General features: G+C 64.9%; 43 protein-coding genes and 4 pseudogenes (1 of these 47 running past the window's edge). 21 read left to right on the forward strand and 26 right to left on the reverse strand.

Annotated elements, in window-relative coordinates:
- A pseudogene (locus ATB1_RS13435) lies at window positions 1–679 on the forward strand (hypothetical protein); the annotation flags it as partial.
- 108 nt (window positions 680–787) lie between these two features.
- Here ATB1_RS13435 and ATB1_RS13440 read toward each other — a convergent pair.
- The 3 genes from ATB1_RS13440 to ATB1_RS13450 all read right to left on the reverse strand — a co-directional run bounded on the left by ATB1_RS13440 (window position 788) and on the right by ATB1_RS13450 (window position 3,000).
- Complete coding sequence (locus tag ATB1_RS13440; protein ID WP_042664412.1) at window positions 788–1,099, reverse strand: hypothetical protein; 312 nt, start codon at window positions 1,097–1,099, stop codon at window positions 788–790.
- Window position 1,100: 1 nt separating this feature from the next.
- Entirely contained in the window at window positions 1,101–1,472 is a 372-nt protein-coding gene (locus ATB1_RS13445; RefSeq protein ID WP_042664414.1) for a helix-turn-helix domain-containing protein, read from the reverse strand.
- Window positions 1,473–1,815: 343 nt separating this feature from the next.
- Entirely contained in the window at window positions 1,816–3,000 is a 1,185-nt protein-coding gene (locus tag ATB1_RS13450; protein ID WP_042664416.1) for an outer membrane lipoprotein carrier protein LolA, read from the reverse strand.
- Window positions 3,001–3,335: 335 nt separating this feature from the next.
- Between ATB1_RS13450 and ATB1_RS13455 the strand changes: the two genes are divergently transcribed.
- The 5 genes and pseudogenes from ATB1_RS13455 (at window position 3,336) to aceB (ending at window position 11,448) form a co-directional block, all read left to right on the forward strand.
- Window positions 3,336–4,901 carry a PAS domain S-box protein gene (locus tag ATB1_RS13455; RefSeq protein ID WP_042664418.1) on the forward strand — a complete coding sequence of 522 codons (1,566 nt, stop codon included), beginning with the start codon at window positions 3,336–3,338 and terminating at the stop codon, window positions 4,899–4,901.
- Window positions 4,902–5,646: 745 nt separating this feature from the next.
- The gene (locus tag ATB1_RS13460) at window positions 5,647–8,511 is read left to right on the forward strand and encodes a bacterio-opsin activator domain-containing protein (RefSeq protein WP_042664420.1); all 2,865 of its coding nucleotides are present in this window, start codon (window positions 5,647–5,649) and stop codon (window positions 8,509–8,511) included.
- A 116-nt stretch (window positions 8,512–8,627) separates the two neighbouring features.
- Window positions 8,628–8,771 (forward strand): rubrerythrin-like domain-containing protein, encoded by a 144-nt coding sequence (locus ATB1_RS21660; RefSeq protein ID WP_004971811.1) that lies wholly within the window; start codon window positions 8,628–8,630, stop codon window positions 8,769–8,771.
- 42 nt (window positions 8,772–8,813) lie between these two features.
- The gene (locus ATB1_RS13465; RefSeq protein ID WP_042664421.1) at window positions 8,814–9,293 is read left to right on the forward strand and encodes a nucleoside deaminase; all 480 of its coding nucleotides are present in this window, start codon (window positions 8,814–8,816) and stop codon (window positions 9,291–9,293) included.
- An 845-nt stretch (window positions 9,294–10,138) separates the two neighbouring features.
- Window positions 10,139–11,448, forward strand: a pseudogene (gene aceB, locus ATB1_RS13470) (malate synthase AceB).
- 129 nt (window positions 11,449–11,577) lie between these two features.
- On the opposite strand, the gene ATB1_RS13475 reads toward aceB, so the two are convergent.
- Both ATB1_RS13475 and ATB1_RS13480 read right to left on the reverse strand, forming a co-directional pair.
- Entirely contained in the window at window positions 11,578–12,342 is a 765-nt protein-coding gene (locus tag ATB1_RS13475; RefSeq protein ID WP_042664423.1) for an IclR family transcriptional regulator, read from the reverse strand.
- 233 nt (window positions 12,343–12,575) lie between these two features.
- The gene (locus ATB1_RS13480) at window positions 12,576–13,457 is read right to left on the reverse strand and encodes a GAF domain-containing protein (RefSeq protein ID WP_042664539.1); all 882 of its coding nucleotides are present in this window, start codon (window positions 13,455–13,457) and stop codon (window positions 12,576–12,578) included.
- Window positions 13,458–13,628: 171 nt separating this feature from the next.
- Here ATB1_RS13480 and ATB1_RS13485 point away from each other — a divergent pair, with 171 nt between their 5' ends.
- The gene (locus ATB1_RS13485) at window positions 13,629–16,637 is read left to right on the forward strand and encodes an FAD-binding and (Fe-S)-binding domain-containing protein (protein ID WP_128081473.1); all 3,009 of its coding nucleotides are present in this window, start codon (window positions 13,629–13,631) and stop codon (window positions 16,635–16,637) included.
- A 201-nt stretch (window positions 16,638–16,838) separates the two neighbouring features.
- The gene (locus tag ATB1_RS13490) at window positions 16,839–17,444 is read left to right on the forward strand and encodes a YqaA family protein (protein WP_042664425.1); all 606 of its coding nucleotides are present in this window, start codon (window positions 16,839–16,841) and stop codon (window positions 17,442–17,444) included.
- 15 nt (window positions 17,445–17,459) lie between these two features.
- Here the strand turns inward: ATB1_RS13490 and ATB1_RS13495 are convergent, their stop codons facing one another.
- The 6 genes from ATB1_RS13495 to ATB1_RS13520 all read right to left on the reverse strand — a co-directional run bounded on the left by ATB1_RS13495 (window position 17,460) and on the right by ATB1_RS13520 (window position 25,589).
- Window positions 17,460–19,127: a multicopper oxidase gene (locus tag ATB1_RS13495; RefSeq protein WP_042664428.1), complete on the reverse strand. Its 1,668-nt coding sequence runs from the start codon at window positions 19,125–19,127 to the stop codon at window positions 17,460–17,462.
- A 203-nt stretch (window positions 19,128–19,330) separates the two neighbouring features.
- Window positions 19,331–21,616 carry a PGF-CTERM sorting domain-containing protein gene (locus tag ATB1_RS13500; RefSeq protein ID WP_241768237.1) on the reverse strand — a complete coding sequence of 762 codons (2,286 nt, stop codon included), beginning with the start codon at window positions 21,614–21,616 and terminating at the stop codon, window positions 19,331–19,333.
- Window positions 21,617–21,984: 368 nt separating this feature from the next.
- Window positions 21,985–22,836 carry a sugar phosphate isomerase/epimerase gene (locus ATB1_RS13505; protein WP_042664430.1) on the reverse strand — a complete coding sequence of 284 codons (852 nt, stop codon included), beginning with the start codon at window positions 22,834–22,836 and terminating at the stop codon, window positions 21,985–21,987.
- A 95-nt stretch (window positions 22,837–22,931) separates the two neighbouring features.
- Window positions 22,932–23,885: a UbiA family prenyltransferase gene (locus ATB1_RS13510; RefSeq protein ID WP_042664433.1), complete on the reverse strand. Its 954-nt coding sequence runs from the start codon at window positions 23,883–23,885 to the stop codon at window positions 22,932–22,934.
- A 45-nt stretch (window positions 23,886–23,930) separates the two neighbouring features.
- The gene (locus ATB1_RS13515) at window positions 23,931–24,806 is read right to left on the reverse strand and encodes a sugar phosphate isomerase/epimerase (RefSeq protein WP_042664435.1); all 876 of its coding nucleotides are present in this window, start codon (window positions 24,804–24,806) and stop codon (window positions 23,931–23,933) included.
- A 3-nt stretch (window positions 24,807–24,809) separates the two neighbouring features.
- Window positions 24,810–25,589 carry a TatD family hydrolase gene (locus ATB1_RS13520; protein WP_004971771.1) on the reverse strand — a complete coding sequence of 260 codons (780 nt, stop codon included), beginning with the start codon at window positions 25,587–25,589 and terminating at the stop codon, window positions 24,810–24,812.
- A gap of 186 nt (window positions 25,590–25,775) precedes the next feature.
- On the opposite strand from ATB1_RS13520, the gene ATB1_RS13525 reads away from it, so the two are divergent.
- The 3 genes from ATB1_RS13525 to ATB1_RS13535 all read left to right on the forward strand — a co-directional run bounded on the left by ATB1_RS13525 (window position 25,776) and on the right by ATB1_RS13535 (window position 28,660).
- Entirely contained in the window at window positions 25,776–25,985 is a 210-nt protein-coding gene (locus ATB1_RS13525; RefSeq protein ID WP_042664437.1) for a hypothetical protein, read from the forward strand.
- Window positions 25,986–26,066: 81 nt separating this feature from the next.
- Window positions 26,067–27,263 (forward strand): inositol-3-phosphate synthase, encoded by a 1,197-nt coding sequence (locus ATB1_RS13530; RefSeq protein ID WP_042664439.1) that lies wholly within the window; start codon window positions 26,067–26,069, stop codon window positions 27,261–27,263.
- The gene (locus ATB1_RS13535) at window positions 27,260–28,660 is read left to right on the forward strand and encodes an alkaline phosphatase family protein (RefSeq protein ID WP_042664442.1); all 1,401 of its coding nucleotides are present in this window, start codon (window positions 27,260–27,262) and stop codon (window positions 28,658–28,660) included. The genes ATB1_RS13530 and ATB1_RS13535 overlap by 4 nt, the downstream gene beginning before the upstream one ends.
- A 119-nt stretch (window positions 28,661–28,779) precedes the next feature.
- Here the strand turns inward: ATB1_RS13535 and ATB1_RS13540 are convergent, their stop codons facing one another.
- Window positions 28,780–33,999: a PVC-type heme-binding CxxCH protein gene (locus ATB1_RS13540; protein WP_042664445.1), complete on the reverse strand. Its 5,220-nt coding sequence runs from the start codon at window positions 33,997–33,999 to the stop codon at window positions 28,780–28,782.
- 449 nt (window positions 34,000–34,448) lie between these two features.
- On the opposite strand from ATB1_RS13540, the pseudogene ATB1_RS13545 reads away from it, so the two are divergent.
- The 7 genes and pseudogenes from ATB1_RS13545 to ATB1_RS13575 all read left to right on the forward strand — a co-directional run bounded on the left by ATB1_RS13545 (window position 34,449) and on the right by ATB1_RS13575 (window position 42,566).
- Window positions 34,449–35,628, forward strand: a pseudogene (locus ATB1_RS13545) (Tm-1-like ATP-binding domain-containing protein).
- A gap of 179 nt (window positions 35,629–35,807) precedes the next feature.
- Window positions 35,808–37,225: pseudogene (locus ATB1_RS13550) on the forward strand (substrate-binding protein).
- A 278-nt stretch (window positions 37,226–37,503) separates the two neighbouring features.
- The gene (locus tag ATB1_RS13555) at window positions 37,504–38,445 is read left to right on the forward strand and encodes a branched-chain amino acid ABC transporter permease (protein ID WP_042664448.1); all 942 of its coding nucleotides are present in this window, start codon (window positions 37,504–37,506) and stop codon (window positions 38,443–38,445) included.
- Window positions 38,442–39,584: a branched-chain amino acid ABC transporter permease gene (locus ATB1_RS13560; RefSeq protein WP_042664451.1), complete on the forward strand. Its 1,143-nt coding sequence runs from the start codon at window positions 38,442–38,444 to the stop codon at window positions 39,582–39,584. Before ATB1_RS13555 ends, ATB1_RS13560 begins: the two co-directional genes overlap by 4 nt.
- Window positions 39,584–40,342: an ABC transporter ATP-binding protein gene (locus ATB1_RS13565; protein ID WP_004971745.1), complete on the forward strand. Its 759-nt coding sequence runs from the start codon at window positions 39,584–39,586 to the stop codon at window positions 40,340–40,342. Before ATB1_RS13560 ends, ATB1_RS13565 begins: the two co-directional genes overlap by 1 nt.
- Window positions 40,339–41,082, forward strand: coding sequence for an ABC transporter ATP-binding protein (locus ATB1_RS13570; RefSeq protein WP_042664456.1), 744 nt, complete (start codon window positions 40,339–40,341; stop codon window positions 41,080–41,082). The genes ATB1_RS13565 and ATB1_RS13570 overlap by 4 nt, the downstream gene beginning before the upstream one ends.
- Window positions 41,083–41,306: 224 nt before the next feature.
- The gene (locus tag ATB1_RS13575; RefSeq protein ID WP_042664459.1) at window positions 41,307–42,566 is read left to right on the forward strand and encodes a PQQ-binding-like beta-propeller repeat protein; all 1,260 of its coding nucleotides are present in this window, start codon (window positions 41,307–41,309) and stop codon (window positions 42,564–42,566) included.
- 83 nt (window positions 42,567–42,649) lie between these two features.
- On the opposite strand, the gene ATB1_RS13580 is transcribed toward ATB1_RS13575, so the two are convergent.
- From ATB1_RS13580 to ATB1_RS13600, 5 genes are all read right to left on the reverse strand, one after another.
- Window positions 42,650–43,483 (reverse strand): phosphoenolpyruvate hydrolase family protein, encoded by an 834-nt coding sequence (locus ATB1_RS13580; RefSeq protein WP_042664462.1) that lies wholly within the window; start codon window positions 43,481–43,483, stop codon window positions 42,650–42,652.
- Window positions 43,484–43,608: 125 nt separating this feature from the next.
- Complete coding sequence (locus tag ATB1_RS13585; protein WP_042664465.1) at window positions 43,609–44,019, reverse strand: cupin domain-containing protein; 411 nt, start codon at window positions 44,017–44,019, stop codon at window positions 43,609–43,611.
- Window positions 44,020–44,975: 956 nt separating this feature from the next.
- Window positions 44,976–45,929 carry an AEC family transporter gene (locus ATB1_RS13590; RefSeq protein ID WP_042664469.1) on the reverse strand — a complete coding sequence of 318 codons (954 nt, stop codon included), beginning with the start codon at window positions 45,927–45,929 and terminating at the stop codon, window positions 44,976–44,978.
- 954 nt (window positions 45,930–46,883) lie between these two features.
- Window positions 46,884–48,122 (reverse strand): mandelate racemase/muconate lactonizing enzyme family protein, encoded by a 1,239-nt coding sequence (locus tag ATB1_RS13595; protein ID WP_042664472.1) that lies wholly within the window; start codon window positions 48,120–48,122, stop codon window positions 46,884–46,886.
- Between the two features lie 75 nt (window positions 48,123–48,197).
- The gene (locus tag ATB1_RS13600) at window positions 48,198–48,644 is read right to left on the reverse strand and encodes a luciferase family protein (protein ID WP_042664476.1); all 447 of its coding nucleotides are present in this window, start codon (window positions 48,642–48,644) and stop codon (window positions 48,198–48,200) included.
- A gap of 405 nt (window positions 48,645–49,049) precedes the next feature.
- Between ATB1_RS13600 and ATB1_RS13605 the strand changes: the two genes are divergently transcribed.
- Window positions 49,050–49,544, forward strand: a complete 495-nt coding sequence (locus tag ATB1_RS13605) for a hypothetical protein (protein WP_042664479.1) — start codon at window positions 49,050–49,052, stop codon at window positions 49,542–49,544.
- Between the two features lie 29 nt (window positions 49,545–49,573).
- On the opposite strand, the gene ATB1_RS13610 is transcribed toward ATB1_RS13605, so the two are convergent.
- Window positions 49,574–50,797, reverse strand: coding sequence for an HAD family hydrolase (locus ATB1_RS13610; RefSeq protein ID WP_042664482.1), 1,224 nt, complete (start codon window positions 50,795–50,797; stop codon window positions 49,574–49,576).
- Window positions 50,798–50,949: 152 nt separating this feature from the next.
- On the opposite strand from ATB1_RS13610, the gene ATB1_RS13615 reads away from it, so the two are divergent.
- Together ATB1_RS13615 and ATB1_RS23915 are read left to right on the forward strand one after the other, a co-directional pair.
- Complete coding sequence (locus ATB1_RS13615; protein ID WP_042664487.1) at window positions 50,950–51,396, forward strand: DUF5799 family protein; 447 nt, start codon at window positions 50,950–50,952, stop codon at window positions 51,394–51,396.
- A gap of 106 nt (window positions 51,397–51,502) precedes the next feature.
- Window positions 51,503–51,628, forward strand: coding sequence for a hypothetical protein (locus ATB1_RS23915; RefSeq protein ID WP_277813229.1), 126 nt, complete (start codon window positions 51,503–51,505; stop codon window positions 51,626–51,628).
- Between the two features lie 61 nt (window positions 51,629–51,689).
- Here ATB1_RS23915 and ATB1_RS22470 read toward each other — a convergent pair whose 3' ends face one another.
- From ATB1_RS22470 to pfkB, 8 genes are all read right to left on the reverse strand, one after another.
- Entirely contained in the window at window positions 51,690–51,839 is a 150-nt protein-coding gene (locus ATB1_RS22470; RefSeq protein WP_004043442.1) for a hypothetical protein, read from the reverse strand.
- Between the two features lie 203 nt (window positions 51,840–52,042).
- Window positions 52,043–53,035, reverse strand: coding sequence for a class II fructose-bisphosphate aldolase (fba, locus tag ATB1_RS13620; RefSeq protein ID WP_042664492.1), 993 nt, complete (start codon window positions 53,033–53,035; stop codon window positions 52,043–52,045).
- Between the two features lie 168 nt (window positions 53,036–53,203).
- Window positions 53,204–53,680 carry a fructose PTS transporter subunit IIB gene (gene ptfB, locus ATB1_RS13625; RefSeq protein ID WP_042664501.1) on the reverse strand — a complete coding sequence of 159 codons (477 nt, stop codon included), beginning with the start codon at window positions 53,678–53,680 and terminating at the stop codon, window positions 53,204–53,206.
- Window positions 53,677–55,374 carry a phosphoenolpyruvate--protein phosphotransferase gene (gene ptsP, locus ATB1_RS13630; protein WP_042664502.1) on the reverse strand — a complete coding sequence of 566 codons (1,698 nt, stop codon included), beginning with the start codon at window positions 55,372–55,374 and terminating at the stop codon, window positions 53,677–53,679. Before ptsP ends, ptfB begins: the two co-directional genes overlap by 4 nt.
- 3 nt (window positions 55,375–55,377) lie before the next feature.
- Window positions 55,378–55,647: a phosphocarrier protein HPr gene (gene ptsH1, locus ATB1_RS13635; protein ID WP_008093366.1), complete on the reverse strand. Its 270-nt coding sequence runs from the start codon at window positions 55,645–55,647 to the stop codon at window positions 55,378–55,380.
- On the reverse strand, window positions 55,647–56,111 hold the full coding sequence (gene ptfA, locus ATB1_RS13640) for a fructose PTS transporter subunit IIA (protein ID WP_004970773.1): 465 nt from the start codon (window positions 56,109–56,111) through the stop codon (window positions 55,647–55,649). The genes ptsH1 and ptfA overlap by 1 nt, the downstream gene beginning before the upstream one ends.
- A 44-nt stretch (window positions 56,112–56,155) precedes the next feature.
- Window positions 56,156–57,283 carry a fructose PTS transporter subunit IIC gene (gene ptfC, locus ATB1_RS13645; protein WP_042664507.1) on the reverse strand — a complete coding sequence of 376 codons (1,128 nt, stop codon included), beginning with the start codon at window positions 57,281–57,283 and terminating at the stop codon, window positions 56,156–56,158.
- A 105-nt stretch (window positions 57,284–57,388) separates the two neighbouring features.
- Window positions 57,389–57,671, reverse strand: partial view of a 1-phosphofructokinase gene (pfkB, locus tag ATB1_RS13650; protein ID WP_042664510.1) — the end only. It continues 635 nt past the right edge of the window; the window shows 283 of its 918 coding nt (coding positions 636–918); its start codon lies beyond the right edge, outside the window — the gene reads right to left on this strand; it ends in the stop codon at window positions 57,389–57,391.

Below are 57,671 nucleotides of genomic sequence, written 5' to 3' on the forward strand. Positions count from 1 at the left end.
CCCATCGGTCACGATCGACGCGGACCGTCGCGCGGTGGTCGCGGCCGCGGTCTGGCGCGCGGCCACCACGACGGGACCGTTCTACGTCACCATGGCCGCGATGGTCTGGATCGGCGGAACCGCGTTCGTCGTCGAGGAGGCCTCGCTCGCGGTCTGGGTCGGGTTCGGTCTCTTCGGGCTCTGTCTCCTCGCGTTCATGCTCGTCGGCGATATCGTCGGGAGTGTGCTCGCGAGCGGGTGGCTGACCTACCGCCGTTTCGACGATCGGCTCGTCGTTCACGACCGTCTGACGAACGAGCCACAGTGGGCGGCGGCGGTCGGCGACCTCCGCGACGCCGAAATCGTGGCGACTCGACCGACCGACCGCTATCTTGGGACGCGAACGTTCGCGGCGACGACAGGGTGGGGCGACGACGAGACGGAACGCACGCTCGGACCTGTCGCGGACGCCGAGGCGTTCGTCGACGCGTTCGACCTGCCGGTCGAGTCGACCGGACTCCCGCCGCTCGACCGCCGGTTCGTCGGGGCGGCCGTGGCCTCGGTCGTCCTCACCGCGGCTGGCGTCGTCGCCGTGGTTGCCACCCCGCTCGGCCCGTCCACGAGTTGGCTGCTCGCGTTGTTCCTGTTTCCGGCGTTCGCCATCGTCCCCAAGGGGTTCTGGAAGCTCGCGCACTCGTGAGGTGAGACGACCAGAACGGTTTGTGAGCGAAGGAAAAAGCGAGGAGAAGAAAGCGCGTGAGTGGGGAGTAACACCCGGCGAGGCCGCCCACGACGACCCGCGGACGGACTACCCTCGCGAATGTAACGAGTAGGCGATGAGCACGACGCCACAGAACTGAAACAGCCGCGTGACGAGCGTGAGCGGCTGTTGGTACTGGAGGCCGATGTAGCCCTGGCGCAGGAGCACCGAGCCGACGAAGGCGACGCCGAACGCGAGGGCAGTGAGGAGGAACAGACCCGCGGAGAGCGCCCGCATCGCCCGGCTGTCGTGACGGCGGTAGCCGCGGTAGGCCTGATAGCCGACGTAGCTCCCGACGAGCGTCGACCCGAGCGCGAGCGCGACGATGAGCCAGTCGAGGACGGCCGAGAGAGTCGCCATCTCAGAGGTCCTCCCACATCCGTTTGAAGCGGTCGGCGGTGTCGGTCTCCCCCTCGCCGGGGAACGACTCGTCGCCGGTGCGCGTCAGCGACGCCTCGAACGAGCCGTCGTCTAATTCGACGGAGAACTCGGAGAGCGTGGCGGTGTAGACGCTGTAGTGGTTGTTACTGGTTCGAATCTCGGTCTGCTCGTCGAGGAGTCCGTACGCTTGTAATCGTTCCACCCGACGGTAGACCGTCGGTTTGGACATCTCACACTCGTCGGCAAGCTCTTGTGCGGACATTGGTTTGGTACTCGTCGCTGCGAGGATGTCCCGGGCGTACTCGTCGCTGAGGAGGTCGAGAATATCACCCAGCGCCGGTTCCTCACTCACGGTGGTCGAATGACTGCTCGTCGGACTAATAGGCCCATGGGTTTCCACCCCTGTTGGTCGCGGCGACCGATTCGGGACGGATGTACGATGGGGCTGTCGGGATAGCACGGTGGGGCTGCGGATTGGTTCGACGGTGCTGCAGGGCAGCACGGCGATACTGTGGAGGGGCTGTCGCGTCAGCGATGACCGCGATGGGTGCCGGAGTGCTGTCAGAGGGCACAGAACGGTACTGCTCGGGAGGGCAGTACGGTATCGGTTCGGCGGGGCCCATCGCAGTTCAACCGATGCGCCGGTAGATAATATAAAAAGGGGGCCAGTTTCTGACCCAGAAACTCGCGCGATTTCAGGCGGGACAGCCGACCGAGTGACCGACTTCGACGAGGCGGTCCGTCTCGACGCCGGTCCCGCGGACGGTGTAGCCGTAGCCGTCGCAGTTCCACGATACCGAGGTGGTCGGTCCATAGTCGATAGTCGCTGGCCGACCTGCCACCATCGTGTCGCGCTCGTCGGCGTCGATGTCGAGCGTGTAGTTGAACTTCGCCACCGTGAGTTCGCGGCCACCGGCGGCGTAGCGGAGTCCGACCCCGTCGATGCGGCCGGTGGTCCGCGTGGCGTAGACCAGTTCGAACGCGGACGGGACCGTCGGCTCGGGGACCGAAATCGAACTCCGCGCTTCCAAGTCGGCTCTGCTCCGGAACCACTCCGTGTTCGGCGTGTTCGGTCGCTCGACGGTCGTGTTCGCGCCTATCTCCGGCCGGAACGTGTCCGCCGACACGGACGCGTCAAACGTGACGTTCGTGTACGTGGTCGTCACAGAGTGTCGGGACCCGTCGGCCGTCCACGCCGTCTGCTTGCGAAGCGGGTAGAACCGTTCGCTGTCGAGCCACAGCCGCTGGTGGTAGCCCGCCTCGCTCCGGTTCGTCTCGGGTGCGATGTCGATGACGTACGCCTCGCGCCCGCCGACGGTGTCGGTCTCGACGAACTCGACGACGTAGCTGTGGTTCGCGTCGGCCCGCGGGGCGGCACCGGCGTGTCGCGGCACGACGGGCAGCGGTGACACGCCGATAGACTGCGGGCGACCGGCGTCATCGGTCAGCCCCGCGGCCGCGACGAGGAGTTGGAGTCGCTCGGCCGTCCGCGACTCGGTCGGCGGGCCCGTGAGCTCGATGGCGGTCACGGTGTCCTCGTCAGTGTCGTGAAGCCAGAGCATCGAGCCGTTCGAGACCTGCCAGTCGTACTGTCGGTTCGCCGCGTTCCGAAAGTGAACGCGCTTCCGCTCCGTCTCCGGGACGAGCGTCACGTCGGCGACAGTGCGAGACGTGACCGTTCCATCGGTTCGAATCTCGACCGTCTGCGTTCCGGTGAGCGCGTCGATTGCGCGGTAGCGCTCGGTTACGTTCGCGTCGACCGAGGGGCCCGCGTCGCCGATTGCGCCGCCCGTCGTCCAGAGGACCGCGGGGAGCGCGATGGCGACGAGCACGAACACGGCGAGTGTGCGTCGGTTGAGTCGGAGTGGAGGGCGAGTCATGCTGGTAGTACTCTGACAGGGAGTTCGACTGCGTGTCTGGGGGCCGACGGCTAAATACTTCTGGACGACTGGGGCAGTCGAACCCGACCGGACCGGTAGCGACTCCCTCCGCGGGCGAGATGGCCGGGAGACGACGCCCTCCACTAGCCCAACCCGAACTCGGGAGAGGGTCTGCGCCCTCCAGTGGGGTCTCGTTCAGGCGTTCGTCGCCGAGACGACCATCGTCACTTGGTTCGTTGACGGATGATTTTCCGCCCGGACGAGACGCTCTCTCGCCCGTTCACCTCTCGAACCGCCGAGCAGTTTATGACCATGTGGATGGTAATCAATTTATAATGTCACGGGAGCGGAGCGAGTTGCTCGAACACATCGAATCTGACCTCATCCTTCGAGAGTTCTTTCAGGAGGTGACCGAGTACGCGATATTTCTCCTCGACGCGGACGGGTTCGTGGCGACGTGGAACGAGGGTGCGAGACGGATAAAGGGCTACGAGCGAGACGAGATTATCGGTCGCCACCTGTCCGTCTTTTATCCTACCGAGGGAGACGGCACGTCCCCCGAGACAGTGCTCTTGATCGCCGAGTCCGAGGGAAGCTACGAGGAACAGGGGTGGCGGGTCCGGAAGGACGGGTCGCGCATCCTCGCGCACGTGACAATCCGCGCGCTGCGTGACGACGACGGAGAGCTCAGAGGCTTCACGAAAATCGTCCGGGACGTCACCGAGACCTACGAGTACCGCCAGGAGTTAGAGCGGAGCCGCGACCGCCTCGAACGCACCGAACAACTGGCCGACATCGGCGGCTGGGAGGTCGACTACGAGACCAACGAGCTACGACTGACCGACGGGACCAAGCGGCTGGTCGATATCCCGCCCGACGCGGAGGTGACAATCGACGGGCTCAGGGACTTCTTTCACGAGGACGACCGCTCTGTCATCGACGGAGCCATCGAGAGTGCGAAGGTCGACGGCAACCCGTTCGACGTCGAAATGCGGGTGATAACGGCCACCGGGCGAACGCGGTGGGTGCAAGTTCGCGGTGAGCCGACGGGCGGCGGCGCCAACGTCCGCGGTGCGGTGCGCGACATCTCGGATAGGAAAGAACGCGAAGAGCGACTCATGGTGTTGAACCGAGTGCTTCGTCACAACCTTCGGAACAACCTCAACGTCGTCAGCGGGTACGCGAGCGAGTTGAAACGAGACCTCGAAGCGCTCGGCACTCCGTCGATAGACGAAGGCGACTACGATCGGTTGCACGAGACGCTGGCAAAACTGAGTGAGACGACCAGAGGCATCGATACGGAACTGCGGACGCTCGACACGCTGGTCGCCGCAGCGAGTCAATTCTCGGCGGAGGCGATGGTCTCGAAGACGGATCGAATCATCGAGAACGCCGACAGCCTCGTGTCGACCGGCGAGAAAGCCCGACAGTTCGAGAACGCCGTGGAGGGGAGCACCGACAGACACCCGGTCGGCGTCGGCGACGTTTTCGCCGACCTCAAACAGACGTACGAGCGGAAGCATCCCGAGGCGGAGATTCGGATCGGACAGAGCGAACAGGCCGTGCTCGCGAGCACGCACTCGCTGTACCTCGCGCTCGACGAACTCGTACAGAACGCTATCGTCCACAACGACGAGGAGCGCCCCGTCGTCGCGGTCTGGTCGCGACGTCTCTCAGGAGAGCGAGTCGCAATCGCGGTCGAGGACAACGGTCCCGGTATCCCGCAGACCGAGCGGGAGATTCTGAAACGCGGGAAAGAGACACCCCTCACGCATGGGAGCGGAATGGGACTGTGGACCGTCCACTGGTTCGTCACGCAGTTCGACGGCGAGGTGTCTATCTCGGACCGCGCCGAGGGAGGGTCGACGGTCGAACTCAGACTCCCCGCGCCGGAGAACTGACGCGGCGTATTGGACAGTAATTGGGCCATCTGAGTATCTCAGACGTTTCAGATAATCCAAATTATTTGAATTTCGCTAATACTAGAAATTCTTCAGAGAACTCACAGTATCCCGACAATGCAGACACCACAAAGCTAGCCGCCGAGGGACGCGACCCAGAACAGCATCATACTTCGGGATACTCAGATTATTTGGATTACTGACTGAATCTGGCTCGACCCCCTGGAGCGGACCGGAGGCAGTTGATCTCTCTCGTACGCGACCGAGAGAGACGGTCAGAGATACACCGTACCCGCAGTGCTGAGAACTCCAGTTAGTCGAAAAACCACCGTTATCGAGGCTATCCACGCAGCTTCCGTTATCCACACATGCGCCTACTCCGAGCCATGTGGGCCGTTCTGATTTTTGTGGTTATCTGAATAATCTGGAACTCGTGCAGAACCTCCATGAGTTCGATACCGTGCGGAGGTGACGACAGGCGAACAGTCCAGATTATCTGAGCTATGTAGATTGTCTAGAGCATGTGAATAGTTTGGGCCGCCTGACTACTCCGCGCAATGTACAGGAGGAAGCGACCGCGGACAACCTACGTGGCTGGAAGAACCCACATTTTCCTGGAGAATCCGAAACCTCCAACATACTTGCATTATTTGGAAAATTTAGATTATTCAAAATTCTTGAGCTATTGCTAGCTGCGACGGTAAGATAGCGAACGTCTTTGTCAACGGGGAGTTGGGTTCTAGCCATGCCCGGTGTCCCCGATTCTGGCAGCGTGCTGGTCGTCGGCGAGAGCGACTGGGTGGCGCGGTTCGCCGAGGAACTCGGTTCGCGACCCGGCGTCACCGTGCTGGAAGCCGAGACGAAGGCGGCGGCCCTTCGCACAGTCGAAGCGGGTGAGGTCGACTGCGTCGTGGCCGACGCCGACCTCGCGGACGCGACCGCCGTCGAACTCCTCACGGACGTTCGCTCGACGGTCGCAACTCTTCCCGTCGTCATCGCCGCGGACGGCGGGAGTGACGTTCTCGCCAGTGAGGTCCTCGGTGCGGGCGCGACTGACTACGTCGCGCTTGACGCCGACTCGCCGGACGTCGAAACACTCCTCGCCCGGACCGAACGGGCGCTCCGGTCGGCGCGACAGTCGGCCGGCGAGCGCGAACGGGCCAGGCAGTTCGACGCGATGTTCGACGACGAACGGACGGCGACGTGGGTACTCGATGGAGAGGGGTCGCTGACTCGGGCGAATCAGACGGCGCGCGAACTCCTCGACGCACCCGTCGACCCGCTCGTCGGTGGGACCTTCTGGTCACTCCCGTGGTGGACGGGAGGAGACGACCCGACGAGCGACGACGTGCGTCGACTCGTCGAGAACGCGCTCGAAGGGACGGCCGGGAACGCGGTGGTCCCACAGCCGTCAGAAGCCGGAAGACGCCGCATCGTCGAACTATCGGTTCGCCCCGTGACCGACGACCGCGGAGAGGTCGCGTCGGTCGTAGTCGAAGGTATCGACATCACAGAGCGGGTGTCCCTCGAACGAGACCTCCGGCGCTCCGAGGAACTCCACCGCGTCACGCTCAACAACATGACCGATACGGTCCTCATCACCGACGAGGAGGGGGCGTACACCTACGTCTGTCCGAACGTCCACTTCATCTTCGGCTACACCGCAGACGAGTTGCGTGAACGGGTCCCCATCGACGAACTGTTGGGGGCGGACCTCTTCGACCGCGACGAGCTCGCGGAGCGCGGCGTCCTGAAAAACATCGAGAGCACGGTGACCGACAAAGCCGGCCGCGAGCACACACTCCTCATCAACGTCCGCGAGGTCTCGATTCAGGACGGGACGTTGCTTTTCAGTTGCCGCGACATCACGAAGCGCAAGCAGCGCGAGGACGCGCTGACGACGCTCCACGAGACGGCTCGCGAGTTCCTCTACACGGGGACTCACCGACAAATCGCCCAGCGCGTCGTCGACGATACGCCCGGCGTGCTCGCGCTCGATGCGAGCGCCGTCTATCTCTTCGACGCCGACGCCAACGTACTCAGGCCGGCGGCGTACTCGCCGGCGATGCGCGAGGCTCACGGCCCGCTCCCGACAGTGCCCGCGGACGGGGAGACGCTTCCGAGCCACAGTTTCGTCGAGGACAGTCCGCTGTACTTCGACGACGTACACGAGGCCGGCCGGTTGGAGAACTCCGCGACCGACCTCCGGAGCGTCGCGTACGTGCCACTCGGCGACCACGGCGTGTTCGTCGCCGGCTCGACCGAGGTCGGCGTCTTCGACGCGGTGGCGCGGGAGCTGACCGACCTGCTCGCGGTGACTGCCGAGGCGGCGCTCGACCGCGTCACGCGCGAATCCCGGCTCCGCGAACAGGACCGGACGCTCCAGCGACAGAACGACCGGCTCACCGAGCTAAACCGAATCAACGAGACCATCCGCGAAATCGACCAAGCGCTCGTCGGAGCCCAGACGCGAGAGGAGATAGACTACACCGTCTGCGAGCTACTGACCGCCGCCGACCGGTTTGCGTTCGCGTGGGTCGGCTCCGTCGACCCCATCGACGAGACCGTTGAGCCCCGCGCGTGGGCCGGCGACGAGCGGGGCTATCTCGACAGCACTACGTTCGACATCGCGGCGTCATCGGTCGAGCCGGCGGGACGCACGGCGGCGACCGGAGAGGTGACCACCGTTCCCAACGTCGCGTCCGGCTTCCGGGACGAACCCTGGCGGAAGGGCGCGCTCACCCGAGACTACCTGTCGGTGCTCAGCATCCCGCTCGTCTATAACGACCTCTCGCACGGCGTGTTGACGGTGTACGCGACGACACACGACGCCTTCGACGAGACGGCGACCGCCGTCTTGGCCGAACTCGGCGAGACCATCGCGTCGGCGCTGAGCGCCCTCGAACGGAAGAACGCACTGCTCACTACGGCCGTCACCCGCGTCGGGTTCGCCGTCGACGACCCCACGTTCGTCCTCTCGCGACTCGCCCGCGACGCGGAGTGTACGCTCACCTACCAGGGTGGGGTCCAGCAGTCCGCCGAAGGGAACTACGTGTTCGTCACCGTCGAAGACGGGGCAGTCGAATCCGTCGCGGCCGCGGCCGACGAACTGGTCGCCGTCGCCGACGTGCGACGGATAAGCACCGACGGGGACGCCGGCGTCCTGCGCCTCCGCTTGACGCAGCCGTTTCTCGCACCGGAGCTTGCGGACCACGGTGCCGTCCTCGGCGAGGTGCGGGCGACCCCCGAGGAGACGACGCTCGCCGTCGACGTCCCCGAGAGCATCGACGTTCGAAACGTCACGCATCTCGTCGACGAAGCGTTCGCCGGCGTCGAACTCCGGACCAAACAGACGCTCGACCAATCGACCGAGCGCGACCTCTTCTCGCGGTTCCTCGACAAACTGACAGAGCGGCAGCTCGAGGTGCTCCAGACGGCCTACTACAGCGGCTACTTCGAATCACCTCGGGAGAACACGGGTGAGGAGGTCGCCGCAACGCTCGGTATCTCCCCGCCGGCGTTCTACAAACATGTGCGGACCGTCCAGCGAAAACTGTTCGCGACGCTGTTCGACGAGCACTCCGGTTCCGTCTCCGGACGGGCTGAGTAGGTTCGTTATCTAACCGGTGCTATTTCGGTTGGTTTGTTGCTTAACTGCCTCATATTCCCTTGAACACCTATTACACATCGGTAGAGCGTCTGGGACACGACCGGCGCTCGCGAACTATGAGAGATGTCGAATCCACCCCCGGCGAGGAAGGAACGTACGAATGCTTCGAGTGTGGCGGTATCGTCCTCACCGAGCACAACCCGCTGCGCTGTCCGGACTGCGGCGGGGCGATGCGCAACCGACGGACGGCGATTGAGTAACCACACGAAGGTGCGGCCGTCGTTCGATTTAAGCCGCTCGGCGTGGAGACCGTAGGCGACGTGACGACTCATCTCGACGACTTCGACCACGAGGCGCACATGCGCGAGAGCTTCGAACTCGCCCGCGAGGCTGCCGCCCGGGGCGACGAACCGTTCGGCTCCGTCCTCGTCTGCGACGACGAGGTCGTCATGCGCGACTCGAACCGCATCGTGACGAAGTCCGACATTCGTCGGCACCCCGAGTTACACCTCGCCTATCGGGCGTGTCGAGAGTACGACCCCGACGAACGGGCGGAGACGGTGATGTACACCAGCACCGAGCCTTGCCCGATGTGCGCCGGCGGGATGGCGACCGCCGGCTTCGCGCGCGTCGTGTACGGCGTCGGCGGCGACGAAATCGGAGAGTTTACCGGCTCGAGTCCCGGCGTCCGGTCGGCGGCGATTCTCGGTGGTATCACCGAGGTAGTTGGACCCGTGCTGAACGAGGAAGCCCGCCGAGTTCACCGAGAATACGAGTGGTAACGACGGTTCGAAGGTCCGGTTCGGCAGCGACCGAATGCCGGTGCAGCCACGCGTGGACGTCGCGACCGTAGCGAACGATAGTTATCAGGTAAAAATTAATTCCAACAAATATTCTAATATATGATATATTTGTGGGTCCGGGGAGCAGAAGGACATCATACAGGTGCCCTCAAAATCAGTCGTAAACCGCATATGACGCGGGATCGTAGATCTCTCAGGAACGTTCTCGTATATCGGAATACACACAAACCCACCTGTTTTATAACTTTAAACGACATAACTAATCGGACACAAAAATTTCTGCGGATAAGTCTATAAGAACCCCATACAATAAGACGTACTGAGTGAAAAGGCAGACAATAAGCACGTATCAGTATCTAAACTACTATTGTTTTCTGATATACTGTCCCATAATGTCCACCTGAACTCGTCGCACCGAGTCGAATACGATTGGGTTTCGAGGCGTTATCGGACGACGGTCGACGCTCGCGAGTTTCCGATATCGAGAGGACCGTGAGAACCGAGAGGCGGCGAACTCATTTACATAATCCGAACATCTCGTGCTGTTGTGGGTAACACCCGGCCCAGATTACAAAGGTATGCTTGTAACGCTAATCGATTTAATCCCTCATATCTGTATAATGTGAATACGTGACATTGCACTCGTTTACATAATGTAAGTTAGTGACACCCAGATGTCGTTCGCTCGGGGGAGGCGTTCGGCGACCGCGGTCGGCGAGACGGCTTCCGATATCTGAATCGCCGGCGACCGTCGAATCGCAAGCCACCGAATGGGCGAGTCTAAATATTTAATATGTTTCGGAAGAGACGTTTCCACTGTCGATATGAGTAGCGACAGAAACTACGAACGAGAGTTCGTACGTACGTTCTTCACCTCGCCGACGGCGGTCAGCGGCGAGAACTCGGCGAAGATGTTGCAGAGCGCGGCACAACTGCGGGGGATGCAGGCCCCCGATACCTGGATTCCGGACAACGAAGACGCCACCGCGCCGTCGATGCGGGCTGAAGGCGTCCAGAACCTCGTCGAGGTCGTCTCCGAACACGGCGCGGAGTTCCCCGGCGAGATTCACCCCCGCGTCGTGTGGCACCGCGACGACCCCACGACCCGCTACGAGGGCTTCAAGCAGATGCTCGAAATCACCGACCCCGAAAACGGTGCGGTCGAGCACATCGACGGTTTCGTCATCCCCGAAGTCGGCGACCTCGACGACTGGAAGAAGGCCGACGAGTTCATCACCATCATCGAGAACGAACACGGCCTCGAAGAGGGAAGCCTGTCGATGTCGGTCATCATCGAGAGCGGTGAAGCCGAACTCGCGATGAGCGACCTCCGCGCGGAGAAGGGCAAGCCGTCCAACAACCTCGAACGGCTGTTCCTCCTGGTCGACGGGCAGGTCGACTACACGAAGGACATGCGCGCCATGACGCCGACCGGCGAGCTTCCGGCGTGGGCCGAACTTCGACACAACACCTCCCGCGGCGCGAGCGCCGCCAACTGTATCGCCGTCGACGGCCCGTACGACGACATCCGCGACGTCGAAGGCTACCGCGAGCGCATGGTCGAGAACCGCGCCATGGGGATGACGGGCATCTGGCGCTCACGCCCGGACAGGTCGTCACCGCCAACGAGGCACCCCTGCCGCCGAAGACCGGCAGTTGGCTCCTCGAACTCGACGACGACGAAATCGAACTCGACGACGAGGACGGTCGCCAGGTGTACGACGGCGACGAACTCTCGCTCGAACAGGTCGGCGACGACAGCTACGTGCTCCGCGTCGACGGCGAAGAACAGGAACTCGACGGCGAGGAACTCCACGAGGAGCTCCTCGACCTGACCACCTACGTCCCGAGCATGGACGACATCGTCGACTCCATGGAGGAGTTCGAGGCGGCCAAGGAGGCCGGCAAGGGCGCGATTGCGATGACGCAAGCGACGACGCTCGTCATCGACGGCGTCGAAGTCGACATCGCCAAGGACCGCATGTGGGACGAGGCGACGTATCAGGCCGCGATGACCCCTGTCGCCCTATTCCAGGACGTGTACGAGCACCGCCCGGACCAACACGACGCGCTCGAAGAGATGTACGGCGCCGACATCGTCGAGCGCGCGATGGCAGTCGGGACAGACGACTAACGCAGCCAGTCAGTCAGCCAGACAAGTCCAACCATCCAGCGTCTGTCCTTTTCGCGTGACGCCCGACCTGACCGCGAGCGAAGCTGCGGTAACTCGCGAGACTCGCGAGATCCACGAGACAGTCGCAGTCTACGCGAGCGCCGATTCCAGCGACTCGACGGCGCTCAGTAGCTCGTCGGCGAACTCGCGTTCGAGCCGCGTCATGTCCACCTGATACTTCGGCCCGCCGACGCTGAGCCCACCGACGATGCGCCCATCGCCGTCGTGGACCGGTGCACCAATAGCGATGAGGTTCGGTGCGAACTCCTCGTCCACGACAGCGTACTCCTGGGTGGCGATTTCGTCCAGCGCGTCGAACAGTTGGTCGGGGTTCGTAATCGTGCCCTCCGACTCCCTCGGCAGGCCCCAGTAGTCGATTATCGATTCGACCTCGTCGCGGTCCAGTTCCGCGAGGATGGCTTTCCCCGCGGCCGTGTTGTGCAGGTGATACTCCGACCGATACCGGGTGCCGTTCGCGTCTCTCCCCTCCTCGGTCGACGAGCCGTAACACATGAGCAGCCGACCGTGTTCGAAAATCGTGAAGTTCGCCTCTTGGTCGGTCGCGCGAGCCAGTTCGTCGACGACCCGCTCGACGACCTTGTCGTTCGGATAGCGGTGTCGAGCGCGTTCGCCCAACAGCGCCACCCTGAAACTGACGTGGTAGACGCCGTCGTGCTTGACCAAGTATCGGCTCTCCAAGAGCGTGTTGAGGTGACTGCAGATGGAGCTCTTCGAACTGTCGACCATGGAGTCCAGTTCGGCGAGCGTGAGGCCGTCGTGTTCCAAAATGAGGCTGAGAATCTCCAACGAGGCTTGGGTCGTCTTGAGCCGTCGCCCGGTCACGTTCTCAATCATGCCTCAACTATTATGTTGATGTTGATAACTGTTGCCATAATGTAAATCGGCTGAACTAGCGAGCTAGGCCTATCAATTCGAACATGTTTCTACCCGACTACCCCGGGAACAAACAGAGCGTCGAGACGAGCACGGACGCCGATACCACCCAGCCCGTTAATCCGAACGTCGCGAACTCACGGTTCGCCTCTGGCAGCGTCGAGCCTCGTGATGAGAAGAGCGTTCAGTGTGCGTCAAATCGCCCGCGACCGTTTCACCCAACCGATGCGCGTGATGGCCTCCGCGCCGAGTTGGCCGAGGAGACTCGCGGCTTCGAGGTCGTGTTCTTCGAACGCGTTGACGACGACGTCGCCGGCGCTGAGCACGCCGTGGCTTCCGATGGGGACGTACAGCCCGGACTGGAGTGCCCCCCGACTGTGGTCGTCTTCGGTGTGCTCGTGGTTCGCGTGAATGACCGGTTCGCCCGTCCGATACGTCCGCGCGGCCGGCGTGTCCTCGCTGACGGAGTAGTTCGGGCGGTCGCCGGCGCGTTCCAGACACTCCTCCGTCGCCTCGATAGTCTGGAGCATGCTCCGGTTCTCGTCGACTAACCGGACGGTCGTGTTGACGAGTCCGAGGACGTTCTTCGCCGCGTCGGCCAGTATCTCGGCGACTTCCGCCTTCGAACTCGCGTTCCGAAGTTCCTGGCTCGTCCGTCGGAGAATCTCGATGCGCTGTTCCTGACGCTTGGTGTCAGTTACGTCCTGGACGACGCCGTGGAGAGTGGTCGTCCGACCGTCTTCGACCAGCGGCTCGCAGGCCAGCCGTATCGACCGCTCGGTCGTCCGCTCGCTCGCGTACCGCACATCGATAGAGAAGGACTCGCCGTGTTCGATAGCGTCGGCGAGGCGGGCGAGTACCTCGTCTTGGTCGCCTTCGGCGTACTGTTCGGCGACGTCCGAGACGGTCGGCGTCGCCGCCGGGTCCAGCCCGTGTATCCGCTTTGCCTCGTCGCTCCACCACAGTTCGTCGTCCGACACGTCGTACGACCACACGCCGATACCGGTCAGTCGCTGGAGGCTCGCGAGTAGTTGGTCGACCTCCTTTTCGGATGCTGTCGGGACAGCGCGTGCCACGTCAGTTTGATTCCAGTTCGGTGACCTGACCATGAATGTGGTTACGTACCGAGGACGTGAATATAAATCCCCACGTCGGTCGTGACGAGCTGTTCAGGGGTGGAGACGTGTCGCAACACCAGAGCATTTAATCCGTGCGTATGTGTAGCAATGATGATGGCAGTCGAAGACATGCTCGACTCCCCTCGGGGAAGAGAGACATCGGCAACGACGTTAGACCTCGACCGGCCGGACGCCGCGGAGTATTCGGCGTTGGCGACAGAGTTACGCTCCCGCGTCGACGGAGAGGTGAAGTTCGACGAGTACGCGCAGGTACTGTACGCGACCGACGGCAGCATCTACCAGGCGCGACCCGCGGGGGTCGTCTTGCCGAAGGACGTAGACGACGTCCGCGCCGCCGTCGAAACCGCGACGAGCCACGGCGTCCCCGTTCTGCCGCGCGGAACGGGTTCTTCGTTGGGTGGCCAGACCGTCGGGCGGGGCTGTGTCGTCATCGATTTCACGAAGTACATGGACGACATCGTCGATATCGACCCGTCGGCGAAGCGCGCGACCGTCCAACCGGGGTGCGTCCAAGACCACCTCGACGCCGCGCTCGCGGACCACGGACTGAAGTTCGCACCGGACCCCGCCTCGTCGAATCGCTCGACCGTCGGCGGCGGCATCGGCAACAACTCCACGGGCGCACACTCGGTCCGCTACGGCATTACTGACGCCTACACCGAGGAGTTAGCGGTGATTCTGGCCGACGGTTCGCTGATACACACCCGCGAAGTCGTCCTCGACAGCGACGAGTACGAATCCATCCTCGCCCAAGACGACTTAGAGGCGAACATCTACCGGACGGTTCGGGAACTCGTCGAGAACCACGAGTCAGAAATAGAGAACAAGTATCCGTCGCTCAAGCGCTCGGTGTCGGGGTATAACCTCCAGAAAGTCATCTACGAGAACGACGACGGCGAGGAGGTCATCAACCTCTCGAAGCTGTTCGTCGGCGCGGAGGGCACCCTCGGCGTCATCGTCGAGGCGACCGTCTCGCTCGTCACCAAGCCGGACGAGACGGCGCTCGCGCTGTACTGCTTCGACGACCTCGTGGACGCGATGGAGGCCGTTCCGGAGGCGCTCGAATTCCCCGTCAGCGCCGTCGAACTCATGGACGACGAGGTGTTCCGCCTCGCCCGCGAGTCGGAGGGCTACGCCGAGTACGCCGAACCCATTCCCGAGGGGGCGAAGGCGGCGCTGATGCTCGAGTGGGACGACGAACTCGTCGACGACTTCGAGGCCGCGGTCGCCGACACGAACGCCCACTTCGTCGACTCCGGCGCGGCGTTCGACGTGCTCGAAGCCTACTCCGAGGAGAGCCAAGGCCGACTGTGGAAGCTCCGTAAGGCGGCGATTCCGCTGTTGATGAGCCTCGAAGGCGACCCGAAACCCTACCCGTTCATCGAGGACGCGACCGTGCCGCCCGAGGAACTCGCGGAGTACGTCCAGAAGTTCGAGGAAGTGCTTGAGGACCACGACACGTCGGCCGCGTACTTCGCCCACGCCGGGTCGGGAACGCTCCACATCCGCCCCATTCTGAACCTCAAAGAGAACGAGGGCATCGAGAAGATGCACTCCATCACCGACGACGTGACCGATCTCGTCGTCGAGCACCACGGCGCGTTCTCCGGCGAGCACGGCGACGGGATGGCCCGGACCGAGTTCAACCCGAAGATGTACGGCCCCGAGCTCTGGGGCGCGTTCAAGGAGCTGAAGACGGCGTTCGACCCCGACTGGATGTTCAACCCCGGCAACGTCGTCTACCGCGACGGCCCCTCGGACCCGGGCCCGGACAGCGACCGCGGCGTCGGCGCGGATATGCGCGAGAACCTCCGGTACGGCCCGGACTACCAGTCCGTCGAGCCCCAGACCGCTATCGACTTCGACGACGAGGGCGGCTTCTCGCACCTCGTCGAACTCTGTAACGGCTGTGGCACCTGCCGACAGACCGACTCGAACACCATGTGCCCGACTTACCGCGCCTCGAAGGAGGAGGTCCAGACGACCCGCGGGCGGGCGAACATGCTTCGGGCCGCCATCTCGGGCGAACTCCCCGAGGACGAACTGTACTCCGAGCGCTTCCAGACCGAGGTGCTGGACCTCTGTGTCGGCTGTAAGGGCTGTAAGAGCGACTGCCCGACCGGCGTCGACATGGCGAAGCTGAAATCCGAGGTGAAACACCAGTACCACCAAAAGGAGGGCACCAGCCTCCGCTCGCGGGTGTTCGGCAACATCGACACGCTGTCGAAAATCGGGAGCAAACTCGCCCCGCTTTCGAACGCCGCCGCGGAGCTTCCGGGGAGCCGCCTCGTGATGGAGAAGGTCCTCGGTATCTCCAGCGAGCGCGACTTGCCGACCTTCAGCAGCGAGTCGCTCGAGGCGTGGTTCGAGGCTCGGGGTGGGTCGTCCGTGTCGCCCGCCGACGCCCGAGGGAAGGTGCTTCTGTTCCCCGACACCTACACCAACTACAACTACCCCGAACCCGGCAAGGCCGCCGTGGAGGTCCTCGAAGCCGCGAACGTCCACGTACAGATTCCGAGCGACCTCGAAGCGAGCGGCCGCGCCGCGTTCTCGATGGGGATGCTCGACACGGCCCGCGACCGAGCGCAGCACAACGTCGGGCGACTCCGTCCCTACGTCGACGACGGTTGGTCGGTCGTCTTCGTCGAACCCTCCGACGCGGTGATGTTCCAAGACGAGTACCTCGACCTCCTCGACGGGACGGGCGTCGAACTCGTCTCGGGGTCGGCCTACGGCATCATGGAGTACCTCGACGTCGTGCGCGCCGACGACCACCTCGACTTCGACGCCCCCGCCGAGACGCTGACGTACCACGGCCACTGCAACCAGAAGGCGACGAACAAGGACCACCACGCGGTGGGCGTCCTGCGTCGCTCCGGCTACGCCGTCGACCCGCTCGACTCCAGTTGCTGCGGGATGGCCGGGTCGTTCGGCTACGAGGAAGAGCACTACGAACTCTCGAAGGGTATCGGCGAAATCCTGTTCGGGCAGGTCGACGAGAGCCCCGGCGACGTCGTCACGGCACCCGGCGCGTCGTGTCGCTCCCAACTCGGCGACAGACCCGGCGAGTCCCGCCCGCCGCACCCCATCGAGAAGATGGCCGAAGCCCTCGACTGACCACGTCACCGACAGCCGACAGCGAATAGCCTGACGCGCTCCCCCGCGAACCAGCCAGCCTGACGCGATTCACGAACCAGCATCGAACCCGCCGCCTTGCACCCGCGGCGAGTTTCTCGTTTCGCAGGCTCCGTCTCTCGGAGCCGAGGGTCACAAACAGCGATAATTATTACTGACAGTAGCGACTGCGTAGAGACGACGATGCTAGACGTACTGGAGACTGTCGAACTATCGACTGCGTTTTTCGCCTCGCTCGGCGCGCCGGGGCTGCTGCTCGTGGCGTTCCTCGAATTCTTTTTGCTCCCTGTCCCGCCGGACTTGGTGCTCGTCCCGCTGTCGGCGACGAACCCTCAGTTCGCGCTCCTGTACGCGGTCGTCGCCACCGTCGGGTCTGTGTCGGCGGGGCTGGTCGGGTTCCTCATGGGCAAGAAAGGTGGCCGTCGCGCGCTGGACTCGCGGTTCGCCGGCGAACGGATTCACAAGGTGGAACGCTACTTCGAACGCTCCGGGTTCGTGACGGTCGCGTTCGGGGCGTTCGCACCGATTCCCGAGGGGTACGAACTGCTCTCTATCGGGTCCGGCGTGTTCGACCTCGACCTCCGAACGTATCTGGCGGCGTCGGTGCTCGGTCGCGGCGGTCGGTACACCATCGAAGCGCTGCTCGCGGTCTATCTCGGCGAGGCCGCCCGGTCGCTCACCGAGGTCGACGTGTACTCGATTATCGGCGTCGCCACCGCGGTCGTCCTCGTCGCGTACGTCGTCCGGAGTCGGTGGTTCTCGGACCGCTCGGCCGAACCGGTGCAGTAACTCGGAGAGGGTCGGTCAGGCGACCTCGTCGCCGCTTCGCCACTGGTCGATGACTTCGAGGAGCACCTCGGTTTCGAGGTCGTCGTTCCGCCAGTCGCTCACCGCGTCGGTCAGCCCCGTCGCGTCCACGATGTCACTGTCGTTCGCGTAGTTCGCGATGGGGTTCTCGACGACGAACGGAATCATCATCTTGTTGTCCTCGTGTTCGAGCATGTGGCAGTGCCACGGGAACTGCCCGGTGTACCCCTCGAACGTGGCGATTATCCGCACGCGCTCGTCGGGGTCGACGCGAACGGTGTCTTTCGGACCCAGCTCGTTGGGGTCCGGCGGTTGCGTCCCGTCGGGGCCGCGGCCGATGACCCTGAAGGTGACCAGATGCAGGTGAATCGGGTGTCGCCCCCCCGACTCGTTCTGTAGTTCCCATATCTCGGTCGACCCGAGTTGCGGGTAGACGGGCGCGTCCTCGTCGCCGAAGACGTACCCGTTCAGGGTGTGCATGATGAGGTTGTTTTCAACGTCGACCTTGGTGCCCAGCGTCATCTCGCGAGTCACTCGTGCGTCGCTCTCGTCGTACGAGGTCGGCGCGGGAAGCGACAGATCCGTCGGGTCGGCGCTCGCGTCTTCGGGCGGCGTCTCGGGATCCGAGACGCGGAACTGGACGAGGTCGGTCAGTTCCGGACCCATGTCGGCCCCGTTGGTGAGCGTGAGCGTCTCGCCCGCGTGGTCGGAGAAGTCGACGATGAGTTCGCCGCGCTCGAAGGGCGTGAGCAACAGCGAGTCGAGGTCGCCGTTCGGGCCGATGGGGACGACCGATTCGAGGAAGCCGTGGCCGGGCGCGAACTGGTACATCGTCGGGACGCCCGACCCGCTTTCGCTCTCGAACTGGAGGTCGAACGAGCGGTGGTTCGCGCCGTTCAGGATGCGGAAGCGGTACCGACGCGGTTCGACCTCAACGTACGGCCACACGGCCCCGTTGACGACGGCCGTGTCGCCGAGGAACGCCGAGACGAACTCGTCGGGATAGTGCAGCGAGCCGTCGTCGTTGAACTCCTTGTCCTGCAGCAACAGCGGGATGTCGTAGTCGCCCGACGGCAGGCCGAGTTCGCGCTCGGCGTCGGTCGTAATCGAGTAGAGGCCGAGGAGCCCGGCGTAGGCGTTGAGCCGGGTGATACCCAGCGTGTGGTCGTGGTACGTCGAGGTGGTGCGCCCCTGTTCCATCGGGAGTTCCTGCCACTCCGAGTCGAACCGCGGTCCCTCGACCCCGCTCGGCGAGGTCCACATGTCGGACTGCCCGTCGTTCGCGGGGTCGACTTCCAGGCCGTGGAAGTGGGTGACGGTCCGAACCTCCGGGACCGGGCCGTCGTAGCCGGCGTGGTTCTCCGTGGTCGTGCCACCGATTCGCTCGTCGACGTTGAACAGGTGGTCGCTCGGGAGTTCGCTGTTGTCGAAACGAACGTGGACCGGGCTTCCGGCGTCCGCCTCGATAGTCGGGCCGGGATACGACCCGTCGAACCCCCAGACCGTCGTCTCCGGGAGGTCCGGATGGAGCTGTTGGGTGAATTCGGTGACCGATATCTCGTAGGCGTCCGCGCCGTCTCGCTGCCCGTCCGGTTCCCGGACCGACGGAACCGGAAGCGGTTGCACGAACTTATCCAACGCCGGTGACGCCGCGGAGACGTTCATCGTCGTCTGCGGGAGCGTTCCGGCGATGCCGAGGGCTGCGCCTGTCTGTAGAAACCGCCGCCTAGACCAGTCTGTCATGATGGACCCTGAACTACGACTTGGGAGTTATTATATTAAATCTTCTGAATAACCGAGTTAGAGCCGAAAGCGGGAGCGGAGGGAATTCGAGGACGTGCGAGGGCGCGGGAAGACGAGTCGCCTCGTTAGCTCGTTCGTCGGCGCGCGAGGAGGACCGAGCCCATCACGAGCGCGGCGAGCGCGACCGAGACACCGAACCCGGGAACGGGCGTGTCAGTCGTGGTCGTCGCGGGCGTGTTGGGATCGGCCGTCGTCGTCTCGGTCGTTCCGTCGTCCGAGCCGTCGTCGCCGTCCGACCCGTCGGAACCGTCGTCCGAGTCATCACCGTCGTCATCTCCGTCGTTGTCGTCGCCATCATCGCCGTCATCTCCGTCGTTGTCGTCGCCGTCATCCCCATCGTCACCATCGTCGCCGCCGTTATCACCACTGTCTCCGTCAGTGCCGACAGAGAGCGATTCGAGGCCGTCGACACTCATTTCCTTGTCGTCGGCGTCGAACTGCGCGAACCCGCTGAGTTCGTACGAGGCGTCCTCGTCCATGTCCTCACCGGCGGTCACGCGGTACTGGAGGGTGACGCTCTCGCGGTCACCGTAGGTCGCGAACAGTTCGTCGTTGGCGTTCCGCACGCCCGAGAAGTCCGCACCGTCGTCATCGACGATTTCGACCGATGCGAATCCGGGGTTGAACTCCTCGATGACGGTGAAGTTCGTCGCCTCACTGCCGGATATTTCGACCGAGACGACGGTCGATTCACCGGGTTCGAGCGTCGTGTCGTCGGCCGACCGGGTGAGGTCCCAGTTGTCGTCGTCGGACTCGCTCTGAACGTCGAGTTCGTCGGTGCCGCCGGTCGTCACCTCCGAGCCGTTCACGTCGGTGAAGCCGTCGAACTGGTAGGCCGTGCCGGCCGCGTCGTCGGCCGCGGTCACCTCGTAGACGAGCGTGACGCTCTCGCGGTCGCCGTAGGTCGCGAACAGTTCGTCGTTAGCGTTCCGGACACCGGAGAAATCAGCGCCGTCGTCGTCGACTATCTCCACCGAGCCGAACGCGGGGTTGAACTCCTCGATGAGCGTGAAGTTCGCCGCCTCGTCCCGGTCGACCTCGACCGTGACGGTGGTGGATTCGCCCGGCGCGAGGGTCTCGTCGTCGACCGAGCGGATCGCACCGGAGTCACCGTCGTCCGACGCCTGGACGCTGATTTCGGCGGTTCCATTGGTCGCCGACTGCGAGCCGTTCACGTCCGCGAAGCCGCCGAACTCGTAGACCGTGCTGGTCGTCGCGTCGTTGTCGGCGGTCACCTCGTAGACGAGCGTGGCCAATTCGCGGTCGCCGTAGGTCGCGAACAGTTCGTCGTTGGCGTCGCGTACGGCCGAGAAGTCCGCGCCGTCGTCGTCGACTATCTCCACCGAGCCGAACGCGGGGTTGAACTCCTCGACGAGCGTGAAGTTCGTCGCCTCGTCCCGGTCGAAGGCGACCCGGACCGTAGTCGATTCACCCGGTGCGAGGGTCGAATCGTCGACCGAGCGGACAGCCGCGCCGCCGTCGTCGCTCGACTCCTGCACGCTGATTTCGGTGGTTCCATCGGTCGCTGACTGCGAGCCGTTCGCGTCCGAGAAGCCGTCGAGTTCGTAGACCGTGCCGGCCGTCGCGTCGTCGGCCGCGGTCACCTCGTAGACGAGTGTAGCGAGTTTCCGGTCGCCGTAGGTCGCGAACAGTTCGTCGTTGGCGTTCCGCACGCCCGAGAAGTCGCGCCGTCGGCGTCGACGATTTCGACCGAGCCGAACGCGGGGCTGAACTCCTCGACGAGCGTGAAGTTCGCCGCCTCGTCCCGTTCGACGGCGACCCACGACGGTCGCCGATTCACCGGGCGCGAGGGTCGCGTCGTCGACCGACCGGACCACGCTCGCTCCGTCGTCGGTCGAGACGTTGATTTCACCGTCGCCGGTCGTTGAGGCCCGGATGTCTTCGAGGCCGAAGTCGCCGTATCCGGTGAGTTCGTGGGTCGTCGCGTTCGCGTCGTCGGCTGCGGTCACCTCGTAGACGAGCGTGACGCTCTCGCGGTCGCCATAGGTCGCGAACAGCTCGTCGTCTGCGTTCCGCACGCCAGAGAAATCCGCGCCGTCGTCATCGACGATTTCAACCGACTCGAAGCCCGGACTCAGCTCTTCGACCACGGTGAAGTTCCCCCGTTCGGAGGCGTTCACCTCGACCGTGACGGTGGTGGACTCGCCGGGCGCGAGCGTCGTGTCATCGACTGTCCGGGTGAGCGTCCCGCCGTGGGCGTCCGCGGCGACCGGCGCGATAGCCGCGCCCAGACCGAGCGAGCCGAGCACCAAGAGGACCGCCATCGCGACGACCGGGAGCGCGTTTCGAAGTTCCGTCGACCGCCCCGGACGTGGTATGCTCGGTCTCATGACGCGGTGGTCAGGTCGGAGTTCGATGGAGCAGTCGTTCCGCGACCGGAGCGCGAAGTGGCAGTCTGCCGCTTCGCCTCGCCTCGGCGGGACGCGACCGCCGGCGGTGTCTGTTCGACTCGTCGGACAAGAGACTGACGTCTCGTGCGCGCGCTATCTCTGGATGGGGATAGCTCGCTCTCGCTGGAAAGCATGCAATCAGCGTGTGAATCGAAAGCTCCATGCAAATAGTTAACGATTATCTGAGAAGCGTTTCCGAGCGTGCGGACCGCGACGCCACTCACGCGACGTCGCTCGCGGGAATCGATGCCGTCAGCGGCGGTGTTCGGTGCGTCTCTCGCCGCGCATTTTTGCCGAATCGCGGCGCTTCAGCGGACGTATTCGGCCAGTTCGTCTCGCGCGCGCCGGGCCGCGTAATCGGGTTCGTCGGGGTAGGTGTACAGCTCGAACGTCGCGAAGCCGTCGTACCCGATGTCGTCGAGCGCGCCGAAGACGGGTTCGAAGTCGATGTCACCCTCGCCGGGGATGAGGTGGTAGTGCTTCCCCCCGCGGCCGCCCTCGATGTCTTCGAGGTGGATGCCCGTGATGCGACCGGCGCACTGGCGGATGCTCTCGGCCGGGTCCTCACCGCAGACGGCCGCGTGGCCGACGTCGAAATTGACGCCGAGCGCGTCGCTTCCCACGTCGTCGATGAGCGTCAACACCTCCTCGGTGTCCTCGACGAGCAGTTCCGGTTCGAACTCGATACCGAGGTCGACCCCGACGTCCTCGGCGTACGCCGTGAGTTCGTCGAGGGAGTCGAGCAGGTAGTCGTAGGCCTCGCTCGGCGGCGTTCCGGGAAGCGGCGACCCGCTCGCGACGCACGCCGCGGGCGCGTCGACCAGCGCGGCGAAGTCGAGCGCGGCCTTCGTATACTCGATGCGCCACCGGCGGTCTTCCTCGTCGCCCGAGATGAGCGTCGGGTCAAAGAACGCCGACGGCGGCGCGTCGTCGTAGTAGCCGCAAGTCGTGTTCGCGTTGATGTTCGACACCGAGAGCCCAGTCTCGTCCAGCGCGGTCAGGACGCGCTCGCGGTCGGTCTCATCGAAGTCGGCGAGAAACGCGTGCGGCACGTCCGCCAGTAGCTCGACCCCGTCGTAGCCGTGGTCGGCGATTCGTCTGATCGCCTCTGGCAGGTCGAAACGCGTGTACGCGTTCGTAGAGAAGGCTAACTGTACCATATGTCGTGGTACAGTCACACATGAATAATTGTTTTGGTACTGCCAATCGTTCGGGGCAGAAAAGCGTGGACTGAGTCGTTGAAGCGGCCCGCGGGTCACGACACGTCGAACGCTGACGAGAGGCCGACCGCGGGGGCGGCGAACGCCGCCGCGACAATGCCCCACGCGGGACTCAGCAGTCCGGCGACCGCCGCGTTCAACACAACGAGCGCGAGGACGCACGTGCCGACCGCGGGGCCGATAGTTCCCGGACGGGGGTCGGCGTAGGCGGTCAGGAGGTCACGGCCGGTCCACGCCGCGAACCAGACGAGGAGTCCGCCAGCCACGGCGAGCGTCGCGGGGTCACTTGGGTCGATGCCGACCGCCGCGGCGGCCACGACCACCGACCCGACGGCGAGCCCCACACCGGCCATTCCGACCAGCACCGCCCCCGAGTCGCCCGCGCCGGTCTCCGACTCGGCCATGTAGGTGACGGCGGCGATGTAGAGCGCGACGACGACCGGCACGACGTAGACCCACGTCGGAGCCGACAGCGAGGGGGTCGACCCCGCGACGACCGCCATGCCGAGGGCGACGTTCGCACCTCGACAGCCACCCATCGCCGCGAATCCGAGTGGCGTGTCCTTGAGCGCGCCGTCGTAGAGCGCGACGAGGAGGCCGAGGACGGCGGCGACGACACCGGTGGTCGGTCCCCCGGCCACCGCGGCGACGACCACGCCGGCACAGAGGAGCGCGATACCGAGATTTCTCGCTCGCGTGCGGGGTACGTCCCCTGATGGAATCGGTCGCTCCGGGCGGAATCGGGCGTCCTCGTCGGCGTCGGCGTAGTCGTTGAGCGTCGTGCCCGCCGCGTACAACAGCACCGAGGCGAGCGCGACGCCGGCGAGCGACGAGAGCGGGACCGACGGGCGGCCACCGCTGACCAACACCGCTCCGAGGATGACGTCAGGCGGCGCGGTGAACAGGTTCGGGACGCGGACGAGTCTGGCGAAGCTCGCGAGCGAGCGTCGAAGGCCGGCAGTCGAGGGTGTCGCGTTCGTTCGGTTCATCGTCGGTCAGTCGCTGGGTCGGGTGCTCGCGTTCGAGCGAGGCGGTCAGGCCCACCCATGGGCTTCGAGGTACTCCATCGCGGTTCGGGCCGTCTCCGCCGCGGTCTCCTGATAGGGGTACAGTTCGACGGTGACGTAGCCGTCGTAGCCGGTCGCCTCGACCGCTTCGAGGAAGCCGTCGATGTCCATCGCCCCCTCGCCGAGTTGGGTGTGTTCGTGCGTTCTGTCCCCTGGGATGTCTTCGAGGTGGTAGTGCGGCGTGTGGGGCGCGAGCGTCTCCACCAGTTCGACCGGGTCCTCGCCGACCGAGTAGAAGTGTCCCGCGTCGAAGTTACAGCCGATGCGGGGCGAGTCCACGCGGTCGACGAGGTCGAGGAAGTCCTCGGAAGTCTCGATGAGCAGGTGGGGCTCGGGTTCGACCAGCACGTCGACGCCGAGCGTCTCCGCGACATCAGCGACCTCGCGGAGCCCCCAGATGAACGCGTCGAGCGCGTCCGCCCGTGACATGCGCTCGGGGACGGGCCCTCCCGGTGGAATCGAGATACTCTCGGAACCGAGCGCGGCCGCCGTGGCGAGCGCGTGTTTCGTGTGCTCGACCCGTGCCTGTCGGTCCTCGGCCGCGAGTTCGACGAACGAGGGGTGGTGAAACGCTTCGGTGTCGCGGTTGAACGTCGCCGCCCGACTCTCCGCGGAGGGCTCGATGGCGCTGAGCATGAACGCGTTGCAGTTACTGACTTCGATACCGCAGTCGTCGAGGAGCGTCCGAGCGCGTTCGAGGTCGTCGCCGTCGGCCGTCCCCGGAAACAGGTGCGGGTCGTCGAGCAGGATTTCGACGCCGTCGTAGCCGGCGTCGGCTATCGCCTCGACGCCTTCGGTGAAGGTTCGCTGCCGGAACGCGTTCATCGAGAAGCCGAACTCCATCGGTCACACCTCGTAGTGGAAGTTCGGCGACTGGCCGAAGAACTCCCGGGGGTTGTCGTAGACGACCTTTCGGACCTCGTCGCGGTCCCAGCCGCGGTCGAGCATCTTGTCGCGGGCCTTCGGAACCGCAAGCGGGTCGGAGGGGTCCCAGTCGGCGGCGCTGTTGAGCAGCATCTTGTCGGTGCCGTACTCCTCGAGGATGTCGATGGTCGTCTCGGCGTCTATCTTCCCGGGGTAGAGGGTGAAGCCGAGCCAACAGTCGGTCTGCAGCGAGATGTCGACCGTGTTCTCGGTGTTGTGGTCGATGACGATTCGCTCTTCGGTCACGTCTTCGTCCTGAATCATCTCCACGAGTCGCTCGGTCCCCTCTGGCTTCTGGGTGTGCGGGGTGTGGATGATGACCGGCAGTTCGCGCTCCTCCGCCATCCTAAGCTGGCGTCTGAACGCGTACTCCTCGGCTTCGGTCCCCTGGTCGAGCCCGATTTCGCCGAGTCCGACGACGTGCTCGCGGTCGAGGTACTCGGGGAGGCCGTCCATCACGGCCTCCGCCATCTCGGGATAGTTCGCCTCTTTCGGTTCGAGGCCGACGGTGACGTAGTGGTCGATGCCCGCCGCCCGCTCGGCCCGGTCGGTCTCGAACTCGATTATCTGCTCGAAGTAGTCGAAGAACGACGCCGCGTGCTGCTTGTCCGTCCCGCTCCAGAATGCTGGTTCGACGCAGCATTCCACGCCCGCGAGCCGGGCGCGCTCGTAGTCGCTCGTCGAGCGAGACACCATGTGCATGTGCGGGTCGATAATTGGTATCGACATGTGACCTACCTCTCTGATGGTAGTTAATCATTGTTTCGGTGGATTCGGTGACGACGCCGTGAGACGGGGGCGAAACGACCGGCCGAAGCGACCGGGCAACGCAACCGCCAGCGACAGCGGAGACAGCTATTTACTCGTCCGCGCAGACCCCGTAGTCGCATGCCTGAACACTGTCCGTTCTGCGGCGAGCCGATAGAATCGAACCGCGTCACGCCCGAGGACGGCCGCCCCTACGAGGAGTGGCGCTGCGTCGACTGCGACGAGACGTGGCGACACCCGGAAGAGACGGTCCTCGACCGGAACCTCGACTTCAGCAAACACGGCGACCAACTCGACAGGCGGGACGCCGACACCTCTCTCGACTGGTGAGCGGTCGCCCGACGACACCGACGCGGAAACAATCATGATTGACGGACAAGGTTATGTATCGGCCACCGCAATCGTGAGTCGATGACAGTCGGAGTTTGGATTATCGGAGCCAGAGGTAACGTCGCGAGTGTCTCGATGACCGGCGCACGCGCAATCGCCCGCGGCGTCGCGGACACGACCGGGATGGTGACGGCCCGCGAACCGGTGGCCGCGCTCGACCTTCCCGTCCTCGACGACCTCGTGTTCGGGGGTCACGACATCCGTTCTCAGCGAATCGAGGAGACTGCCGAGGAGATGGCGGGCCACGGCGGCGTCGTGGCGCCCGACACCCTCAACGCGGTCCGCGAGGATCTCCGCGAAATCGACGAGCGCGTCGAACTCGGGACCGCGCGTCGGTGCGGCGAGGCGGTCGAGGGAATGTCTTCGGAGACGGCGAGCGACGACGTGTCGGTCGGCGATATCGTCGAGGAGATACGGGCCGACTACGCCGCCTTCGCCGACTCGCAGGACGTCGACCGGCTGGTCGTCGTGAACGCCGCGTCGACCGAGCCGCCGATTCCGACGCCCGGCGACTACGACACGCTGGAGGCGTTCGAGACAGCGGTCGAACGCGACGACCCGAACCTCCCCGCGAGCGCTCTGTACGCGTACGCGGCGCTCCTCGACGGCCACCCGTACATCAACTTCACCCCCAGTACCGGCTCCTCGCTCGGCGGCCTCCGCGAACTCGCGGAGCAAAACGGGGTGCCGCACATGGGCCGCGACGGGAAGACCGGCGAGACGCTGATGAAATCCGCGCTCGGGCCGATGTTCGCGGGGCGGAACCTGCGCGTCCTCTCGTGGGAGGGCCACAACATCCTCGGCAACAGCGACGGTCTGGTCCTCGAAGACGACGCGAACAAGGCGGGGAAGATAGAGAGCAAGGGGAGCCTGCTGGACGATATCCTCGGCTACGAGACCCACAACGCCGTCCGCATCGACTACACGCCGTCGCTCGGCGACTGGAAGACCGCGTGGGACCACGTTCACTTCGAGGGCTTCCTCGGGACGAAGATGAAGATGCAGTTCACGTGGGAGGGTGCCGACTCGGCACTCGCCGCCCCGCTCGTCCTCGACATGGTCCGGCTGGCCGCTTTCGCCGACGAGCGCGGTGAGAGCGGGACGATGCCGCACCTTGCGTCCTTCTTCAAATCGCCCGAGGGGGTCGACCGTCACGAACTGTCCGAGCAGTTCCGCCTCCTCTACGACTACGCGGAGCGACACGCGGAGGGAGCGTGACGACTCGCAGGTCCTCGGACGCGGCCGCGTCCGGTGCCGGGCGCGTCGTCGTCCTCGATGTCGTCGGACTCCAACAAGCGCACCTCGACGAGGGGCTGGCACCGAACATCGCCGACTTGCTTGCCGGAAAGCCGTCCGGGGCGCTCGAACCGCCGTTTCCGAGCGTCACGGTCCCCGCGCAGACGACGCTCTCGACCGGACAGTCGCCCGCGGCCCACGGCGACGTGTCCAGCGGTGAGTTCGACCGCGAGCGACAGGTCGCCGAATTCTGGGAGCGCGACCGAGGAACGCGAACGCGGCTGTGGGAGGCCGCGAGCGACGAGGCGGGCCTCACGACGGGCGCGCTGTTCTTCCAGCACCTCATCGGCACGAGCGCCGACGTGGCCGTCACGCCGTCGCCCATCGAAGACGAGGACAACAACCTCATCGAGATGGACTGCTGGACGACCCCCGACGGCTTCTACGACGCCCTCCGCGAGGAGTACGGCCACTTCCCGCTGCACAACTACTGGGGGCCGGTCGCCGACGAGCGGAGCAGCGAGTGGATTCTCGCGGCCGCGCGGGAGTCGATAGCGCGGTACGACCCGGGCCTGCTGTGGGTGTACGTGCCGCACCTCGACTACGACGCGCAGCGTCACGGACCCGACTCGCCGGAACTCAGGGAGGCCGTCGGCGTCGTCGACGAACTGGTTGGGGAGTTCCTCGACTGGCTCGAATCGACGCCCCGCTGGTCCGAGACGGCGGTCAGCGTCGTCAACGAGTACGGGTTCAACGCGGTCGATACCCCGGCGTTCCCGAACCGGGCGCTCCGCGACGCCGGCCTGCTCTCGGTTCGCGACGACGGCGAGGGTGGCGAGGCAGTAGACATCGCCGCGTCGTCGGCGTTCGCGATGGTCGATCACCAAATCGCGCACGTGTACACCGACCGGCCGGCGGCCGCCCGAGAGGTTCTCGAATCGCTCCCCGGCGTCGACGCCGTGGTCGAGGACGAAGCGCGGGGCGACGCGAACCACCCGAACGCCGGTGACCTCGTCGCCGTCGCCGACGCGGACGCGTGGTTCCAGTACTACTGGTGGACCGACGACGCCGACGCGCCGTCGTACGCGACGGAGATGGACATCCACGCCAAACCCGGCTTCGACCCCTGCGAACTGTTCCTCGGCGAGGAGGGACTCGTGACGCTCGACCCGACGAAGGTGTCGGGGTCGCACGGTCGCGTCGACCCCGAGACGCGCGGCTTCTACGGCTTCGGCGGGCCGGCGGCACCCGACGGCTCGTCCGACCGAATCGTCGACGCCCGGCGGTTTGCTCCGACGGTCGCGGACCTGCTCGGTATCGCGGACGACGTATCGCTCGCGTTCGAGCGCCCGTCTCTGTTCGCCGGTCCGCAGGTGTAGGTTCGGCACCGCCGCGAGCGCTCGAACACTGATTTTCCGCGTCGCTCGACGACAGCGAGCGTACGATAGATGCGAAAGAAAAGCCGCCACGGACCGCAGTCGGAACGCGTCTCGCCCGCTCAGTTACCTCCCGAACTCGCGATTTCGATGGTGCCGACCATCCGGAAGTTGTGGGCGCGGCAGACGTACTCCGCCATCGCGTCGGTGACGGTGAACGTGACGGTCTGCGACTCGCCCTGCGTCGAGAGGTAGTCCGTGGAGATGTCGTTCACGACGGAGTCGTCGCCGCTGACGACCTCGAAGTTGTGGGGCGCACCGTTGCGGTTCGTCCACGTGACCGTGTATTCTCCGCCGGCTTCGAGGGTGAGCGTCGGGTTCGTCGCGTCCGCGATGCCGGACGGCGAGACGCCGGTCCAGCCCTCGTTGCTCTCGGCTTCCAGTTCGATGGTCGACCCCGAGGGGATGGCGTCGCTGCCGCCGTCGTCGCTGCCGCCGTCGTCGCCACCGCCACCGGTCGCCTCGACGTGCGCGGTGACGCGATCGTAGACGAGTTCCAGTCCGTTGCCGGACCCGCCGACGCGCTTCAGTTCAGTGTCGTCAAACCAGACGGTTCCGGTGGCGTTGCCCCAGCCGCCGAACAGCAGGTTGAGCTGGAACTGGCCAGGCGACGCGCCGGTCGAGAACGTCGTCTCGAGCAGTTGCCAGTCCTCGACGGGCTCCGTGTAGTAGTCCGTGACGGAACCCTGTCCGAGGCCGTGGACGTTGATGGTGACGCCGTAGGAACTGCCGATTTCGCCGAAGCCGTCCTCGGAGTTGCTGAAGTCGTCTGATGTCTTGACCCACGCGCGGAAGCGGTACTCGGAGTTTGGTTCGAGGTCGTCGCGGTACTGTGTCCACGACGCGTCAGCGCCTTCCGTGGAGTCGACGCGGACGCTGTAGTCGCCCGTCCGCGCCACGTCCGAGGTGTAGGTGAACTCGGCCGTGCCGCCGTAGGTGATTCCCTCCCAGTTCGCCGGGCTGTCCGGGTCCGACGACGAGTCGGTGCCCGCACTCTCCTCGAACGACGCGTTCGGCAGGACATTGTTCCCGTCCGGGTCGGTCAGCGAGACATTGTCGAACCACGCTGTCCCGGTGGCCGTGCCGTAGCCGCCGAACAGGCAGTTGATTTGGACCGTCGTGGTGTCGGCACCCGTGGTGAACGTGGTGCTGACTTCCGTCCAGTCGTTCGTCCCGGTCAGCGGGTCCGTCTCGAAGCTCGTCGTGTGGACGTTGAACAACGCGCCGCGGGCCGAGTCGGCCGCTTGCACGTTCTCGGTCTTTATCCAGCCGCTGAGAGTGTACTCCGTCTCGGGCTGGACCGAGACGCCGTCGACGAGCCAGACCGCGTCCGCACCCTCCGAAGACGTGATTTGGACGCTCTGACTGCCGTCTTGACCGGTGTCCGCGTAGGTGTACTCGGCGGACCCCGCGAACGTGTTCGTCGTCCAGTCGGCGGGCATCGCCGGCTCGCTGCTGCCGGTGCTCTCTTCGAACGAGCCGTTCGAGAGCACGTCGTTTCCGTCCGGGTCGGTCAGCGAAACGCTGTCGTACCACGCCGTCCCGGTCGCCTCGCCGTAGCCGCCGAACAGGCAGTTAATCTGGAGTTCTTCGAGGTCGCCGCTGTTGATCGTGGTGCTCACCTCGGTCCAGTCGTTGGTGCCGGTCAGTCCGGCCGGAATCGTGTCCCACTGCGTGCCCGAGCCCGTGTTCGCTATCTGCTCGACGCTGATGGTCGCGCCGAGCGGGCCCTCGCCGAAGCCGCTTCCGTCCACGAGTTGGACGCTGTCGGTCTTGACGTACGCGGAGAGAGTGTACTCGGTGTTCGGGTCGACCGCGACCGTCGTGTTCCACGAGGCGTCCGCGCCCTCGGTGGATGATACCTGGACGCTCCGATCGCCCTCGTAGCCCGTCTCGGCGTACGAGAACTCTGGCGATCCGGTGTACGGTGTGGTCGACCAGCCGACGGGCATCGGGTCGGAGTCGCCCCCGGTGTCGCCGCCAACGGGCGTCTCGAACGAGGGATTTTCCATGAGGTTCGGAAGGGAGTCAACGTCGTCCCCGCCGTCGCTCGTGTCCTCGTTGGCCTCGTACGCCGGGATGAAACCGTCGGCGTGGGTCGCGCCGGCGAGCGACGCCGCGTCGACGAGGACCGTGTCCTGATAGTTCGATTCGGCGCTGATCATCTCGTAGACCGCCTCGCCGGACGCGTCGTCGGACGGCGTCTGCGCGAGCGCGACGAGCGCCCACATGGCGACCCGACCGTCCTCGTCGTTGAGGAGGTCGTTGTCGAGAATCGCCCCCCGCGTGTCCGTCGTCGAGGGGAGGACGCGGAGTGCGGTGAGTCTGACGCCCGGCGAGGAGTGCGTCAGCGCGCCGAGCGCGGCCTGAATCGCGGTGCTGTTCCCGGTGTCGGCGTCGAGCGCGCCGAGGCCGTGCATCGTCCACAGCGCGTGAATCGCCGCCGGGTCGAGGCCGACCTCGTCGAGCGTCTCCGTCGTGACGAGGTCGACGAGCGAGGAGAGCGCGCCCGTCTCGTTCCGTTCGACCAACAGCCGCTGGGCCGTCCGCCGCCAGAACATGTTCGAACTCGACAGCGCCTCGACGAGTTCAGAGACGCTCGCGTCCGCGAGGTCGGTCGGCTCGTAGCCGTCGTCGTCGCCGTAGACGACGCGGAAGAGCCGGGCGGTCGCGTGGTCGCGTACCTCGGACATGTACGCGTTCCCGGGGCCGTTGTCGAAGCCGTCGGGTGTCGGGTTGTGCTGGTAGATGTAGTTGTACCAGTCGATGAACCACAGCATACCGTCCGGACCGACCGAGGAGTACGACGGCGCGAACCACGCGTCTGTCGCGCCCGCGATGTTGTGGGCGTAGTGGTTGGTGTACCCCGCGCCGTCCTGCGAGAGGAAGAACGTCCCGAGGAGGTGGCCCGTTCCGCCGCCGACGAAGCCGGTGTTGTTCCAGTACTTCTCGGGATATTCACGCGCCGTGTAGATGGTGTGGCCGGTCGCCGCGGTGTACCCGCCGTGGAGGTCGACCTGCCGGACGCGGTCCGTGACCGGGAGGAACCGATTCGAGTCGGAGGCCGCGCCGAAGTCGTTCGGTCCGGTCCCCTCGATGAGGTCGTAGTACTGATGCGGGATGGCGAAGTAGTTGCTCGGTCGCCCGGAGGTCGCGGCCGAGCCGAACGCGAGGCCCTCCTCGGTGAAGCCGAGGCCGGCCTGGTTCCCCGGGAGCGCCCCGACGATTTCGAAGTCGGAGACCGAGCCGTCCTCTAACTTGAATCGGTAGACCGAGGAGCTGAAGTTTCGCTCCTCGCCGGCGATGGTGCCGCTGAAGCCGCCGTACCCGACCTGTCCCCAAATCCAGTTGTCGATGCCGTGGACCAGTTCGTTGGGACCGGCGTGGGTGTCGCCGTTACCGTACCCGGAGAACAGGACGGTTCGCTCGTCGGCCTGTCCGTCGCCGTCCGTGTCGGCGAGGTGGACCAACTTCCCGCTCTCGCTCGGGTCATCGAGGTCGGTGACGACGACGCCGTCGTCGACGACCACCATGCTCGGGGGAATCGAGAGCCCGTCCGCGAAGACGGTGAACTCGTCGGCCTGCCCGTCGCCGTCGGTGTCCTCGCAGACGACGATTTTGTCGCGGTTCTGCCCCAGTTCGTTGGGGTAGTCGCGGGTGACCGACAGCCAGACGCGACCCTGTTCGTCGAACTTCGCGTCGAGGATGTTCCCCTTCGCGTCGTCCGGCAGGTCGGCCTCGGTGACGAACGGTTTGAGGTCGAAGCCCTCCGGCGTAATCGTCCGCCGGACCGTCTCGCTGGGATTCAGCGCCCGCTGCATCTTGTTCCAACTCGTCCCGCTGCCGACCTCCTCGGGGACCTCCGGCGTCAGGAGGCTCCCCTCCGGCGGCGGATAGTACGGGATGTCGGCGTCGATGAACTCCAGGTCGTTGAGGACCTTGGTGTCGTCGGCGATGGTGTCTTCGTTCTTCGTGACCCAGCGAATCGCGTTCTCGATGAGCGCCTTGAAGCCGTCGGTGGCCCACGGCGCTCTGCCGTGGCCCCACGCGGTGTAGAAGACGCGACCGTCGCCCTGCGTTCGGGTCCACGACCACGGCTCGCCCTGTTCGCGGCCCTCGTCGTACTCGGGGATGCTGTCCCCGTCGGGGAACTGCCCGTAGGCGAGGACGTTGATGTCGTCGTTGAGGTTCGTGTGGCGGTACGTCTCGTCTTCGACCGTGATGGGGTCGAGGTTCGACAGAATCGGATGACTCGGCTGGGCGAAGCTCGTCGTCATCTCGTTGTAGTTGTGGTCGGCGAACTGACCGCCGACGAGGTTCATGTAGGCGTCCGAGCCGGTGAAACAGGCCGAGGCGCTGTGAATCGGGATGAAGCCGCCGCCGTTCTCGACGAACTCGACGATGGACTGCTCCTGTTCCGCGGTCAGCTCTTGGCCGTAGTTCGCGCCGCGGTTGTCCATCATGACCCACGCGTCGTAGCGGTGGAGCACGTCGGGTTCGAGGTCGGCGAGGCGGTCGGTGTACTGGACCTCGATGCCGCGGTTCAGCATGTACTCGGTGAGCTGGACCTGCCGGGCGGGGCCGTTGTGGCTGCCGCCCTGCGGACCGCCCATCATGAGGACGCTGATGTTGTCCTCGGCCGGCGGCGGCGTTATCTCGACGCTCCCCCGCATCTGCTCGGGGTGTTCCTCGGCGTAGTACATCGCCATCGACGACTCGGCGGTAAAGGTGACCGTCTGCGAGTCGCCGGACCCCTCCATCGTGGAAAAGGACTGCATCTCCTCCCCGGTCGGGTCCGCGAGGACGAACGTGATGGCCTCGTCCATGACGTTCGAGAGCTCTATCTCGTACTCCTCGCCCTCGTGCATGACGAGCGTCGGGTTGACGGTGTCTTCCATCTCGTCGGGCGCCGTCGCGACCCACGAGAACGAGTCCGCCGAGGTCTCGACCTCCGTCCCGTTGCGCCAACTGTTGATTCCCTTCAACAGGGAGTTCGTCGTCAGGTCGCCCTGACGCCAGTCGGATATGGCGTCGGCGAGGCCGGACCCCTCGATGACCGACTCCTCGTTCGTGTACGCCGCGAGGACGTCACCCTCCGTCGCGACGAGGCGAATCGTGTCGTCGGTGGTGAGCTGTTTCGCCTGCGCGACGCCGCTGGCCCCGAGGAAGTTCGCCGCCCCGGCGCCGCTCACTTTCATGAAGTCGCGCCTGTTGATGTTCAGTCGCTCGCTGTCGCCGTCGCCGGCGTTCGCTTCCCGTGTCGTGTCGTCGTCGTGTGTCATAGTGTGTTGCGTCGGTCGCTGTCGTCGTTGGTTACCGTGCGATTACAGGGCTGCGCCGCTCTCGCGACCGCAGTCCAGCCGCGTACCCCGTCAATGGACCGACGGACGGCTCCCTCCCGCCTGCTCGCCCGACCTGACGGCCGGGGTGTAACAGGAGTATAGCCATTACTCCCGTCGGCTCACTGTGTTGGGCTACCAAATTTCATGAACTAATATTACTTGAATGTACTGTCCGATGGTAAGCGGAGGCCGCGAGGTTCTCCGCCGCAGCGGTCGGTGAACGTTGGACCAACCCAAATGTTAATGACAGTCTGTCGTGTTGCCACGGTTGCAAGTATGAACCGCGCATACACACAGTCTGTCGTACCGACGGCGACGCCGCGGGGTGTCGTGGTTTCGAACCACGGGGACGGACCGGCCCGACGCGAGCGGTCCGCCGCGGGTGAGCGATGAGCGTCGTCATCGTCGGCACGCTCGACACCAAGGGCGAGGAAATCGGGTTCGCCCGCGACGTGCTCGAAGGGAAGGGGCTCGAAGTCCACCTCGTCGACGTCGGCGTGATGGGAGACCCCGAAATCGAACCGGACACCGACGCCGCGGCCGTGGCCGAGGCGGGCGGGAGCACGCTCGAAGCGCTTCGGGAGGCCGGGGACCGCGGCAAGGCTATCGAAATCATGGGCGACGGCGCGGCAGTCGTCGCGTCTCGACTCCACGACGAGGGCCGACTCGACGGTATCCTCGGGCTGGGCGGCGGGGGGAACACCTCGGTCGCGACGGCCGCGATGCGCGCGCTCCCGATGGGCGTCCCCAAACTGATGCTGTCGACGATGGCGTCGGGCGACACGGAACCCTACGTCGGCTACCACGACATCGCGATGATGTACTCCGTCGCCGACATCGAGGGGCTCAATCAGCTCTCGCGGACCGTTATCTCCAACGCGGCGCTCGCGATGGTCGGCATGGTGTCGAACGAACCGGACGCCGAGACCGAGGAGAAGCCGACCATCGGAATCACGATGTTCGGCGTCACGACGCCGTGCGTTCAGACGGCGCGCGACTGGCTCGAAGCGCGCGGCTACGAGACCATCGTCTTCCACGCGACCGGGACCGGCGGCCGAGCGATGGAGTCGCTCATCGAGGAGGGCGTCATCGACGGCGTGCTCGACGTCACGACGACCGAGTGGGCCGACGAACTGGTCGGCGGCGTCCTCGCGGCGGGCCCCGACCGACTCGACGCCGACCGGCGCGCTCGACATGGTCAACTTCGGGCCGAAAGACTCCATCTCCGACGAGTTCGACGGCCGGCAGTTCCACGTCCACAACCCGCAGGTGACGCTGATGCGGACGACCCCAGAGGAGAACGCCGAACTGGGCCGAATCATCGCGGAGAAACTTAACGCCGCGACCGGCCCGACCACGCTCGCGCTCCCGCTCGGCGGCGTTTCGATGCTCGACGCCGAAGGCGAGGAGTTCTACGACCCCGAGGCCGACGAGGCGCTGTTCGATGCGCTGCGCGAGCACCTCGACGACCACGTGGAAGTCATCGAGTCGTCGGCCAACATCAACGACGAGGAGTTCGCGCTCACGCTCGCGAAGGCCATCGACAGCCGCATGCGGGCGTCGGCGTGAGACGACCGTTTCCGAATCGAGAACGAGACTCGAGGGTCGCGCCCCGAGAGACGATATTCTGAGCGCCGACGCGCGGGGTTTCCCATCCGCAGCCAGTCTCGTGACCTGTTTTCTACCCGGATAATCACAAAGTTTAACTATACCATGACACCATGTCACTACCAGCGTTCCGAAGAAACATGACTGATCAACCAGCGCTAACTGACGAATCCAGGCGACGCTATCTGAAAGCAATCGGGACGGCCGGACTCACGGCCGGCCTTGCGGGCTGTTCCGGTGGGGGCGGTTCCGAGACCGAGAACACCGGCGGCGGGGGTGGCGACGATTCCTCTGGCGGGGACACGTCCGGTGGCGACGACAGCGGCGAAGACTACGAACCCATCGGGAACTTCCCGCCCGAGGGGAACTCCGTGAGCATCGGATTCAACGGGCCGACCTCCGGCGCGTTGGGTCCCGACGGTCAAGACCAGGAGAAGGGCTTCGACCTCGCGGTCAAGCACCTGAACGAGGGCGGCGGCCTCGTCGACTACTGGGACCGACTGAGCGGCGACGGCATCATGGGCTACCAGGTCGAGCCGACGAAGGCCGACACCGCCGGCAGCGCCGACACGGCCCAGGACAACATCGACCGGATGATTCAGCGGGACAACATCCAGTTCTGGACGGGCGGCATGTCCAGTACGGTGACGATGGCGATGCAGAACGTCGCCCAGCGGGAGAAGGTTCCGTTCATGGGCGGCAACTCCACGTCCGCCGGCATCTCCGGCGAGAACTGCTCGCGTACTACTTCCACCCGACGTTCCACGCAGAGATTATCGGAATGGCGATGGGCGAGGCCGCGCCCTCGGTCCTCGGCGAGGACCGCTCGCTGTTCCACATCTACATGGACTACTCCTACGGGCAGTCGAACCGCGACGCCGCCCGCAAGTACCTCACCGAGCAGGGGCCGTGGGAGGACGCCGGTGGTGCCGCAATCGCGGAAGGCGAGACAGACCACAGCTCCCAGATTCAGGCGCTCGAAGACTCGGGAGCCGACACGCTGTACTTCTCCAGCTTCGGTAACTTCGCGGCCAGCGGCCTCGCGCAGCTTCGAGACGCCGGCCTGACCGACGACATCGACGTCATCATCCCGCACGTCAGCGCGTTCACCCTCGACCCGCTCGGCGCGGACGCGGAGGGCGTCCTCGGCATGGAGCCGTGGAACCCGAACGCCGACAACGAAGCGAGTCAGGTGTTCGTCGAGTCCTACCAGGAGGAGTACGACGAGACGCCGAACCAGAGTTCGCTGCACACCTACGAATCGATGATGGTGTACGCGGCCGCCGTCGAGGAGGCCGGCACGTTCCACCCGCCGACCGTGGTCCGAACGCTCGAAGAGTTCGAGTGGAGCCTCGCGTGGGGCGACTCCTCGTACCGGTCGTGCGACCACCAGGTCGAACGACCGTGGTACATGGTGCAGGGCGTCGGCGACGACCGCGCCGAGGAACTCGGTATCCGGACGGAAATCGTCGAGACGACCGACCCGCTCGTCTACGAGTGCAGCGAGTTCCCGGCGTCGAACTGCGCCATGGGCGACAACGAGTACGGAGACGAGTAACGGCCGGTCCAAGCCTCGATACGACGTACCTTACTCCCATTTTCTGCAGTCGGTAATCCGCGAGCGGCAACCGGTGTTCTCGGCCGCGCGCACGCCACTCTCTCACTCGACTGCATTCGCGCCGCGCTGACGCCCGGGACCGTACCTCCACCGAACCCGGAGAGCGGCCCGCTGGCATGCCAGAAGTCAGCGAAACACAAGATTAACATACTGAAGAATTCATGAATAATCGTGCACACCATGAAGTGCTTACTCACATCTGTACCGAGGTGGAAGCGATGAACATCGACGGTGTCGTCGGGTTCCTCTTCATCGCGCTGAGCGTCGCGTCGCTGTACCTGCTCGTCGCGGTCGGTCTATCCATCGTGTTCGGGTCGCTCAAATACGTGAATATGGCTCACGGCGTCCTCTACCTGAGCGGCGCGTACATCGGGCTCCTCATCGCGTCGAGCGAACAGTACGGTGGGCTCTTAGGCGACTTCGGGCAGGTCGGACTCGATTGGGGGTTCGTCCCCGCGCTCGTGTTGACGCCGGTGGTCATCTTCGTCCTCGGCGTCGCCATGGAGCGTTGGATCGCGAAACCGTTCTACGAGCGAGAACTGCTCGACCAGCTGTTGGTGACATTCGGAATCCTCATCGCCGCTCAGGAGCTGGTCGCCATCCTCTTCGGCCGGACGGGGACCATCTACCCCCGACCCGAGTGGCTCACGGGCGCGATTTCGCTTCCCGTCATCGGTACGCCGCCGGGGATGAGCGCGGCCTCGACGATACGCGTCCTCGTCGTCGCGCTCACGCTGTTGCTCGTCGCCGGCATCTTCGCGTTCTTCAAATACACCGACTACGGGCTGGCCGTGCGGGCGGGCACCGAAGACTCCGAGATGACGCAGATGCTCGGTATCCGCGTCGGTCGGCCGTTCCTCCTGATATTCGCCGTCGGTGCCGCGTACGCCGGACTCGCCGGCGTCCTCGGGGGGTCGCTGTTCAACGTGACCTCCGAAATCGGCATGGAGATAATCATCCCGTCGCTGGTCATCGTCATCATGGGCGGCGTCGGCAGTTTACGCGGGACCGTCGTCGGCGCGCTGCTCGCCGGACTCACCTTCGCGGTGGCGACGGAACTCGAACCGAGCATGACGCAGGCCAGCATCTACCTGCTGGCCATCGTGGTGCTGACGATTAGGCCGAGCGGCATCTTCCCCTCGGCGGAGGTCGGACAATGAGCACGGACAATATCCACAAGACCGTAGACGAAGAATCGTCATTGATTAGCTGGGACACCTGGGACGGAATCAAGCACACCGAGTCGTTCGTCTTCCTGGCGTCGGTGCTGTTCGTCCTGACGTTCTCGTACGCGTTCGGCCGCGCACCGGTTGTCTCGGACATCTTCCAGGGGTATCACGGACTCGCGGTTACCATCCTCATCTGGTCGATATTCGCGCTCGGGTTCAACCTCCTGTTGGGCCAGACCGGCCTCCTCTCGTTCGGGCACGCCATGTTCTTCGGGACCGCGAGCTACGCCTCGGCGCTGTTCGCGATTCACGTGTACAACGACCCGCTTGCGGTCATCGTCGTCGGGACGTTGGCGGCGGTCGCTCTCGGGGCAATCGCGGCGCTGATTCTCCTGCGCCTCCACACGGTGTACTTCTCCATCGTGGCGCTGGCTATCGGCCAGTTCCTCTACTTCCTCGCCCGAGAACCGCTCGTGGAAATCACGAAGGGCATAAACGGCCTCGAAGTGCCGCGGTCGCCCGTCCTCGGGTTCTTCGAACTGGAACACCAGTACGGCGGGTTCCTCGGCGAACTCATCGTGAACAACCTCTACCTCTTCGTCGGCGTCTTCTTCGTCGCCGTCGTCGTCTCCATCACGCGTATCCGCAAGTCGCCCTACGGACTCATCTTCAAGGCGATTCGCGAGAACGAGACGCGGACGGCGTTCGTCGGTCTCGACGTCTGGCGCTACAAGTTCGCGGCGTTCCTCCTCTCCGCGTCCATCGTCGGCCTCGCCGGCGGCCTGATGGCCGTCAACACCCAGTTCGCGGGCGTCGAACGACTCTACTGGTCCGTCAGCGGCGACGTCGTCGTCATGACCGTCCTCGGCGGACTCGGCACGCTCGCCGGCCCGGTCATCGGTACGTTCGTGTTCTTCTACTTCAAGGGCATCGTCAACGGCTTCCCGACGCTCGGCAACTACTGGCTCCTCCTGCTCTCGCTTTCGTTTACCACGGTCGTGTGGGTCTACCGCGACGGTATCTGGGGGATGACGACCGCCCTCACCGGCGCGCTCCGCGAGCCCAGAGAACTGCTCGACTCCCTCACGGGTGGCGACTCGACCGGCGACTCCTCGGGAGGTGAGAACTGATGGCGCTGCTCGAAACCCACGGACTCACCAAGGAGTTCGGCGGGCTCACGGCGCTCGACGGCGTCGACATCGAAGTCGAAGAGGGCGAACTCGTCTCGCTCATCGGCCCTAACGGCGCCGGCAAGTCCACGCTCATCAACACCATCACCGGTCGGCTGCGTCCGACCGAGGGCGAGGTGTTCTACGCCGGGAACGAACTCGTCGGCATGAAGCCGTTCGAAATCGCCCAGCTCGGCGTCGGCCGGTCGTTCCAGACGGCGTCAATTCTCCCCGAACTCACGGTGCGCGAGAACGTGCAGGTCGCGTCGTTCGCGGCCGAACACGGCTCGTTCCGGGTCAACTTCTTCCGCCGGCGGGACTCGTTCGACGAGGTCCAAGCGCGGACGAACGACATCCTGGAGACCATCGGCCTCGACTCGAAGGCCCGGATGGAAGCCGGTTCGCTCCCCTACGGGGACAAGCGGCGCTTAGAGGTCGCCATCGGACTCGCGACCGACCCGGACCTGCTGTTCATGGACGAGCCGACCGCCGGCATGTCGCCGACGGAGACCGAGATAACGGTCGACCTCATCCACGACCTGCTGGCCGACTGGGGGATGACCATCTTCCTCGTCGAACACGACATGGACATCGTCTTCGACGTGTCCGACCGCATCTTCACGCTCCACCAGGGACGGCTCATCGCGCAGGGCACCCCCGAAGAGATTCGGGAGAATCCGGCCGTTCGCGAGGCGTACCTCGGAGGTGGGGAACAATGAGCCTGCTCGAACTCGACGACGTGCACGCCTACTACGGGCCGAGCCACATCCTCCGCGGCGTCTCCCTCGACATCGACGAGGGCGAGGTCGTCACGCTCCTCGGCCGCAACGGCGCGGGGAAGACGACGACGGTCCGCAGCATCGCCGGGACCGAACCGCCGGCGATTCGGTCCGGGTCGATTCGATTCGACGGCGACGACATCACGGACTGGCCGGCCGACAACATCGCCATGGGCGGCATCGGCGTCGTCCCGGAGGGTCGGCGACTGTTCTCCGAACTGACGGTCGAGGAGAACCTCGAGATGTCGAAAATCACCCGTGGCTGGTGGAACACAATCCGTCGGGGCGGACTCGGCGGCGGCGAGAGTACGATGTCGATAGACGAGCTGTACGACCTGTTCCCACGGCTCGACGAGCGGCGGGCCCAACAGGCCGGGACGCTCTCGGGCGGCGAACAGCAGATGCTCTCCATCGCGCGGACGCTCAGGCTCCCGAACCTGAAACTGCTGTTGCTGGACGAACCGACCGAGGGACTGGCCCCGCAAATCGTCAAGACGGTGGGCGACTCCGTCGCGGAAATCGCCGACCAAGGGCTGACGGTGCTCCTCATCGAGCAGAACGTCCGCGAAGCGCTCCGCATCGCGGACCGCGGCTACGTGCTCGACCAGGGTGACATCGTCTACAGAGGCACCGTGGACGAACTCGAATCCGAGGACCTCGACGAGTACCTCGTCGTCTGACCGCGCCGAACGCGCGACCCTCGGCGCGACCGACGCGCTCTTTCTCTCCCACCTCGCTTCCGCTTCGGTCCGTTCTCGTTTCGATTCTCTCCTCAGTTCTCGTTCCGACTCTCGTTCCGGTTCCTGCCCCGGCGCTCAGTCTCGCATTTCGGGGCCGATTCTTCACCCCCGGTCGCCGTCAGTCAGTCGACAATATTATTTCGTGACACTCGAACACACGGGACATGAAACGGACCAACCGACGACGATTTCTCGCCGCGTTCTCCTCGTCCGCGTTCGCGTTCACCGCGGGGTGTCAGCGACCGGTCGCGTCAGCGTCGCAGAGCCACCCCGTGTCCGAACCGGTCACCTCGTGGCCGACGTTCCGCGGTGGCCGGTTCAACACCGGCTACATCGGCGACGTGTCCCCACTCGACTCGGAGCCCTCGGTGGAGTGGACCTTCGAGGCCGACGGGGCGTTCTGGGGGAGCCCAATCGTCGCCGACGGCATCGTCTACATCGGGAGCGCAGATAGCTCGCTGTACGCCATCGACGCCGAGACCGGCGAGAAACGGTGGTCCTTCGAGACCGGACACCGAATCGAGGGGACGCCGGCGTACGCCGACGGCATCGTCTACATCGGGTCGTACGACAAGCATCTGTACGCTATCGACGCCGAGACCGGCGAGGAGCGCTGGTCCCGGGCGTTCGGTGGGCTGATTCGAGGGAGCCCGACGGTCTGGGACGGGACGGTCTACACCGGCGTCGGCTGTCACAACCTCGCGTGCGCGTGGTACGCGGAGGAGGCCAACGTCTCGGAGACCGGATGGGTGTACGCGCTCGACGCCGAGACCGGCGAGACGGAGTGGCAGTACGAGGTCGGCGACGAGGTCGTCAGCAGTCCGGCGGTCACGGACAACCGCGTGTACGTCGGCTCCTCGGACGAGGCGCTGTACGCGCTGTCGCGCTCGACCGGCGATGTCGAATGGCGGTACGAGACTCGCGACATGATCTGGTCGAGTCCGGCGGTCGCCTACGGCTCCGTGTACTTCACCGACTGGAACGGCAACGTTCACGCCGCCGACGCGGCGACGGGCGAGCGAGAGTGGCTTGCCGACACGGCGGGCCGATACATCTCGGGTTCCGTCGCGGTCGGCGAGGAGGCCGTCTACGTCGGTCACACGCCGTACAACACCCTCGACGACCCGACGACGAACCACGCGAAGGTGTTCCGATTCGACCGCGAGAGCGGCGCTGAGAACTGGAGCTTCGAGACGCCCGCGCTGGAAGTCGGAAGCAGTCCCGTCCTGACGGAGGACACGCTCTACGTCGGGACGCACCGACAGTCGGACGGCGACGGCGTCGGCGTCCACGCCATCACGACTGACGGGCAAGAAGAGTGGTTCATGGAAATCGACGGGCGGGGCGTCGGGTCCAGCCCGGCGCTCGTCGACGGGCGACTGTACTTCGGCGGGACCGACGCGAAGGTGTACGCGGTCGAGTAGTCCGACTGTACGCGAGACCGCCTCCGCGACGACTGGTTACCGAAGCGGTAGCAATCGCTCGAACGAGAACGTCTCGAAAGCCCTCAGAAGTCGATTTCCTTGAACTTGCGCGCTTGATTCTCGATGGCTTCCTCCGTGGCGAGGCGCTCGATGCTCGACGCGCCGAAGAAGCCGACGACGCCCTCGGTGTTGTTGAGGACGTACTCCGCGTCGTCGGGCCACGCGATGGGGCCGCCGTGGCAGATGACGTGAACGTCGTCCCGGACCGACTTGGCGGCGTCGTGGTGCGCCTGCACGCGCTCGGCCGCGTCGTCGAGGTCGAGCGCCGTCTCCGCGCCGATGTCGCCGGAGGTCGTCAGCCCCATGTGGGAGACGATGACGTCGGCGCCGGCTTCGGTCATCGCTTTGGCCTGCTCTTCGGTGAAGACGTACGGGCACGTCAGCATACCCTGCTCGCTCGCCTCGCGAATCATCTCGACTTCCTTGTCGTAGCCCATGCCGGTCTCTTCGAGGTTCTTCCGGTAGCTGCTGTCCTCGTCGATGAGTCCGACGGTCGGGAAGTTCTGGACGCCGGAGAAGCCGCGACGACGCAGGTCTTCGATGAACACGCTCATCTCGCGGAAGGGGTCGGTCCCGTTGACGCCGGCGAGCACCGGCGTGTCTTCGACGACCGGGATGACCTCGTGGCCCATCTCGACGACGATTTCGTTGGCGTCGCCGTACGGCAGGAGACCGGCCAGCGAGCCCCGGCCGTTCATCCGGTAGCGTCCCGAGTTGTAGATGATAAGCAGGTCGACGCCACCGCGTTCCGCGAACTTCGCGGAGATGCCGGTTCCGGCACCGGCGCCGATGACGGGGTCACCGGATTCGATCGTGGATTCGATACGGTCGAGTGATTCAGCACGAGTATACTTCATCCGAGTTGACAGGCCATCGCATACGACTTTAATATTTCGGAAGAATCGACCGGGGGGCCGGACGTCCTCGACGGTGACCGCCTCGACCGAACCGGTCTCGATAAGAAGGCGCTGGTCCGCGCGAATCAGTTGCCCGGGAACTCGCCGGGCGGGAAGACCGTCGCGTCGTCGTCCTCGCGAATCACGGCCTCCGGACCGGGCGGGCAGTACACCGCGAGGAAGCGAAGCGGCTCCCACGAGGTGTTGATGGTGCTGTGTTCGACGCCGCTGGGGATGTGAACCATGTCGCCCGCGCCGACCGTCCGGGTCTCGTCTTCGATGGTCTGTTCGCCCTCGCCGCCGAGGAAGTACAGTATCTCCTCGCTGTCGGGGTGCGTGTGTCGCTCGTGGCCCTTCCCGGGTTCGAGCAACACGACACCGGCGCTGAGTCCCTCCGAGCCGGTGACCTCGGGCGTGTTCATCCACTTCAGCGTTCCCCAGTCCAGTTGAATCGTCTCTACGTCGTCCGCCTGGACGAACCGCTTTTCGGATACCATGACGTGTTGAGTCAAACAGTATCAATTATTAAATATTTTGGTGGCCGAAACGCGGTCAAAAGTTCGTCGAGCGTTCGCGGGCGATGCACGCTGTTTTCGAGAGGAAAATAGTGGCGTAGAGCCGAAGCCAACGAACAACGCGACTGAACTAGTGGTAGGTGGCTTCACACGGCGATTCGTCACTATTCGAGTCAGTGGCGGTCACGTGGACGCTCCGTTTCGTTCGCGTATTGTAAATTATTAATAGACCAATACAATCGCGGGGCAAACCGTGACGGAATCGGGCGGTGACTGAGGGACGGACGCTCCGAGAACGAGTGGAATCAGACCGACGTACGGGGATTTCCTGCTCGTTGGTCCCGAGCGACTGTTCTACTCACGCGGACGGGACGGGGGACGACCAACGACGACAGCCGTTGTTCGCGCGTCGAATGCGTGTGATGTGGTGACGAACCGAATAGCCCTCGAACATTCATTTTCATATCGAAAATCTAACGCGGGGTCACGAGGGTGGAGACTCTCTGCGCCAGTGATCGGCCCGTGTCTTCGATAGACATTACAATTGTAGGTCCGTGACGGACCCATTACACCCATATGTCTGTAATATTTACTCACCACCGCTCCTCAGCGTCCGCGGTTTACGAGACGAGGAGAAGTCAGTCGTGGGGTCAACCACCCAGTTCTGTACGATACGTTCCGTATAGGCGTGAGACCCTTCGTGACGCTAGCGCTCCCGCGAGTCCCGCGGGAAAAGCGACCGTCGCGCGGGTACAGTCCGTTTACGAGATCTCAACCGAACTGCTCCGCGGCGGGCGATGAGACCGTCATTCGAGGGCGCAGATGAAACGCGAGTAGAGAGCCCAAAACAGCATTTTCGAAATGTGAAGTTCGGTATAGCGTCGGCAAAAGTGCCGAATACCGTCGTTAACGAAGTCGCTCCGTCGTCATCGGGCCGCTCAGAACAGCGCGCCCGCCTGCAAGACCGCCACGAGGACGGTCAGGACGCCGACGCTGGCGACGGTGGTGGTGAAGATGGTCGTGCTGAGATACTCCGGGGCGGTGATGCCGTCGACCGCCGTCTCGTCGGCGTACTCGATGGTGAGCGCCAGCGGGATGACTGCGGCGGGAGTGGCACACTCGAGGACGAACACCTTCGCGACGGTCGGGTCGCCGAACCCCAACGCGAGCGCGAGGCCGAACCCGACGAGCGGCGCGACGACGAGTTTCAGCGCCGTCGGCGCGAGCGACCGCGATATGACGGACACGTTAGTCTCCGACAGTTGGATACCGAGAATGAGCAACATGACCGGAATCGAGGCGTCGCCGACGAGTCCGACGGTCTCCATGAGCGCCGAGTCGACCGGCGGGACGAGGTTGAGTGCGCGAGCGATGACGCCGGCGATGATGGCGTACAGCAGTGGCAGTCGGAATATCTCGGTGACGGCATCGAGGACTCCGCTATCGGAGCCGTTCGACGCGATGTAGACGCCGAGGGTGTAGACCACGAGGTTCTGGATAGTGAGGTAGATGACGGCTGTCGTTCGTCCGACCTCGCCGAAGGCGAACCCGGAAAGCGGGATGCCCACGAATCCCGAGTTCGGGAACGCCGCCGCCAGCATGAGCGCGCCGAGGAGCGGACCCGACTCGCCGGCGAGTCGGCCGACGCCCCACGCGATGGCGATCATGAGGAGTGCGTAGCTGACGACGCCGACGCCGAGTTTGAGGACTTCTCCGCCGTCGAGAGTCGTCGTGGCGATGCTGTGGAACGCCAAGGCCGGGATGAGCACGTACAGTCCGAGCGTGTTTATCGGTCCAACGTCGATGTCTGTCGTTCGCGCTAGGAGATAGCCGACGACGGCGACGCCGAGAATCGGGAGAATCGCGTTCGTGAACGCCCCCGTCAACGACATGCGTTGTCCTCCGCGGCGGGTTGGCTCGGCGGTCTGGAAAGTTCGACTAACACTCTGCGCTGTCGCTGTCGGCTCATGTCACTCCCATATCGCTTCTGGTATAAATAGTATCGGAGACCGTTACGTGTAGGCCGGAAACCGTGGTCACGCTAACAGACAAACCGATATTCGGATGGTGGCCAAGGTCAACCACTCATCGTCAGTATTGTTCTATTACTGAGTTTTTATCCGCGTGGGGGAAACTAGAATACACATTAAATCAGTAGATACGGCTATGCCACTGTTTATTTTAATAAATTAAATTGGCTTACTAGAGCCGATGGAACCCACATATCTCTAAACTACGTATAGAATTGAAATTATTTGAGTTATCTAAATTATCTAAATATTTTGAAGGGACCCCACCTAGATGGCGGTATGGTTTAAATTGAACAATTTTAATTCCATGTTCGGTCTACATAGGTAGGCCCGACAAGTCGAGCGGTATCGTACTCGGAGCGCATGCACCCCCGCCCCATTGTCCATAATGGTTTATAAACCACGATTATCGTAGTCACGTATCACCGTGAAAAGTATAGTAACGAATTGCTGGTGAGATTACTACCGTCGAAACTGGACGACCTGGGGCCGCAAGAGTCGAATTACCCTCCGCAGTCTCGTCTCGGTGATTCCGAACAATCTCATTCGGCGCGACAGCAGAACCCGGGTCCAGAAAACATACTCAATTGATGAATAACTCGCCGGCTTACGCTTCGTCGAACATAACAGACGCGTAGCGTCTGTTGGCTCGACGAGGCGTTTCACTCCTCGTCGAATTACGTCGAGCGAAGCTCGACTGACTCGACTTCGGCTTACGCCTCGTCGAACAGCGCAGCACTCCGTGCTGCTGGCTCGACGAGTCGTTTCACTCCTCGTCGAACGAGGTGAATCAGAGATTCACCGGTTCGCCGAAGCTTACGCCTCGTCGAACAGCGTCTCGCCGTCGACCATGTGCGCTTCGACGGTGTCCATGTCCAGCGTCACGCCGAGACCCGGCTTCTCCGGAATCTCGATGTAGCCGTCCTCGATGACCGTCTCCTCGACGAGGTCGCCCCACCAGCCCAGCTCGTAGGAGTGGTATTCGACCGCCAGCGAGTTCGGAATCGCCGTGCCGACGTGTGCGGAGGCCATCGTCGCCACCGGCGACGAGACGTTGTGCATCGCGACCGGCACGTAGTACTGGTTCGCCACGTCCGCGATCTTCTGCGTCTCGCGCATTCCGCCGACCTTCGGCATGTCCGGCGCGACGATGTCCACGGCCTGCTTTTCGATGAGGCGGCGCAGTTCCGTCACGCGGTAGCGGTTCTCGCCGACCGTGATGGGCGTGAGCGTGGACTTCGTGACCTCCTCCTGCACGTCGAGGTTCTCCGGCGGGACGGGGTCTTCGAGCCACCACACGTCGTAGTCTTCGAGCGCGGCGGCGAGGCGCTTGGCGCTGCCGCCCGAGAACGTCCAGTGGCAGTCGAACGCCACGTCCGCCTTGTCCTTGACGCGCTCTGTCACCTTCTCGACGATTTCGGCCTTGTGCCGAATCTCGCCGGGGCGCAGGTGGCGGTTCGCGCGGTCCTTCTCGAAGCCCGACGGCACGTCGAGGTCGAACTTCAGCGCGTCGTAGCCGAGTTCGTCGACCACGCGCTCTGCCTCGTCGGCGCACGCTTCGGGGTCGGCCTCCTCTTCGGTGTGGCAGTCGCAGTAGACGCGAACCTTGTCGCGGTACTTCCCGCCGAGAAGCTGATAGGCGGGAATGTCGAGAATCTTGCCCGCGAGGTCGTGCAGCGCGATTTCGATGCCCGCGATGGCGGTGACCGTGACGCCCTCGACGGAGCCCTCACCGGACATCTTCTGGACGAGATGCTCGTACAGACGGTCGATGTCGAGGGGGTTCTCGCCGATGACGAACGGCTTCATGCGCTCGATGAGCTCGGGCACGCCCGCGCCCCAGTAAGCCTCGCCGGTGCCGACGACGCCCGCGTCAGTGTAGATGCGGACGAGCGTCCACGGGAAGTTGCCGTCGACCATCGTCGTCTGCACGTCGGTGATTTCGACGTCGCGGCCGCCGCCGCGCTTGGCCGTCACGCCCATCGTCTCCGCCGACAGCTCTCGCATCGTGTACTCCGCGTTCGGATCGTGCAACTCCGCGTAGTTCTTACCCATGTGGATAGGTTTACTCGTAGATTAGTAAAGTTTTCCGACCGAGACAGCCGTCGCTCGGTGACCCGCGGGAACGAGTCAGACCAGCGCGCGTCGGTCGAGCGCGTCGCGGAACGTCTCTCGGACGAGCGCGTCGAGGTCGGCGGGGAGGTCGAGTCGCCGGAGGTCGGTGTCGGGGTCAACTGTCGGGTCGAGGTCGACGCCCCGGCGGCGGAGCGCGAGCAGTCGCCAGAGGTACGCGAGTCTGAGCAGGCGCATCGCGCCCGGCACGTCGGCGTCGCTCCGGACGCGGTAGGTCACCCACGCCGAGTCGGGGAGCACGTGGTGCGGGTCCGCGAGGCCGTCGGTGAGGAGCACGTCGCGGACGCGCTTCGTGAGCGCGAGGTCGACGACGCCGGCGTCGTGGACGTGGCCGATTTCCCGGCCGGCGACGACGAACTCCGTTCCCCCGAAGCGGTGCGGCGCGGTCTCGACGCCGGGCCACCGCGAGACCCGCGAGACGATTCTGTCGATGGAGGTAGTCATTCGGTGAATGTACGCGTCCCGAGGAGATAACTGCGAAGTCGGACCGGCGGGAGGTGGCGACCGGGCACCGTCCGTCAAACACTCCGTAGTCGGGCGATAACCACAGGATTTCCGGACATTCAGTTCACGGAGAGAATCAACCGAAAATAGACACTCAGACCGACGCGGTATTCGCGGATTAACACGGGTTAGGAACGCGAATTTTCGTGTCCCGCGACGACTTCGCGTCGGGGCCCCGTCGCGGGACGCGCCCTCCGACCGACGAAATCCCGAACTGCGGCGGCACCCGGAGTAGACGATTCGTAACGAAACCCTCGGGACGCAAATAACGGGACGAACCATGTCTCTGACTGCCACCGATGTACCGACACAGGGTCCCGACTTCGACTCCCGGGAGGCCGCGCGATGAACCTCGGCCAACTCGGCGTCGGTGCCGTCGTCCTCGTCATCGTCGTGTTCGCCCTCCTCTCCGGCGGCGTGAATACGCCCGCTCCCGACGACGACACCGACAGAAGTATCGGCGCCGACGTAACCGACCCCGGCGACGACGACGCGCCGGACGAGGAACCTGAAATCCAAGAAGAGCCCGTCGTCGGCGACGACTCGGGCGACGCTGACGATACCGACGGCGACTCGTCCGACGACGACTCCGAGAGCGCGACCGGTGCGTTCGAGACGGTCGAAACCGACGCCGACGACGACACCGACTCGACGACGAAGAAGTCCTCGAAGAAGCGTAGCAGTTCGAGCTCGAACGACGACAGCGACGACTCGTCTGACGACACTTCGACCGATGAGAACTCGTCCGACGATTCGAGCGACGACAGCACGGACGACTCCACGAACGACGGTTCGACCACCGACGACTCGGGTGACGACATCGGAGTGTGCACGGTGTAGTCACCAGACGCCGGTACGGCGCGGCCACCTCAGTCGACTAAGAGATTGAGGGCGTAGGCGGTCCGGAGCACCGAGGCGGCGTCGCCGCGGGGAAACACCAGTTCGTCGGTCTCGCGGACGTGTTCGAGCACACCCGGAGAAGAGTGTTCGGGGGCGGCCGCGAGCCCGCACTCGTTTTCGGCGGCCCACGTCATCACGTCGAGGTCGGACTTCGAGTCGCCCATCACGAGGACGAACGGGTCGTCCACCCCGAGCACGTCGAGCGCGGCGCGGACGCCCGCCGCCTTGTTCAGGTCGACCGCCGAGAGCTCCGCGGCGTCGGCGTGGTAGTACGCGACCGTCACGCGCTCCAGCGTCCGCCGCACGCCCTCGGGAATCTCCGCCGCCTCCGAGTCGGGGAGCGCGTCGCGGTCATCGAGCACGCCCGCTATCTCCGGGTCGCGCTCCGCGAAGTACGCCCGCGCCCAGTCAGGACCGGCGGGGTCGTCGGTGAGCGCCTCACCGAGGAGGTCGAGCAGGTAGACGAGCGCGCCGTCGATGACTTCCTCTGCGTCGTCGCTGCCGGTCTCGAAGTTCGGCTTGAGCGTGACGTTGAACTCGTTGCCCTGCAGGTGAACGCCGCCGCGGAGCGCGTCGGGCAGGTCGCTGATGACGCGCCCGCGAACCGACTCGAAGACCGACTGCACCGGGTCGTCGAGCGTCTCGTAGAGGAGGCGCTTCGTGTCGGGGCCGTGGCCGGGCGTGAAGACGCCGGTACCCGCCTCGTAGACGATGCTCACGTTCCCCGAGTGGACGAGTTCGTTGCCCAATCCCTGAATGGCGAACCCCTTGACGTTCTCCAAGGTCTGGCCGGTGCAGATGACGATGGGGACGCCCCGCTCGTGGAACTGGGTGAGAAGGTGCAGCACCTCGCGCGGAATCTCGTTGTCCGTCTGCCCCGCGGAGCGCAGCGTCTCGTCCACGTCGAGGACGAGTGCGTTCACCGCCCGGCCGTACTTCGTGTAGAGGTCGAGGGCGGTGAACGCCTGGTCCCGCGTCGCGCGCGCGGCGAGTTCGGCGTAGCGGTCGCCGTCGGAGAGCGCCCGGCGGATGCGGTCTTTCTTCGCCGTGAGTTCGTCGTCGACCGCCTGCCAGTGCGACAGCGCCACCGGCGAACCGAGTGGCGGCAAGAGGTCGACGAAGTCCTGTGCGTCCCGGACCGCGTCCGCGTCGAAGTTCCCGTACAGTCTGTACAGGAGGTCGTACCGCTCCATGATTCGGGGTCGTCACCCAACCGCATTAAACCCGCGTGGGAGGCGAATCCGCCCCGCGCGTCTCTACGCCCTCACGGCTGACTTGGACGTGGTCGCCTCCGGGGCCGGTCGGCCCCGCAACTCTGATACCGACCGGCCGACGACGTGTGCACATGGCACATTGGACCGACAGCATCGTCGGCGACCGAATGACGGTGGACCGCGAGTTCAACGAGCAGGTGATGAACTCCCGGTTCAACAGTCAGGAGTGGGGTCTCATCATGACGGCGACCGAGTTCGAAATCGAGAACGCGGACGACCCCGAGGAGGCGCGCATCGTCGCCGACACGGAGAAAGTCCCGCAGATTATCCCCGAACTCGACAACATCCGCAGTCAGATGGGCGCGATGGGCGGCGGGGGAGACGACTCGTCGTCGGGCGGCGGCGGCATCGTCGACTCCATCAAGGGCGCGCTCGGGATGGGCGGCGGCGGCAAGAAGGGCGAACAGGAGAAACTCGAGGACGCGGAACGACTCACACAGGAGTACGCGGACGCGCTCCAAGACCACCTCGAGAAGAAGGGCAAGTGGAATCAGGTCCGCGTCAGCTACCTCGAATAGCGGGGCAACCGGCCGGCGGTGGCGGCGGCACTCATTTGGCCCCGGTGCCGACATTCCCTTCGAGGGCCACAATTAGTAACAGGCGCGAGCGAAACGTCGCTGCTAGATGAGACCGTCAACGCTGGTCTTCGCGTTCGGTGGACTCCTGTTCGTACTTCCGATTCCCGGCACGTTTATCGCCGGTGCACTGGTGCTCCTCGCGGGAGCCCTCGCGCGGTGGCTCGGTTCGTAACGGACCACCACGAGCGAACACGAATCGGCCGGCTGGACGGCCGAGCGTCGGGGGCGACGGCTCAGTACTCGTCGCCGGCGTGGAACAGCGTCCGCTCGCTCGCCTCGTAGATGTTCATCAGTTCGTTGATGAGGTCGTCGTACTCCTCGTCGTCCTCGCGGAGCGCGTCGAGTCGGGCGACCGTCTCGTCGTCGAGGTGAATCTGCGGCATACCTACACCCACGCCGCGTGACACCTTAAGCGACGTGGGGCGTCGGATTCGACCGCTATCGAGCATCGAGAGCGCCGCCGCTGGGCGGGACACGTATCGAAACGAAAAGCCGGCGGAGTGCCGGGTAGAGACGACAACCGGTACCGGTCCGCCGTGCGGACGCGGTGAACGCTCGACGGTGAACGAATCACCGCCCGCGCGGGTTACTTGAACAGGGACTGGCCGGCGCTGCCGGAGACCTCGGTCAGCCCGGCGTGCACGTCGGCGATGCGCTCGCGGATGTCGCGACCGACGACGCGGGGGTCGAACACGTCCTTGTTCGGCGACCACTCGGTCTCGTTGAAGAACGTGTCGCGGGCGTCCTCGACGCCCTCCGGCGGGACGATGGCGTTGGGGTCCTCGCTGTAGAGGTCGTAGGCGGTGCGCGTGTACTCGTACTGGTAGCGGGTGTCCTTGTTGACCTTGCAGATGCCGTGTTTGAGCATCTCCTGCAGTTGGTCGGGCTGGACGCCCGAGGAGCCGTGGAGGACGAGCGGCGTGTCGAGGCCGTGGTCGCGCAGGGCCTGCCGGATGTCGTTTGCGAGGTCCGGGCGGAGTTCGAGGTCCTTGCCCTTGGCGACGCCGTGCTGCGTGCCGACGGAGATGGCGAGCAGGTCCGCGCCCGTCTTGTCGACGAACTCGACGGCCTGTTCGGGGTCCGTGTAGAACGCCTCTTCGGCCTCGATTTCGTCTTCGACGCCCTTGATCTGGCCGAGTTCGGCCTCGATGAGAACGTCGGAGCCCGCGGCTTCCACCATCTCGACGACCTCGCGGCTCGTCTCGACGTTCTCGTCGAACGGCTCGTGGGAGGCGTCGATCATGATGGACGACGGGATGTCGAGTTCGATCTGTTGCTCGATGAACTCGAGGTCCGTCTGGTGGTCCATGTTGAGGAAGACGCCGATGTCGTACCGCTCGGCGATGGTCTCGATGTAGTTCCCCATGGCCTTCAGGCCCGCAACGGCGTCGCCGTCACCGGCGAACCGGCAGGCCCCACCGCTCATCTGCAACAGGAGGTCCGAGTCCATCCGGTCGGCTCCCTCCATGAGACCCATCATAATGTTCGGCTCCGCGATGTTACTCGCGATGAGGCCGAATCCTTCGTCGAGCGCCTCGTCGTACACTGTGGCGAGTTCCTCCCCGCCGTAGAACGGCATTATGCGTTCACCTCGGTTTCGTCAACGACTGCGAGACTAATAATGTATGGGAAGCGAGTTTCGATTCTGCACGTTTTCGTTTGTTCGCGTTCGAGTTAATTTTCGTCGGCCGGCGCGGAGCGCCGCCGCTGGCGGGCGAGCGAAAAAACAGGAAAACCGTCGGCGGCGTTACGAGAACAGCTTCTTCAGCCGGGCGAACAGCCCCTTTTCGGGGTCGCCGCCGCGGCGCACGGGTTCGTCCGATTCCGCGGCGTCGCCGGACGAGTCGTCGGTGCCGTCGTCGGCCTCGGCGTCCTCTCCGTCGTCGCCGCTTCCGAACGTGACCGAACCGGTCTTGCCGGCCTCGGCGAGCTCGACCGCCTTCTTCACGACGGCTTCGGCGTTGTTGACGCCGTCTTTGACCGTCCCCTTGATGACGAGTTTGCCGTCGAAGCGGTCTCGGCTGACCGAGGTGTCCGAGGTGATGATGACCGCCTCGGCCTCGGCGATGGCGTCCGAGGACAGTTCGTCCTGCGTGCCCATCGCGCCCTGGACCTCGACGTCGATGTCGTGGCCGAGGCGCTCGCCGGCCTGCAGGAGGTTCTCGGCCGCCATCTGGCTGTGTGCGATTCCGGTCGGACAGGATGTGACTGCGACGAGTTTCATTGGTCTAGTGTAAGGATTTCCGCGACTTCAGCCTTGGTGTCGGCCTGCAGGACGCGCTCCGCGAGTTCGCGGGCGTCCGCGGTGTCGGTCTCCGCGACGGCCGCCTTGACCTGCGGCACCGTCACGGCGCTCATGCTCAGTTCGTCGAGGCCGAGCCCGACGAGCAGTTCGGTGAGGTCCGGGTCGCCGGCCATCTCGCCGCACATGCCGACCCAGCAGTCCTCGCCCTCGGTCGCCGAGACGGTGGCGTCGATGGCGCGGAGGACCGCCGGCTGTCGGTAGTCGCCGAGGTCCGAGACGCGCTCGTTGCCGCGCTCGGCGGCCATCACGTACTGCGCGAGGTCGTTCGTCCCGATGCTGAAGAAGTCGACGTGCGGCGCGAACTGGTCGGCCATGAACGCCGCGGCGGGCGTCTCGACCATGATGCCGAACTCGGGCAGTTCGTTTTCGACGCCCTCGGCGTCGAGGTCGGCCGCAATCGACTCGAACCGCTCTCGGCCGGCGCGAAGCTCCTCGACCGTCGAGACGAGCGGGAGCATCACCGACAGGTTCGCCCCGTCGGCGCTGGCCGCCGCGCGCAAGAGCGCGCGGACCTGCGTCTCGAAGAGGTCAGCGTCCGGGCCGAGCGACCGGCGGATGCCGCGCTCGCCGAGGAACGGGTTCTCCTCGTCCGGCAGGTCGAGGTACGGGACCGGCTTGTCGCCGCCGATGTCGAGCGTCCGGACGACGACGCGCCCGCCGTCGAACGATTCGAGCGCCTCCACGTACGCCTCGTACTGCTCGTCTTCGTCCGGCGGCGACTCGCGGTCGAGGAAGAGGAACTCGGTGCGGAATAGACCGACACCGTCGGCCCCGCGGTCGACCGCTGGCCCGAGGTCCGCCAGCGTGCCGATGTTGGCGGCGACCTCGATTTCGACGCCGTCTGCGGTCTCGACCGACTCGTGTCGGATGTCCACGTCGGCGGCGGCCGCGGCGGCCTCCTTGCGCTCGTCGCTCGGGTCGACCACGAAGTCGCCCGACTCGCCGTCGACGACGACTTCTGCGCCGTCCTCGACGGACTGGAGTTCCTCGCCCACGCCGACGATGGCCGGCAGGGCGAGCGAGCGCGCGAAGATGGCCGCGTGGGAGGTGCGGCCGCCCGTCACCGTGACGAAGCCGGCGACGCGCTCCGGGTCGAGTTGCGCCGTGTCGCTCGGCGTGAGTCGCTCCGCGACGACGACGCTCCCCTCCGGCAGCGACGAGAGGTCGACGCGCTCGCCGTCCGAGAGGACGCGCACGAGTCGGTCGCGCACGTCGCGGAGGTCGTCGGCGCGCTCGCCCATGCGACCGCCCATGTTCTCGAACTGCTCGACGAACTCGGAGAACGTCTCCTGCACGGCGTGTTCGGCCGGGAGCCCGCCCTCGATGGCGTCGGTGACGCCGTCGGTTATCTGCGGGTCGTTGAGGAACTGGACGTGCGCGTCGAACACCGCGGCCTCCTCCTCGCCGACGCGTTCGGCGGTCCGCTCGCGCTCGGCTTCGAGTTCGTCTTCGGCGGCCGCGCGGGCGTCCTCGAAGCGCGCCAGTTCGGCCTCCGCGTCCACGTCTTCGGCGGCCGGCGGCTCGGGGAGGTCGGCGTCCGGTCGGTACCAGACGACGGTGCCGACGCCCGAAAGCGGTGTCACGCCGATGCCGGAGAGGGTTCGTTCGGTCATGGCTTACTGTTTGGCTTCGGGCGTCGAAAGGATGTCCTCTAGGGCGTCGAGTGCCGCTTCCGCGTCGTCACCCTCGGCGACGAGGCGCACGGACTCGTCGTGGCCGACGCCGAGACCGGTGACGGCGAGCATGCTGGCGGCGGGGACGAGGTCGTCCTCGTCGGCGCGGCCGAGCTGGATGTCGGCGTCGAACTCGTTCGCGGTCTCGACGAACTGCGAGGCCGGGCGGGCGTGAAGCCCGTCTTCGGGGACGACCGTGACGGTCCGCTCCATCACTCGACCACCTCGGCGAGCACGTCCTGAACGGTCTGCTTGCTCTCGGCTTCGAGGAGTTTCTCGCGCACGTCCTCGTGCATGAGCGACCGCGAGAGAGCGCTCAGAATCTGCAGGTGGTCCTCGCCGCCCGCCGCGGGGACGAGAATCATGAACAGGAGCTTCGCCGGCTTGTCGTCCATGGCGTCGAAGTCGATGCCCTCGGTCGAGCGCGCGAAGGCGACCGTCGGCTTCGAGACGGCGTCGGTCTTCGCGTGCGGGATGCCGATGCCGAAGCCGACGCCGGTCGTCGCCTCCTCCTCGCGTTCGAGGAGGGCGTCGAGGGCGGCGTCGCGGTCGTCGACGCGGCCGGCGTCGACGGCGAGGTCGAGGAGGAACTCGATGGCCCCCTCCTTCGTCGCCGGCGGCTCTTCGAGCGAGATCAGTTCGAGCGGTGTGATGGTGCTGATGTCAGTGACGTCCATTGTATTGTACTTCGTTCGAGTCTGGAAAGATTAGTTCGGTGTGGTCAGTCGTCGGAGCTCTGGGCCGCGACCTTGGCGTCGAAGTTCGGCTTGATAGCCGTCGCGATGACGGCGGTCACGATGGAGCCCAGCAGGATGCACGCGATGAACATGAACGGCTGGTTCGACAGCGGAACCACGAAGATGCCGCCGTGCGGAGCCGGCATGTTCACGCCGAGCGCCATCGAGGCCGCGCCGGCGACGGCGCTGCCGGCGACGACGCTCGGGATGACGCGGGCCGGGTCGGCGGCCGCGTACGGAATCGCGCCCTCCGTGATAAAGGAGAAGCCGAGGAGCACGCCGCTCTTGGCGTTCTCGTACATCTCGGCCGCGTACTTCTGCGGCGCGATGAAGTTCGACAGCGCGAGGCCGATGGGCGGGACCATCCCCGCGATCATGACCGCGGCCATCGGCGCGGTGACGCCCTCGGAGATGAGGCCGACGGAGAACACGTAGGCGACCTTGTTGATGGGTCCGCCCATGTCGGCCGCCATCATCGCCCCGAGGATGGCCCCGAGAACGATGGCTTGGCCGCCGCCCTGCATGTTGCTCAGGAACGCGGTGAGCCCCGCGTTCGCGATGGAGATCGGAACGCCCAGCACGAACAGCATGACGGGCGTGAGCACCGCGGTGGTCGCCACCGGGATGAGGAGCACGGGCATCATCGGCGCGATGAACTCGGGCACGTCGCGCTGCTTGAACCAGCGCGCGACGATGCCGGCGAGGAACCCGGCGACGATAGCGCCGAGGTAGCCCGCGCCGGCGGAGCCGCCCTGAAGGCCGATGACGTCACCGGCGGCCTGCAGGACGTTGCCCTGCTGGATGATGTACGACAGGATGAACCCCGGTGCGAGGCCCGGTCGGTCGGCGATGGCGTACGCGATGTACGCGCCGAGGACCGGAACCATCAGCGTCAGCCCAGCGACGCCGATCTGCGCGAGGAACCAGCCGGCGGTCCCCGTGCTGTTGAATACGTCTTGTACGTTGTTCGAAAGCGAGGCTACCGCGTAGCCCAGCGCCAGGAAGATTCCGCCGATGGTCACGAACGGAATCATGAACGATACCCCAGTCATCAGGTCCTCCTTCACCGAAGTGAGGTAGGACCGAACTGCGTCTTCTGCGTCGTTTGCCATAGTGTTGCCACCCCTACGAAAGAACGTACGCAAATGTGCTCAAAAACCCTTTCGAATATGAACGTTACTGAGCGTTTCGATCGTTAACAAACGTTCATCTGAGAATCACCGGCTCCGAACGGTCGTCACCTCGACGTGCGTTTCGTTCGTCAGCACGTCTTCGAGGTTCGGAACGCGGGTGCCAGCGACCCCGACGACGCGGGACGCGGTCAACACGCCCATTCGGAGGGCATCGGCGTCCGACAGTCCGTGTTCGCGCGCGGCGAGGAACCCGGACATGACGGCGTCGCCCGCGCCGACTGTGTCCACGACCTCAACGTCGAGCGCAGGCGCAGAGAGGACCTCGCTGTCGGTGACGAGGAGCGCGCCGTCCGCGCCGAGCGAGGCT

Source organism: Haloferax sp. ATB1 (assembly GCF_000730175.1).

What these genes read in the sequence shown, in the direction of transcription:
- ATB1_RS13500 (WP_241768237.1), bottom strand. Translation starts at nt 21,616, where the DNA reads ATGAGACCGAGCATACCACGTCCGGGGCGGTCGACGGAACTTCGAAAC.
- ATB1_RS13505 (WP_042664430.1), bottom strand. Translation starts at nt 22,836, where the DNA reads ATGGTACAGTTAGCCTTCTCTACGAACGCGTACACGCGTTTCGACCTG.
- ATB1_RS13540 (WP_042664445.1), bottom strand. Translation starts at nt 33,999, where the DNA reads ATGACACACGACGACGACACGACACGGGAAGCGAACGCCGGCGACGGC.
- ATB1_RS13525 (WP_042664437.1), top strand. Translation starts at nt 25,776, where the DNA reads ATGCCTGAACACTGTCCGTTCTGCGGCGAGCCGATAGAATCGAACCGC.
- ptsH1 (WP_008093366.1), bottom strand. Translation starts at nt 55,647, where the DNA reads ATGGAGCGGACCGTCACGGTCGTCCCCGAAGACGGGCTTCACGCCCGC.
- ATB1_RS13600 (WP_042664476.1), bottom strand. Translation starts at nt 48,644, where the DNA reads ATGACTACCTCCATCGACAGAATCGTCTCGCGGGTCTCGCGGTGGCCC.
- ATB1_RS13595 (WP_042664472.1), bottom strand. Translation starts at nt 48,122, where the DNA reads ATGGGTAAGAACTACGCGGAGTTGCACGATCCGAACGCGGAGTACACG.
- ptsP (WP_042664502.1), bottom strand. Translation starts at nt 55,374, where the DNA reads ATGACCGAACGAACCCTCTCCGGCATCGGCGTGACACCGCTTTCGGGC.
- ATB1_RS13585 (WP_042664465.1), bottom strand. Translation starts at nt 44,019, where the DNA reads ATGGTATCCGAAAAGCGGTTCGTCCAGGCGGACGACGTAGAGACGATT.
- ATB1_RS13475 (WP_042664423.1), bottom strand. Translation starts at nt 12,342, where the DNA reads ATGATTGAGAACGTGACCGGGCGACGGCTCAAGACGACCCAAGCCTCG.
- ATB1_RS13575 (WP_042664459.1), top strand. Translation starts at nt 41,307, where the DNA reads ATGAAACGGACCAACCGACGACGATTTCTCGCCGCGTTCTCCTCGTCC.
- ATB1_RS13515 (WP_042664435.1), bottom strand. Translation starts at nt 24,806, where the DNA reads ATGGAGTTCGGCTTCTCGATGAACGCGTTCCGGCAGCGAACCTTCACC.
- ATB1_RS13455 (WP_042664418.1), top strand. Translation starts at nt 3,336, where the DNA reads ATGTCACGGGAGCGGAGCGAGTTGCTCGAACACATCGAATCTGACCTC.
- ATB1_RS22470 (WP_004043442.1), bottom strand. Translation starts at nt 51,839, where the DNA reads ATGCCGCAGATTCACCTCGACGACGAGACGGTCGCCCGACTCGACGCG.
- ptfC (WP_042664507.1), bottom strand. Translation starts at nt 57,283, where the DNA reads ATGGCAAACGACGCAGAAGACGCAGTTCGGTCCTACCTCACTTCGGTG.
- ptfB (WP_042664501.1), bottom strand. Translation starts at nt 53,680, where the DNA reads ATGAAACTCGTCGCAGTCACATCCTGTCCGACCGGAATCGCACACAGC.
- ATB1_RS13555 (WP_042664448.1), top strand. Translation starts at nt 37,504, where the DNA reads ATGAACATCGACGGTGTCGTCGGGTTCCTCTTCATCGCGCTGAGCGTC.
- ATB1_RS13570 (WP_042664456.1), top strand. Translation starts at nt 40,339, where the DNA reads ATGAGCCTGCTCGAACTCGACGACGTGCACGCCTACTACGGGCCGAGC.
- ATB1_RS13490 (WP_042664425.1), top strand. Translation starts at nt 16,839, where the DNA reads ATGCTAGACGTACTGGAGACTGTCGAACTATCGACTGCGTTTTTCGCC.
- ATB1_RS13520 (WP_004971771.1), bottom strand. Translation starts at nt 25,589, where the DNA reads ATGCACATGGTGTCTCGCTCGACGAGCGACTACGAGCGCGCCCGGCTC.
- ATB1_RS13605 (WP_042664479.1), top strand. Translation starts at nt 49,050, where the DNA reads ATGAACCTCGGCCAACTCGGCGTCGGTGCCGTCGTCCTCGTCATCGTC.
- ATB1_RS21660 (WP_004971811.1), top strand. Translation starts at nt 8,628, where the DNA reads ATGAGAGATGTCGAATCCACCCCCGGCGAGGAAGGAACGTACGAATGC.
- ATB1_RS13565 (WP_004971745.1), top strand. Translation starts at nt 39,584, where the DNA reads ATGGCGCTGCTCGAAACCCACGGACTCACCAAGGAGTTCGGCGGGCTC.
- ATB1_RS13610 (WP_042664482.1), bottom strand. Translation starts at nt 50,797, where the DNA reads ATGGAGCGGTACGACCTCCTGTACAGACTGTACGGGAACTTCGACGCG.
- ATB1_RS13530 (WP_042664439.1), top strand. Translation starts at nt 26,067, where the DNA reads ATGACAGTCGGAGTTTGGATTATCGGAGCCAGAGGTAACGTCGCGAGT.
- ptfA (WP_004970773.1), bottom strand. Translation starts at nt 56,111, where the DNA reads ATGGACGTCACTGACATCAGCACCATCACACCGCTCGAACTGATCTCG.
- ATB1_RS23915 (WP_277813229.1), top strand. Translation starts at nt 51,503, where the DNA reads ATGAGACCGTCAACGCTGGTCTTCGCGTTCGGTGGACTCCTGTTCGTA.
- ATB1_RS13495 (WP_042664428.1), bottom strand. Translation starts at nt 19,127, where the DNA reads ATGAACGTCTCCGCGGCGTCACCGGCGTTGGATAAGTTCGTGCAACCG.
- ATB1_RS13580 (WP_042664462.1), bottom strand. Translation starts at nt 43,483, where the DNA reads ATGAAGTATACTCGTGCTGAATCACTCGACCGTATCGAATCCACGATC.
- ATB1_RS13560 (WP_042664451.1), top strand. Translation starts at nt 38,442, where the DNA reads ATGAGCACGGACAATATCCACAAGACCGTAGACGAAGAATCGTCATTG.
- ATB1_RS13460 (WP_042664420.1), top strand. Translation starts at nt 5,647, where the DNA reads ATGCCCGGTGTCCCCGATTCTGGCAGCGTGCTGGTCGTCGGCGAGAGC.
- ATB1_RS13485 (WP_128081473.1), top strand. Translation starts at nt 13,629, where the DNA reads ATGCTCGACTCCCCTCGGGGAAGAGAGACATCGGCAACGACGTTAGAC.
- ATB1_RS13590 (WP_042664469.1), bottom strand. Translation starts at nt 45,929, where the DNA reads ATGTCGTTGACGGGGGCGTTCACGAACGCGATTCTCCCGATTCTCGGC.
- ATB1_RS13615 (WP_042664487.1), top strand. Translation starts at nt 50,950, where the DNA reads ATGGCACATTGGACCGACAGCATCGTCGGCGACCGAATGACGGTGGAC.
- fba (WP_042664492.1), bottom strand. Translation starts at nt 53,035, where the DNA reads ATGCCGTTCTACGGCGGGGAGGAACTCGCCACAGTGTACGACGAGGCG.
- ATB1_RS13450 (WP_042664416.1), bottom strand. Translation starts at nt 3,000, where the DNA reads ATGACTCGCCCTCCACTCCGACTCAACCGACGCACACTCGCCGTGTTC.
- ATB1_RS13510 (WP_042664433.1), bottom strand. Translation starts at nt 23,885, where the DNA reads ATGAACCGAACGAACGCGACACCCTCGACTGCCGGCCTTCGACGCTCG.
- ATB1_RS13440 (WP_042664412.1), bottom strand. Translation starts at nt 1,099, where the DNA reads ATGGCGACTCTCTCGGCCGTCCTCGACTGGCTCATCGTCGCGCTCGCG.